Annotated in this window: 52 protein-coding genes (2 of these 52 only partly in view); 41 read left to right on the forward strand and 11 right to left on the reverse strand. The window is 49.0% G+C overall.

Annotation, left to right across the window (positions count from 1 at the left end):
- From LRP54_RS01965 to miaA, 4 genes are all read left to right on the forward strand, one after another.
- Positions 1–293: the 3' end of a regulatory protein RecX gene (locus LRP54_RS01965; protein ID WP_231234774.1), read on the forward strand. The gene continues 328 nt to the left of window position 1, outside the view; the window shows 293 of its 621 coding nt (coding positions 329–621); its start codon lies beyond the left edge, outside the window; its stop codon occupies positions 291–293.
- Entirely contained in the window at positions 283–843 is a 561-nt protein-coding gene (locus tag LRP54_RS01970; RefSeq protein WP_231234775.1) for a CinA family protein, read from the forward strand. The genes LRP54_RS01965 and LRP54_RS01970 overlap by 11 nt, the downstream gene beginning before the upstream one ends.
- 219 nt (positions 844–1,062) lie before the next feature.
- Positions 1,063–2,595, forward strand: coding sequence for a tRNA (N6-isopentenyl adenosine(37)-C2)-methylthiotransferase MiaB (miaB, locus tag LRP54_RS01975; protein ID WP_231234776.1), 1,533 nt, complete (start codon positions 1,063–1,065; stop codon positions 2,593–2,595).
- A 23-nt stretch (positions 2,596–2,618) separates the two neighbouring features.
- Positions 2,619–3,710, forward strand: a complete 1,092-nt coding sequence (gene miaA, locus LRP54_RS01980; protein ID WP_442984581.1) for a tRNA (adenosine(37)-N6)-dimethylallyltransferase MiaA — start codon at positions 2,619–2,621, stop codon at positions 3,708–3,710.
- Between the two features lie 120 nt (positions 3,711–3,830).
- Here the strand turns inward: miaA and LRP54_RS01985 are convergent, their stop codons facing one another.
- Genes LRP54_RS01985 through LRP54_RS02000 form a run of 4 tightly spaced genes read right to left on the reverse strand, consistent with a single transcriptional unit; the run spans position 3,831 to position 6,894 of the window.
- Positions 3,831–4,589 (reverse strand): ABC transporter permease, encoded by a 759-nt coding sequence (locus tag LRP54_RS01985; RefSeq protein WP_231234777.1) that lies wholly within the window; start codon positions 4,587–4,589, stop codon positions 3,831–3,833.
- Positions 4,589–5,365, reverse strand: a complete 777-nt coding sequence (locus LRP54_RS01990; protein WP_231234778.1) for a hypothetical protein — start codon at positions 5,363–5,365, stop codon at positions 4,589–4,591. The genes LRP54_RS01985 and LRP54_RS01990 overlap by 1 nt, the downstream gene beginning before the upstream one ends.
- Before the next feature lie 6 nt (positions 5,366–5,371).
- Positions 5,372–6,349 (reverse strand): ABC transporter ATP-binding protein, encoded by a 978-nt coding sequence (locus LRP54_RS01995; protein WP_231234779.1) that lies wholly within the window; start codon positions 6,347–6,349, stop codon positions 5,372–5,374.
- The gene (locus tag LRP54_RS02000) at positions 6,340–6,894 is read right to left on the reverse strand and encodes a hypothetical protein (RefSeq protein WP_231234780.1); all 555 of its coding nucleotides are present in this window, start codon (positions 6,892–6,894) and stop codon (positions 6,340–6,342) included. Before LRP54_RS02000 ends, LRP54_RS01995 begins: the two co-directional genes overlap by 10 nt.
- 307 nt (positions 6,895–7,201) lie before the next feature.
- Between LRP54_RS02000 and LRP54_RS02005 the strand changes: the two genes are divergently transcribed.
- Entirely contained in the window at positions 7,202–8,173 is a 972-nt protein-coding gene (locus tag LRP54_RS02005; RefSeq protein WP_231234781.1) for a diaminopimelate epimerase, read from the forward strand.
- 13 nt (positions 8,174–8,186) lie between these two features.
- On the opposite strand, the gene LRP54_RS02010 is transcribed toward LRP54_RS02005, so the two are convergent.
- Complete coding sequence (locus LRP54_RS02010) at positions 8,187–8,810, reverse strand: class I SAM-dependent methyltransferase (protein ID WP_231234782.1); 624 nt, start codon at positions 8,808–8,810, stop codon at positions 8,187–8,189.
- A 117-nt stretch (positions 8,811–8,927) separates the two neighbouring features.
- Between LRP54_RS02010 and hflX the strand changes: the two genes are divergently transcribed.
- The 3 genes from hflX (at position 8,928) to LRP54_RS02025 (ending at position 13,741) form a co-directional block, all read left to right on the forward strand.
- Positions 8,928–10,433, forward strand: a complete 1,506-nt coding sequence (gene hflX, locus LRP54_RS02015; protein WP_231234783.1) for a GTPase HflX — start codon at positions 8,928–8,930, stop codon at positions 10,431–10,433.
- Positions 10,430–12,679 carry an ATP-dependent DNA helicase gene (locus tag LRP54_RS02020; RefSeq protein ID WP_231234784.1) on the forward strand — a complete coding sequence of 750 codons (2,250 nt, stop codon included), beginning with the start codon at positions 10,430–10,432 and terminating at the stop codon, positions 12,677–12,679. Before hflX ends, LRP54_RS02020 begins: the two co-directional genes overlap by 4 nt.
- Before the next feature lie 75 nt (positions 12,680–12,754).
- On the forward strand, positions 12,755–13,741 hold the full coding sequence (locus LRP54_RS02025; RefSeq protein ID WP_231204661.1) for an L-lactate dehydrogenase: 987 nt from the start codon (positions 12,755–12,757) through the stop codon (positions 13,739–13,741).
- Positions 13,742–13,917: 176 nt separating this feature from the next.
- On the opposite strand, the gene lexA is transcribed toward LRP54_RS02025, so the two are convergent.
- Entirely contained in the window at positions 13,918–14,613 is a 696-nt protein-coding gene (gene lexA / locus LRP54_RS02030; RefSeq protein WP_231234785.1) for a transcriptional repressor LexA, read from the reverse strand.
- 177 nt (positions 14,614–14,790) lie between these two features.
- On the opposite strand from lexA, the gene LRP54_RS02035 reads away from it, so the two are divergent.
- Together LRP54_RS02035 and nrdR are read left to right on the forward strand one after the other, a co-directional pair.
- Positions 14,791–15,261 carry a LysM peptidoglycan-binding domain-containing protein gene (locus tag LRP54_RS02035; RefSeq protein ID WP_231234786.1) on the forward strand — a complete coding sequence of 157 codons (471 nt, stop codon included), beginning with the start codon at positions 14,791–14,793 and terminating at the stop codon, positions 15,259–15,261.
- Positions 15,262–15,586: 325 nt separating this feature from the next.
- Complete coding sequence (gene nrdR, locus LRP54_RS02040) at positions 15,587–16,117, forward strand: transcriptional regulator NrdR (RefSeq protein WP_231234787.1); 531 nt, start codon at positions 15,587–15,589, stop codon at positions 16,115–16,117.
- Between the two features lie 59 nt (positions 16,118–16,176).
- Here the strand turns inward: nrdR and serA are convergent, their stop codons facing one another.
- Positions 16,177–17,388, reverse strand: a complete 1,212-nt coding sequence (gene serA / locus LRP54_RS02045) for a phosphoglycerate dehydrogenase (RefSeq protein ID WP_231204670.1) — start codon at positions 17,386–17,388, stop codon at positions 16,177–16,179.
- Between the two features lie 61 nt (positions 17,389–17,449).
- Positions 17,450–19,732, reverse strand: coding sequence for a HelD family protein (locus tag LRP54_RS02050; protein WP_231234788.1), 2,283 nt, complete (start codon positions 19,730–19,732; stop codon positions 17,450–17,452).
- Between the two features lie 214 nt (positions 19,733–19,946).
- Between LRP54_RS02050 and LRP54_RS02055 the strand changes: the two genes are divergently transcribed.
- Both LRP54_RS02055 and LRP54_RS02060 read left to right on the forward strand, forming a co-directional pair.
- Positions 19,947–21,059, forward strand: coding sequence for a PAC2 family protein (locus LRP54_RS02055; RefSeq protein ID WP_231234789.1), 1,113 nt, complete (start codon positions 19,947–19,949; stop codon positions 21,057–21,059).
- Positions 21,060–21,195: 136 nt separating this feature from the next.
- The gene (locus tag LRP54_RS02060) at positions 21,196–22,458 is read left to right on the forward strand and encodes an MFS transporter (protein ID WP_231234790.1); all 1,263 of its coding nucleotides are present in this window, start codon (positions 21,196–21,198) and stop codon (positions 22,456–22,458) included.
- Between the two features lie 57 nt (positions 22,459–22,515).
- Here LRP54_RS02060 and LRP54_RS02065 read toward each other — a convergent pair whose 3' ends face one another.
- Positions 22,516–23,505: a spermidine synthase gene (locus tag LRP54_RS02065; protein WP_231234791.1), complete on the reverse strand. Its 990-nt coding sequence runs from the start codon at positions 23,503–23,505 to the stop codon at positions 22,516–22,518.
- Positions 23,506–23,564: 59 nt separating this feature from the next.
- Between LRP54_RS02065 and dinB the strand changes: the two genes are divergently transcribed.
- From dinB to dnaE, 22 genes are all read left to right on the forward strand, one after another.
- The gene (dinB, locus tag LRP54_RS02070; RefSeq protein WP_231234792.1) at positions 23,565–24,815 is read left to right on the forward strand and encodes a DNA polymerase IV; all 1,251 of its coding nucleotides are present in this window, start codon (positions 23,565–23,567) and stop codon (positions 24,813–24,815) included.
- 37 nt (positions 24,816–24,852) lie between these two features.
- The gene (locus tag LRP54_RS02075; RefSeq protein ID WP_231234793.1) at positions 24,853–25,251 is read left to right on the forward strand and encodes a DUF3040 domain-containing protein; all 399 of its coding nucleotides are present in this window, start codon (positions 24,853–24,855) and stop codon (positions 25,249–25,251) included.
- 474 nt (positions 25,252–25,725) lie between these two features.
- Entirely contained in the window at positions 25,726–26,157 is a 432-nt protein-coding gene (gene mraZ, locus LRP54_RS02080) for a division/cell wall cluster transcriptional repressor MraZ (RefSeq protein ID WP_231204684.1), read from the forward strand.
- A 118-nt stretch (positions 26,158–26,275) separates the two neighbouring features.
- A complete protein-coding gene (gene rsmH, locus LRP54_RS02085) occupies positions 26,276–27,256 on the forward strand; it encodes a 16S rRNA (cytosine(1402)-N(4))-methyltransferase RsmH (RefSeq protein ID WP_231234794.1) in 981 nt (326 codons plus the stop codon).
- Positions 27,257–27,258: 2 nt separating this feature from the next.
- Positions 27,259–27,657 (forward strand): hypothetical protein, encoded by a 399-nt coding sequence (locus LRP54_RS02090; RefSeq protein ID WP_231204689.1) that lies wholly within the window; start codon positions 27,259–27,261, stop codon positions 27,655–27,657.
- Positions 27,654–29,405 carry a peptidoglycan D,D-transpeptidase FtsI family protein gene (locus LRP54_RS02095; RefSeq protein ID WP_231204691.1) on the forward strand — a complete coding sequence of 584 codons (1,752 nt, stop codon included), beginning with the start codon at positions 27,654–27,656 and terminating at the stop codon, positions 29,403–29,405. Before LRP54_RS02090 ends, LRP54_RS02095 begins: the two co-directional genes overlap by 4 nt.
- 41 nt (positions 29,406–29,446) lie before the next feature.
- A complete protein-coding gene (locus LRP54_RS02100; protein WP_231234795.1) occupies positions 29,447–30,934 on the forward strand; it encodes a UDP-N-acetylmuramoyl-tripeptide--D-alanyl-D-alanine ligase in 1,488 nt (495 codons plus the stop codon).
- Positions 30,931–32,013, forward strand: coding sequence for a phospho-N-acetylmuramoyl-pentapeptide-transferase (gene mraY / locus LRP54_RS02105; protein WP_231204695.1), 1,083 nt, complete (start codon positions 30,931–30,933; stop codon positions 32,011–32,013). Before LRP54_RS02100 ends, mraY begins: the two co-directional genes overlap by 4 nt.
- Positions 32,010–33,443 (forward strand): UDP-N-acetylmuramoyl-L-alanine--D-glutamate ligase, encoded by a 1,434-nt coding sequence (murD, locus tag LRP54_RS02110; RefSeq protein ID WP_231234796.1) that lies wholly within the window; start codon positions 32,010–32,012, stop codon positions 33,441–33,443. The genes mraY and murD overlap by 4 nt, the downstream gene beginning before the upstream one ends.
- Before the next feature lie 21 nt (positions 33,444–33,464).
- Entirely contained in the window at positions 33,465–34,730 is a 1,266-nt protein-coding gene (locus LRP54_RS02115) for an FtsW/RodA/SpoVE family cell cycle protein (protein WP_231234797.1), read from the forward strand.
- Positions 34,727–35,842: an undecaprenyldiphospho-muramoylpentapeptide beta-N-acetylglucosaminyltransferase gene (gene murG / locus LRP54_RS02120; protein ID WP_231234798.1), complete on the forward strand. Its 1,116-nt coding sequence runs from the start codon at positions 34,727–34,729 to the stop codon at positions 35,840–35,842. Before LRP54_RS02115 ends, murG begins: the two co-directional genes overlap by 4 nt.
- Positions 35,843–35,876: 34 nt before the next feature.
- On the forward strand, positions 35,877–37,205 hold the full coding sequence (gene murC, locus LRP54_RS02125; RefSeq protein ID WP_231234878.1) for a UDP-N-acetylmuramate--L-alanine ligase: 1,329 nt from the start codon (positions 35,877–35,879) through the stop codon (positions 37,203–37,205).
- Entirely contained in the window at positions 37,202–38,353 is a 1,152-nt protein-coding gene (locus LRP54_RS02130) for a cell division protein FtsQ/DivIB (RefSeq protein WP_231234799.1), read from the forward strand. The genes murC and LRP54_RS02130 overlap by 4 nt, the downstream gene beginning before the upstream one ends.
- A gap of 143 nt (positions 38,354–38,496) precedes the next feature.
- On the forward strand, positions 38,497–39,774 hold the full coding sequence (ftsZ, locus tag LRP54_RS02135; protein ID WP_231234800.1) for a cell division protein FtsZ: 1,278 nt from the start codon (positions 38,497–38,499) through the stop codon (positions 39,772–39,774).
- A complete protein-coding gene (locus tag LRP54_RS02140) occupies positions 39,771–40,607 on the forward strand; it encodes a polyphenol oxidase family protein (protein WP_231234801.1) in 837 nt (278 codons plus the stop codon). The genes ftsZ and LRP54_RS02140 overlap by 4 nt, the downstream gene beginning before the upstream one ends.
- A gap of 14 nt (positions 40,608–40,621) precedes the next feature.
- Positions 40,622–41,092 carry a cell division protein SepF gene (locus tag LRP54_RS02145; protein ID WP_231204709.1) on the forward strand — a complete coding sequence of 157 codons (471 nt, stop codon included), beginning with the start codon at positions 40,622–40,624 and terminating at the stop codon, positions 41,090–41,092.
- 3 nt (positions 41,093–41,095) lie between these two features.
- Positions 41,096–41,404 (forward strand): YggT family protein, encoded by a 309-nt coding sequence (locus tag LRP54_RS02150; protein WP_331274734.1) that lies wholly within the window; start codon positions 41,096–41,098, stop codon positions 41,402–41,404.
- A gap of 159 nt (positions 41,405–41,563) precedes the next feature.
- Complete coding sequence (locus LRP54_RS02155) at positions 41,564–42,208, forward strand: DivIVA domain-containing protein (protein ID WP_231234802.1); 645 nt, start codon at positions 41,564–41,566, stop codon at positions 42,206–42,208.
- A gap of 82 nt (positions 42,209–42,290) precedes the next feature.
- Positions 42,291–42,827: a signal peptidase II gene (gene lspA / locus LRP54_RS02160; RefSeq protein WP_231234803.1), complete on the forward strand. Its 537-nt coding sequence runs from the start codon at positions 42,291–42,293 to the stop codon at positions 42,825–42,827.
- Positions 42,828–42,832: 5 nt separating this feature from the next.
- Complete coding sequence (locus tag LRP54_RS02165; protein WP_231234804.1) at positions 42,833–43,747, forward strand: RluA family pseudouridine synthase; 915 nt, start codon at positions 42,833–42,835, stop codon at positions 43,745–43,747.
- 92 nt (positions 43,748–43,839) lie between these two features.
- Positions 43,840–44,343 carry a GNAT family N-acetyltransferase gene (locus LRP54_RS02170; protein ID WP_231234805.1) on the forward strand — a complete coding sequence of 168 codons (504 nt, stop codon included), beginning with the start codon at positions 43,840–43,842 and terminating at the stop codon, positions 44,341–44,343.
- Positions 44,344–44,352: 9 nt separating this feature from the next.
- Positions 44,353–47,898, forward strand: a complete 3,546-nt coding sequence (gene dnaE, locus LRP54_RS02175; protein WP_231234806.1) for a DNA polymerase III subunit alpha — start codon at positions 44,353–44,355, stop codon at positions 47,896–47,898.
- Positions 47,899–48,097: 199 nt separating this feature from the next.
- Here the strand turns inward: dnaE and LRP54_RS02180 are convergent, their stop codons facing one another.
- Positions 48,098–48,856: a FadR/GntR family transcriptional regulator gene (locus tag LRP54_RS02180; protein WP_231204723.1), complete on the reverse strand. Its 759-nt coding sequence runs from the start codon at positions 48,854–48,856 to the stop codon at positions 48,098–48,100.
- Positions 48,857–49,052: 196 nt separating this feature from the next.
- Here LRP54_RS02180 and LRP54_RS02185 point away from each other — a divergent pair, with 196 nt between their 5' ends.
- The 7 genes from LRP54_RS02185 (at position 49,053) to LRP54_RS02215 (ending at position 57,038) form a co-directional block, all read left to right on the forward strand.
- Positions 49,053–50,639 carry an ABC transporter substrate-binding protein gene (locus LRP54_RS02185; RefSeq protein ID WP_231204725.1) on the forward strand — a complete coding sequence of 529 codons (1,587 nt, stop codon included), beginning with the start codon at positions 49,053–49,055 and terminating at the stop codon, positions 50,637–50,639.
- 98 nt (positions 50,640–50,737) lie between these two features.
- Positions 50,738–51,685 (forward strand): ABC transporter permease, encoded by a 948-nt coding sequence (locus tag LRP54_RS02190; protein WP_231204727.1) that lies wholly within the window; start codon positions 50,738–50,740, stop codon positions 51,683–51,685.
- Positions 51,686–51,688: 3 nt separating this feature from the next.
- A complete protein-coding gene (locus LRP54_RS02195) occupies positions 51,689–53,731 on the forward strand; it encodes a dipeptide/oligopeptide/nickel ABC transporter permease/ATP-binding protein (RefSeq protein WP_231234807.1) in 2,043 nt (680 codons plus the stop codon).
- Positions 53,728–54,534 (forward strand): ABC transporter ATP-binding protein, encoded by an 807-nt coding sequence (locus LRP54_RS02200; protein WP_231204731.1) that lies wholly within the window; start codon positions 53,728–53,730, stop codon positions 54,532–54,534. Before LRP54_RS02195 ends, LRP54_RS02200 begins: the two co-directional genes overlap by 4 nt.
- A 10-nt stretch (positions 54,535–54,544) precedes the next feature.
- Positions 54,545–55,468, forward strand: coding sequence for a dihydrodipicolinate synthase family protein (locus LRP54_RS02205; protein WP_231204733.1), 924 nt, complete (start codon positions 54,545–54,547; stop codon positions 55,466–55,468).
- Positions 55,469–55,470: 2 nt separating this feature from the next.
- Positions 55,471–56,355, forward strand: coding sequence for an ROK family protein (locus LRP54_RS02210; protein WP_231204735.1), 885 nt, complete (start codon positions 55,471–55,473; stop codon positions 56,353–56,355).
- A complete protein-coding gene (locus LRP54_RS02215) occupies positions 56,346–57,038 on the forward strand; it encodes an N-acetylmannosamine-6-phosphate 2-epimerase (RefSeq protein WP_231204737.1) in 693 nt (230 codons plus the stop codon). Before LRP54_RS02210 ends, LRP54_RS02215 begins: the two co-directional genes overlap by 10 nt.
- 211 nt (positions 57,039–57,249) lie before the next feature.
- On the opposite strand, the gene LRP54_RS02220 is transcribed toward LRP54_RS02215, so the two are convergent.
- Positions 57,250–57,671 carry the final stretch of an alpha/beta hydrolase fold domain-containing protein gene (locus tag LRP54_RS02220; RefSeq protein ID WP_231204739.1) on the reverse strand. 490 nt of this gene lie beyond the right edge of the window, so 422 of the gene's 912 nt are visible here — the last part of the coding sequence; its start codon lies beyond the right edge, outside the window; it ends in the stop codon at positions 57,250–57,252.

Consider the following 57,671-nt stretch of genomic DNA (forward strand, 5'->3'; position numbering starts at 1 on the left):
GGAAAGTTGGCAGAGCCTTGGTGGAGGATTTACGGCGCAAAGGAGTAGACGAAAACAATATTGCCAGCGCCATTGCCGATATAAGTAGTGAAGATCAATACGAAAAAGCCTGCGAACTAGCACATAAGAAAAAACGAACAATGCTCGCATTGGACACGCATGTTGCTCAACGTCGTCTCATGGGAATGCTAGCCAGAAAAGGCTATCCACAGCACATTATTCACAGGGTCGTGCAGGAAAGCTTATCCTCGTGGACCGATCGTGAATCAGAGGAATATGCATATGACGACTAACTCTGAATACCACAGAAAGCCATCTTTGCCCCAAGAACACAACGTAGAGACAACCACTGATCGCACAGATACGGCAGCCCTCATTCATCGACTAGCAGAGTATCAACTAACAATTGCCTGCGCTGAATCTTTAACAGGCGGCGCTTTATGCGCACGCTTTGTGGACAGCGCGGGAGCTTCTCACGTGTTACGTGGCGGCGTATGCGCATATGCAACTGACCTGAAAACTGGTCTGCTGGACGTTTCACCTGAGCTTCTCGAACAGCATGGTCCAGTACACCGTGATGTTGCTATCGAAATGGCACAGAATGTGCGTGCCCTTTTACATGCTGATATTGGTTTGAGTACAACCGGTGTCGCAGGACCAGGACCAGCAGATGGGCACGAAGCTGGAACAGTGCACATAGCTCTTGCATGGGATGGCGGATATGTGCATCGTGAATATCATTTTGTCGGTGATCGTACGCATGTACGTACTCAAACCGTGGAATGCGTACTTCGTCTGCTATCGGCTCTCGTGGAAGGAAAAGAAATATCAGAAACTGTGTGAGAAATGAAAAATCCACACTCTGATCCTCAGCTTTGTACTCAGTCGTAATGCGTAAAGGAAAAGAAACATGAGTTTTCTTGAAACTTCCTCAACTCGTATGCGTCCTCAGGCAATACGAAGCTAGGGGAACAGCTTGTTGTCCTCACGGAGTGAGAGAACTACCTCATCACCCCTTTTTGAACACGGAATACAGATCAAAAAGACCTAGAATCGACGACGATGACTCTTGAAATGAACACCACGTTGCCGCGCACCTACGCAGTGCGTACTTTAGGCTGCCAAATGAATGAGCATGATTCGGAACGTATTGCCGGTCTGCTTGACGGTGCTGGCCTTGTCCCTGTCGATTTAGTTCCTGAAGCCGCAGCACGCGCGACAGATGCGGGCGATATGGGCGCTGATGTTGTTGTCATTAATACATGTTCGGTACGTGAAAATGCTGCTACACGCCTATTCGGTAATCTAGGCCAATTAGCCGCTGTTAAACGTGAACGCCCCGGAATGCAAATTGCTGTTGGAGGATGCCTCGCTCAGCAAATGCGTGACGGGATCATCGAGAAAGCCCCCTGGGTGGATGCTGTTTTTGGGACACATAACATTGATGTGCTGCCTGTCCTTCTTGCGCGTGCCGAACATAATCGTCGCGCTGCCGTTGAAATTGAAGAAGCGCTGAAAGTTTTCCCCTCCACACTGCCAACTCACCGTGAAAGTGCTTATGCCGCGTGGGTATCTATATCCGTAGGCTGTAATAACACGTGCACATTCTGTATCGTGCCGCACCTGCGCGGAAAAGAACGGGACCGTCGCCCAGGTGACATTCTTGCTGAAGTTGAAGCTGTTGTCGCTGAAGGCGCTATTGAAGTCACACTACTAGGGCAAAACGTGAACTCCTACGGTGTGGGTTTCGGTGAAAGAGGGGCTTTTGCTCAGCTTCTACGTGCTGTCGGCACTATTGATGGGCTTGAACGAGTACGTTTCACAAGTCCACACCCTGCTGCTTTCACCGATGACGTGATTGAAGCTATGGCGCAAACACCTACAGTGATGCCTAGCCTCCATATGCCTTTACAGTCCGGATCTGACGCGGTTTTAAGGCAAATGCGTCGCTCGTATCGGCGGCAAAAATTTATGGGCATCTTAGACCGTGTGCGTGCAGCTATCCCTGAAGCGGCGATCACCACAGACATTATTGTGGGATTCCCAGGGGAAACTGAGGAGGACTTCCAACAGACATTAGAAGTGATGGAGGAAGCACGATTCTCCTCTGCATACACTTTCATATATTCCAAACGCCCAGGAACGCCCGCTGCTGATCGTGACGATCAAGTACCAGAGGATGTGGTTTTAGAACGCTATAAACGCTTGCTTGCCCTCCAAGAGCGTATCTGCGCTGAAGATAATGCGGCCCTTGTGGGAACAGAAGTTGAAGTCCTGATCGCTGAAGGGAAAGGTCGTAAAGACGGCGCTACTTCGCGTATTTCAGGCCGTGCACGTGATAATCGCCTTGTTCATGTTGCAGTGCCGGAGGGCTTACCTGATATGTATAAGCCGCGTCCAGGTGATATTGTGCGTGCCACTGTCACTTACGGGGCGCCTCACCATTTGATTGCTGATTCAGCGCTTAGTGGAGGCTTATTCGATGTGCGTCGTACACGTGCAGGTGACGCATGGCAAGCACGACAAGCTGCCGAGGAAGCCGCAAAAGACACACGAGTACAGTTGGGTATTCCCACACTGAAAATCCGAGCATAAGTGCGTATAAGAACGGGTTAATCATGGGAGGCTACGAGTTACCTGAAATATCAGGTGACCTTTCTGTGCCTGCGCGCGTAGAGGGAGAGGGGGCGCAAAGCATGGGGGAGGGACCTTCTTCCACTCGTGAGCTATCATCAAGCGCTGCTCTCCCTCGGTTAGCTGAACCGTGGAAACTCATAGTTGCTGTGGTGGGCGCAACTGCCTCCGGAAAAAGTGACCTTGCACTTGATCTTGCTGAAAAACTGCCTGAATACCTTGAGGCTCCGGGGAATGCGGAACTTATTTCTGCAGATTCTATGCAGTTTTATCGCGGCATGGATATTGGGACCGCAAAGACTCCCCTTGAAGATCGTCGCGGGATTCCTCACTATCACATTGACACCTTGGATATCACACAGGAAGCCTCAGCCGCCCTGTACCAGCAGCAAGCCCGCGCAGATGTGAGGCAGATTCATTCACGCGGAAATATGGTGATTGTTGCCGGTGGGTCGGGACTTTACCAGCGTGCGCTTCTTGACGTTATTGATTTCCCGGGCACTGACCCTGCTATTCGACGACGTTTAGAAGCCGAAGCGCAGAGGCTCGCTGATACTCATGAACTTCATCGGCGACTTGCCGAAAATGATCCTGTAGCTGCGCGGCACATTGACCCGAATAATACGCGACGCATTATTCGAGCGCTTGAAGTCATTGAACTGACAGGGAAACCTTATTCTGCAACTATGCCGCAGCGTGTCTATTACCAGCCGACTGTGATGCTTGGGATACAACGTCCCCTAGAAGAACTTGATACACGTATTGCGGTGCGCACACAAAAGATGTTCGATGAGGGCCTAGTTGAAGAAGTTCGTTCTTTGATTCCGCTGGGATTACGTGAAGGTAAGACCGCCTCAAAAGCAACAGGTTACGCTCAGGCTTTGGCCTATATTGATGGGCATATCAGTCTGGACGAGGCCCGCGACTCGGTGGCATTAGCGACCCGTCAGTTGGCGAGGCGACAATTAAAGTGGCTGCGCCCAGATCATCGGGTGATATGGCTGCCACCTGCTGCACCAGAACAACTGCTGGAGCAGGCTGTACAAGCTGTGACATATCATCTTGCCTGTTGCTAATACCCTTACAGGCAGGGCTGTGTACATGTCTTGCTTCTGATTCTGACAGAAGCATGAAAGTGTGTCATTTCCACTTATCCCTCATGAATGACGTGTGTAAATTATTCACAACATACGACACTACGCCTTTTTATGTGACCCTTGACGGATTTTCTGACGCAGGGCATATAAAGCAAATAATGCAAGAACGCAATTTACAAGACTGACGACAACCTCAAAGAAAATATATGAAAAAAGATCGGACTGAGGGGCTTCGATACTACTGATGAGGTGCGAAAACGGAAAATACATAAAAAGAGCTGACAAAGGCACAGGATAGCTGTGTAATGGAACAAGCGCCCCCGTGCTGAGTGGCAGCATAGCGATGAAAGTATTCAGAAGGAGAAAAGGGTCCTGAGTCAAAGGCGCGCATGTTGCGCACAGGAAACCGAGAGCACATCCTGCAACTGCGGTGCAAGGTAATAAGAGACATGCGCGTGTCATGATAGGTGAAAATGGAGTAAAACAGAGCATTAACGCCCCAATTGACACAAGACCTGATAAAACGCCAGAGAAAGCAGATAATGTGCTGTGGGCGCACCAATATGCTGTGTCGAAACGTCTGTAAGTGAGGACCTGAGGGAGAATACCGTTTGTATTGTCAGTAACCACGCTCAAAGTGAATGTGCTGGCGCTGATGATAACTGTGCCAAGCAAAATAAATCGGCAAGCCACGGCATCCAGTAGGGGAGCGCCCAGAGCTTTTCCCAAGAAAACCGAGGCAATAATCTCAAGAAGCGGAGCCGCTATAAGAGAAACACATAGGGTACGACCTGTTGCCCAGTAATGCGATGAAGTACGGGAAAGCAAAAGGGTGGATAAAAAACGTGAAAACCACATCAGCGGGCCCCGATCTTTCCGCTCTTGTAGGCGTGATGTGCGCATAGGATACATAAGGAGCAACCAAAGAAAGTCCATCCGGTGATTGTTCCTAAGGCGTAGAGTACTTCAGAGCACGTGAATCCCTCAGCAGATGACAAAAATACTGGCAGCTTATACATAAGAGAAAATAGGCGCATAGTCGGCGAAATACTCCGTATAACTATTTCCCAGAGGGAATGACCTTGTGCGTCCCATAGAACCCCTGAAAAGAGGAGGAGCGGAGTTAAAAGAAGTGATTCATAAGCCATCGCATGTGTAGTTAATACGAAAATACAAGCAACGATCAGAGTAACGCCGAATAAACCTGCCCATGACAGTGTCATAAGGAAAATCAAATGAGGCAGTAAAGGCAAAAGAAACGACATGGAAAGGTGGCCGTGACCAGGAATAATCCATATCAGTGTGGCAAGCGGGAAAGACAGAAGCGAAAAGACTGAAACGCTTGAAATAAGGGCAATAAGGACAAAGACACGTGATGTACGTGACGTAAAAAGATAAAGTAAAGTCCCTCGCCTACGTTCAAAACTGATGATTCCTGCAGCGCTGGTAGAAGTTGCCCACATGCCAATGAGGGCGGTACGAATAAAGGCCGCATATGGGTCAGTTTCCCACGCAATGACAGCAAAACGTTGAGTGATCCCAGCAGTAAAAGTAGCGAAGAACATGAGGTGAACGAAATAAGTAACTGAAGCGTACTGATGCCAAAAAAAGAAAGCTATTCGTATGCGGTTCATGAAAATCTATCTTTCAGGAGCATTTCTGCGTGACAGATATATGAAAGCGTCCTGAAGCTGAGCATTTGTTAGGCGAATATCTTGCGGAATAGGAATTTTTTGTCGCGTGCAGTATGTGTGGATGAAAGCAACGAGATCATCAGGATTTTTGTGCCAGTAGAAAGTGGCTTTCCAATGTACACCGGCGGGTCTGAGGCTGAGTGTTCCTTGATCTCCTAAAAGGGTACGGCAGGTCTTTTCATCAAAGCGAGCGAGGTTGTGGGCTGCTATAAGCGTGTGTGCTACCTGCGTGAGGCCTGCGTAAGAGATGATGTCCTGAGAGGTTCCTTGCGCAATAAAAGATCCGTGGTCCATAAGAACAATGCGTGTGGCGAGGTCTTCGATTTCTTCCATTGAATGACTGGTGAGGATAATTCCTGTTCCTTCGCAGGCAATACGTGCTATGAGCGAACGAATATGTAAGGCACTATCAGGGTCAAGTCCCATTGTGGCTTCGTCAAGGATAAGAATACGTGTATGTCCCAGGAGTGCTCTAGCGATGTGGAGTCGTTGATATTGCCCTCGCGAAAGCGCGCCTGCTTCTGTATGACTTTGCTGCGTGAGGTCCACTAAACGCAGGAGACGCATGATGTGCTGGTCATGTTCTTTTGGAGGGATTGAAGCAAGGGAAGCGAAAAATCTGAGGTTTGCTTCTACGGTTGAACGAGGGTAGAAACCGCTGTCGCCACCTAAGGAAACACCGATAAATTTGCGGGCTGCTAAAGGGCGTTTGAGGGCATTAACTCCACATATTGTGAGGCTGCCAGAAGTCGGAGCCAGCATGGTAGCGCACAGAGAAACGAGCGTTGTTTTTCCTGCCCCATTGAGGCCGACGAGTCCTAAAATTTCACCAGAATCCAGTGTGAAAGATACATGGTTAACAGCGCGTACACTAGAGTGTGGGGCACGGAAATCACGGACAAGATCAGAAGCTGTTAAAAGCATACTTCCTCTATTTTTCTCATTTTGATGGCCCTAGACATGTGTATTCCAAGAGGATCTAATATGCGTATCTTGTTTATTTCTGAAGACAGCTGGGTCTGTCCATTTTTATATAAACTCGATACGAGTATTTTTCCTGCGGTGTCTAGTGAAGTTAAAGCGTCAATTAATGTGAGTTCTTTTACTGCCATTAATGCATAATAATTTGAAATCGCGGTAAGTATTACTCCGCATTTTATTAATGTGTCATATGAGCCATATTTCAATAAATCTTCTTTTTGTCTTAAAATTATTGATGAGGCAATCGTGTAGTTTCCAAAAAATAAAATGTATCCATCTATATCGTTGGAAAAGGTAAGAATATCTCGTTTTTGGAAATGGTCAAAAACTAATTCTTTTTCTATAGGAGGTAGCTGCGCTAAGCGCAGGTGTTCTTCATAAAAAGTCTTGGGATCTGTTATGTGTCGGACACCTAAATCAGTAGCGTAAGTAGGGGCGCATAGAGGTGGATAATGGGGACATGAGATACCTTCCTTGGATTTGCTCACTTGATCAGTGTGCTTTGTCTTAAGGAAAGAAATATTATTTTTCTCAACATGTGGACTTAGGTCCGTGATAGGGAAGGAGTACGTGTGTTTTTGACTCTCATGGAGGGGCAAAGGTGTAATGCATACAAAGCGTGAGCTGCTTATCATCTGCCAGAGAAGTGATGTGTCGAAAACGTACCTCCCGCTATCAACATTTTGTGGACGCGCCGCAAAGCAAGAAGGATAAATACGACAAAATAAAGGGAAAGAAACCGCTGCACCACACGAATCAATCGCGGTATATGAGGGCAGGTAAAGGACAGAACATATGTCAATACTTCAAAGATCAATGATATTGGCAAAAGGACATGGCACAGGAAACACTTTTGTCCTCTGTGATGATCCTGATAATACGTATGACATATCTGCCCAACAGGTTGCACTGTGGTGTTCACCTACACGCGGTATAGGTGCTGATGGTTTTATACGTTGTGTGCGCCACGGTGACATGTGGTTCATGGATTACCGTAACGCTGATGGTTCACTGGCGGAAATGTGCGGAAATGGTGTGCGTGTTTTCGTACACCACCTGCGTAGGCGTGGCTACATTAGCCTCGATGAAGGCCAGTCAATTGACGTGCGCACACGAGGAGGAATCCGTCGTGTCACCCTCATTCCCACGCCACAGCATATAGATGTAAGAAAAAATAACACCTCACAAATCCCTGAGATATCAAACGAAACAGGGAGGTCTGACTGCACAGAGCAGGCAGAAAACTGGTATTGCGTGGATATGGGCCAGGCGCGCACCAACGGTAGGGAAGAAACAAGGATACGTGTACCGGGCCTGCCCGATACTTACCGTTCAATTCACGTGGATATGCCAAATCCTCATGAAGTCATTGATGTTCGAGATGAAAAAACCCTTGAAAATGCTGTATTACCGACAGTAGATGCGGCACATGCCCCCGAATTTTTACGTCCTGTGTACGATCCTGTTCCACCTCACGGCACGAATCTTGAACTCACAGTTGATATAACGACTCCGAGCGATATCAACGCGGGACGTGGTCGTTTACTTATGCGTGTATTAGAACGTGGCGTGGGTGAAACTGCTTCATGCGGTACCGGCTGCTGTGCTGCGGCTGTTGCTGCGGCACGTAGACGAGGGGAGGATGCTCCACGTACATGGCATGTGCATATTCCCGGTGGCATGGTTGAGATCGACTTAGGAGACTCTGATTTTGCGCCAGTTTTACTGAAAGGCCCTGCTGCCCATATCGCAGATATTACATGGTGACATTTACACCTGACTATACGTGAGGGAGCACCTCGATAATCCGATAGCCTTTCTTTGACGCAATTTTTTGCGCAGGAAAACCTACACTGCTCAGCCACGTAATCAAAGAATCTGCGCCTAAATTCTTTTGAACCACTAAATAGGCCCGTCCCGTAGGGGCAAGTAAAGACAGCCAGCTTGTCAGCATGGTGTGCATCGCTTCTTTACCGATACGGACCGGTGGATTCGACCAGATCACATCAAAACGTAGATTTTCAGCGTGAGCACGCTCCAAAGCGCGAGTGGCATCTAAGACCTCAACACAATCTTCCACCTCATTATGGACGGCATTGCGGGCTGTCAGATCAAGTGCCCGCTCATTCACATCAACCGCCCATACATGAGCTTGTGTGGACTCCAAAGCCATTGTGATAGCTAGAGGACCCCAACCGCACCCTAAATCAAGGAAAAAACCCTGATCGGGTAATGCCGGCGCTTCAGCCAGGAGCTGTCGGGTTCCTAAATCAATACGCCCGCTAGAAAAAACCTTGTCAGACACCCACATTTCAAGATCATGACCGCGCGCTGTTACACGCAGTACGCGTAGTTCGTTATCGGTAGCAGGAGCTGAGGAAGTGAAATACTGTTGTTGGTCCACATGCGTAGCCTACGCGAGGTTGAAGCTCACCTCCATGAAGCACGCAAAAAATGTCTCAACATGAAACACTAGAGGGAGTATTTCGCATCACGACACGAGCTTTTCGAGAGGAAACCTATGCCGCATACAGGCCAACAGCTAGAGCCACACGATGAATCTGTTCGCAGAGCAGAAGAAATCGTGGCACGTGTTCTTGCTCGCCAAGGGACAGCTTTAGCATCAACCGATGGTCAAGATACGCGCAATGATGCAGGATGGTTGGAACGAGAAGCCCGTGCAGGTACACGTCGTATACGTGGTTTATCTACGGAACTTGAAGATGTGTCCGAGGTTGAATATCGGCAGGTTCGACTTGAAAAAGTTGTTCTTGTGGGGCTACGTACACAAGGCACTGAGGAGGAAGCAGAAAATTCTTTACGAGAGTTGGCTGCTCTTGCTCAAACAGCGGGCTCAGAAGTGTTAGATGGCGTGATCCAACGTCGAATTACCCCTGACCCAGCTACATACCTCGGGAAAGGAAAAGCGAAAGAAGTCGCTGAACTTGTGGCCGCAAATGGGGCGGACACGATTATCGTGGATGGTGAACTTGCGCCCAGCCAGCGACGTGGCCTTGAAGATGTTGTCAAAATCAAGGTGGTGGACCGTACAGCACTGATTCTTGATATTTTTGCTCAGCACGCAAAATCTCGTGAGGGTAAAGCTCAGGTTGAACTGGCGCAACTGGAATATTTGCTGCCCAGGTTACGAGGCTGGGGTGAATCAATGAGCCGACAGGCCGGTGGCCGTGTGGCAAGTGGTGAAGGCATTGGTTCACGTGGCCCAGGTGAAACCAAAATCGAATTAGACCGTCGCCGTATCCGCACTCGAATGGCTCGCCTACGCGCGCATATTAAAGCAATGGAGCCTTCACGTCATACTCAACGGGCATCACGTCGTCGTGGAGGTGTACCTTCGGTAGCAATCGCGGGATATACGAATGCAGGTAAGTCAACGCTACTGAATCGCTTAACTGGTGCGGAAGTTCTTGTAGAAAACGCTTTATTTGCCACCCTTGACCCTACTGTTCGCCGAGCAGAAGCACCGGATGGTCGTCTCTACACGCTCACTGACACCGTTGGTTTTGTCCGCCAATTACCTACCCAATTAGTTGAGGCTTTCCGTTCCACTCTTGAAGAAGTCGCTGAAGCAGATCTTATTGTGCATGTGGTTGATGCTGCTCACCCTGATCCTGCAGGGCAAGTAAGTGCGGTACATGAAGTTTTCGATACGATTCCGGGTGCGCGTGAGATTCCTGAATTAATTGTGCTCAATAAAGCAGATTTAGCGACACCGGAACAGCTTGTTTTATTACGTACAGCTTTCCCGAACTCTGTTGCTGTTTCAGCATGGACGGGACACGGTATGGAAGATCTGCGTCTTGTGATACAGGATATGCTTCCACATCCACGGGTGCAGGTAGATATGACAATTCCGTATTCACGAGGGGACCTGGTTCACCTCGTACATGAAGAAGGCGAAATCGAAAGCGAAGAATACGGTCCAGAAGGCACGCATATTGTGGCACGTGTAGAGGCTCGCCTCGCACAGCTTTTACGTGAGGCGGGGGCGCAGGACAACACATGAATGAAGCGCAATCTGCTTCGCACTCCTCCTTGCCTAGCAGCGACAAGACATTACCCTCGCAAAAAACTGCTGAAAGAACCCAAGGAAAGAACGCTGATATTAAGAGCGAATCCCCTGATCTGACTCCTGCAGAAAATGAGGAGCAGGAAAGTAATAGTCACGCTGTGTCGGGCGGGCAGGCTGATCTTTCGTGCGCTGCGGATGTGCTTTCTCAAAGAGAGATTAAAAGAGGGACTACGCCGGGTATCGAGCTCAAGAGTGCGCCTGATGGGGAGGCAGAAAGTACACCGGACCTGACAGAATTATGTGACACAGTACTGAGTCGCGTCCTTTCTGATATTTCTGGAACAGTGCGCCCCGGGCAAACACAGATGATGCATGCGATTGCCACGGCGATTCGTGATCGCGCTCGCGTCCTCGTGCAAGCGGGAACCGGCACAGGAAAATCGCTGGGTTATTTGATTCCGTCGTGTGTTCATGCGGTGACAGGCAATGCGCGGGTTCTGATTTCTACGGCAACTTTGGCACTTCAACGTCAAATACTCACACATGATGCTCCTATTGTCAGTAAGGTCCTTCAGGGGCTTGTCGGCTATACGCCTCGTGTGGCTCTGCTCAAAGGGTGGAGTAATTACATATGTATGCATAAGCTTGCAGGCGGATATCCTGATGAGGATACGCTTTTTGATTCTTCGCTTTTGCCGGGTGAATCTGAAAAAACCGAAGGCCCTACTTCACCTATAGCTGCTGAGATCATGAGTTTACGTGAATGGGCACGTACAACGCCCACAGGTGATCGTGACGATATGGTGCCTGGGCCAACAGATCGCGCATGGCGTCATGTCAGCGTGTCTCGGCGTGAATGTATTGGCCGTTCATGCCCCATGTTGGAGGAGTGTTTTGCTCATAATGCCCGTGAGAAAGCTGCTCATGCCGATATTGTGGTCACGAATCATAGCTTGTTGGGGATTCATGCGACAGGGGAGAATGATCTTTTCTCTGACATTGATATGGTGGTTGTTGATGAGGCGCATGAACTGGCTGAACGGGTGCGTTCGCAAGCTGCTGTGTCGCTGTCTGCTTCTCAATTAGCGCGTGTTACTCGTTCTGCTCGTACGCATGGGCGTATTGATACACATTTTCTTGAAGAAATCACACAGGAACTTTCGCAGATTCTTGAGGATTTACCGCTTGGCCTCCTTTACGAGCGGCCGCAAATTTTACATGACGCTCTGCGTCGTCTTGATGAGGCATGTCGGGATGCGTACACGCAAGTCAGTGACTCAGACGCGGAAGCAGCCAGTAAAACATTGGCGCGGGCTGCTCTTGATGAAATTACTGCTGTATGTGCCGCATGGTCGCGTCCTGCCGAGGAAACAGTGACCTGGGTGGAATACCCTGAAATATCATCTACCCCACATCCACAGCTGGTTCTTGCCCCATTGGATGTGGCGCGGGCAATTGGAACGGTGGCTTTAGGTCAAGGACCTGCGGTTTTAACTTCTGCTACGCTGAATGTGGGTAGTTCTTTTGATCCGATTGCTTACGAATGTGGCTTGTTTGTGTCGGATGTGCCGTGGAGCGGTATAGATGTGGGGACCCCATTTGATGAGGCTCATCAGGGTATTTTCTATGTGGCCCGTCATCTGCCTCCTCCTGATCCTGCAGGTATTTCTTTGGAGGCTCTGGAGGAGATTGTCGATCTTGTGCAGGCTAGCGGTGGAGGAGCCTTAGTGCTTTGTTCGTCTCGTCGGGCAGTTCATAGCGTTACAGAGATTTTACGTTCACGGGTACGCACTCAGGTTTTTGCTCAGGGGGATGCGAGTGTGTCCTCGCTGGTTGAACAGTTCAGAGATGATGTGAATTCTTCTTTGGTGGGAACTTTAGGTTTATGGCAGGGCGTGGATGTGCCAGGGTTGTCGTGTCGTCTGGTCATTATTGACAAAATCCCTTTTCCTCATCCTCATGATCCTGTCATACAGGCGTTATCGGATGTGGCTCAACGTAATCGTCGGAGTGGTTTTTGGACGGTTTCTCTTCCGCGTGCTGCTTTATTGATGGCGCAGGGCGCGGGACGTCTTTTGCGTACCAGCGAAGATCGTGGTGTGCTTGCTGTTCTTGATAAAAGGCTGGTGACAAAGTCCTATGGTGCGATGATTCGTCGTTCAATGCCTGCATTGTGGCCTACAAGTGATCCGAAAATTGTGCGTGAGGCTTTGTCGCGCTTATCTTCATCTGTGACGTAGGTTACACATAGTAGATCAGAAAATATGTGATGATAGAAATAGTTATAAAAAATAACATGTGTGTAGGGGGTAAAGATGAGTAGCGAGGTACAGAGCTTGTATCCGATGTCTACGGGGCGTCCATCAAAAATTGCTGTGGTAGGTGCAGGTGCTGTTGGCACGGCTGTTGCTTATGCGTGTGCCATTAAAGGGGATGCACGTTCGGTGGTGTTGCATGATATTAATAAAGCGAAAGTAGAGGCTGAAGCTTTAGATATTGCGCATGGTATTCAATTCACGCCAACGAGTAGCGTGGAAGGATCTGATGATATTGAAATTGTTCGCGGCGCTGATTTAGTAATTGTGACTGCTGGGGCGAAACAAAAACCAGGACAGTCGCGTTTGGAGCTTGCAGGTTCGACTGTGGAACTGATGCGGACGATTGTGCCGAATTTACAAAAGGTTGCTCCTGAAGCCATTTTTATGTTTATTACAAATCCAGTGGATGTGGTGACATATGCGGCTTTGAAGATTACCGGTTTGCCTCGTAATCAAGTTTTTGGTTCAGGAACGGTCCTTGATACTTCGCGTCTGCGTTATCTGGTGTCCTTAGAAACAGGTGTTGCTACGCAGAATATTCACGCGTACATTGCGGGTGAGCATGGTGATTCTGAGGTGGCGTTGTGGTCAAGTGCAGAAATCGGTAATGTGCCGTTGCGTCATTGGGGGCCAACATTGTCAGGTTCTCTTTTTGACGCTGATTTGCGTCGTCGTATTGCTGAAGATGTTGTCCAGTCGGCTTATCGGATTATTGAGGGTAAAGGCGCAACGAATTACGCGATTGGTTTGGCGGCTTCACGTATTGCAGGAGCTGTTTTGCGTGATGAGAACCGTGTACTTACTATTTCCACTCTTTTAGAGGATTGGGAAGGGATCTCAGATGTCTGTATGGCTGCGCCGACGATTGTGGGGCGTGCAGGTGCGGGGCGCGTGTTGAATCCACCATTGACTTTAAGTGAACGTGATGGTTTAACTGCTTCTGCGCAGCGTTTGCGTCAGGTGGCCCGCGATCTGGGCTTTTAAGAGCTGTATCTGCTGATTTTTGTCAGGAATCCTGTCCTTGTGGCTTTTGGCTGTAAGGGCAGGATTTTTATTATGTCTTATGCGTGTGAGTCTGGGTAGTTGCGGTCGTTTCTTTTTATGAGCAGATCATGATGCTTGCGGCGGAAATATGTCCGGTACTGACATTGTGTACGTTTTTAGAGGGATCGCAGTACTGTGACAACGCGACCAAGGATAGTTGCAGTGTCACCGTCAATAGGTGAGTAATTTTCGTTACAGGGTAAAAGCCAGATATGTCCACCTGTGCGTGAAAATACTTTGACGGTGGCTTCGCCTTCAATCATGGCGGCAACAATTTCACCTTCATGTGCTGTGTGCTGTGCGCGGATCACAACGAAATCTCCATCGAGGATACCTGCCTCGATCATTGAATCTCCGTGTACTTCCAGCATGAATAGTTGTCCATGTCCGGTTAGGCGGGTGGGTAGCTGAAAGATATCTTCCACGTATTGTTCGGCGGTGATAGGTGTTCCTGCAGCAATTCTTCCAACAAGGGGGATATTGGAGGCTTCCTCATCGGCATGTCCAACTGGAACAGTGATATCAATGAATGAAGCTTCGGTGGAATTGTCATGGGGTGTTTGCGTGTTGCCGTGGCCTAATAGGGTGCGACCGGTTTTAGAAATTTCAAGTGCTCGTGGTAAACCTTGAACTCGTTGGAGATATCCGTCACGTTCAAGAATGTCGAGATGATGTTTCACTGTTGAGGGGGAAGCGAGTCCAACTGCTGAGGCAATTTCGCGTACTGACGGGGGAAAGCCGTGGCTGTGTGCATGTGCGGATATGTGATGCAGTATTTGCAGTTGCCGTTCAGTGAGCGGTGTTTTTTCCATGAGTTCCTCCCGGGCGGTACGCAGATGTGGGTGCCTGCTGTTCCACTAGTAATACACAGGTTATGCGAATAAATCGTCGAAGTGAAACACATGTTCGAGCGGTTCTCGACATTACCAAAAAATAATGATATCGTACATGTGTTCGACGAACATATGTTCTAGTTTGTGGAGGTAGAAATGGCGCTTAAAGCATATGAAATCGCTACGGAACATGACATGCGTGTATTGAGTGCAGAGGATATGCCTCTTGCAACGGTTTCTGATATTCGCATGGCGCCTTCACGTCGTCGTGTACGTCGTGCTTTACGGTCAGAAAACCCTGCGGCTGCTCGTCGTCCTCATCCTCCTCGTACACGAGCGATACGCCAGTATCATTTTTCTGCGCTGAAAGTGGGGGCTGCGATATTCGCTACTGTTATTGCTAGCGTATGTGCTGCACATATAGGTTTTGCCTTGCAGCCTGATATCTCTCACATTCCGACAAGCGTTCATTTAGTACGTGCAGGGGATTCTGTGTGGAGTTTAGCTGCGACGGTGCCAACAAGCCGTCCTCTTGAGGAAGTAGTCACGGATATCGAACGTTTGAATCCTATTGACGGAACTTTGCTTGTGGGGCAGACGATTGCGCTTCCTCGGTATGACAAGTAGATGTTTTGCTATATAAGAGGTCAGATGCCCTTATTTTCTTCAGTCTGTGTGGCATCGTGCGGGATGAATACGTCGCAGATGCCTTAACATAAAAGAAAATAACTGAAGTTTTTGTGTCGATATATATGTGCTCACGCTATGCGTATCAAAATCCCAGAGTATAGGGAAGCTCACGCACATATGACGAATAAAGGGTGGCGAAAAAAGACACAGAAACTGCAAAATCCGCGAAAGAATAGTGTTTATCGCCGTGATATGCGTGGAAAAAGTGTCTACTATTCGTGTGCCTCTTGCATTGGACTCAATGTAAACGTAATTTTATGGGGTGCATTGTCCTTTCTGTCAGAGTTCCGATTCGCGTGTAGTAGACACCCGAATCGCTGATGATGGTGCCTCCATACGTCGCAGAAGGGAATGTGCTACCTGTAAGAAACGCTTTACAACTTTGGAAACATCATCATTCCAAGTGGTGAAACGTTCAGGCGTCGTGGAACCATTCTCGCGCGACAAAATTGTTTCTGGACTCAAACAAGCATGCCGTGGCCGCCCTGATGTCACCGGCGATCAGCTTGCCTATCTTGCACAACAAGTTGAAGAACAAATACGGTCCTCAGGAGTATCAAATGTGTCCTCCGAAGAAGTAGGAAAAGCCATCCTGCCTTTCTTACGCGACCTCGACGAAATAGCGTATTTACGTTTCGCCTCGGTTTACCGTGCCTTCAATAGCGTAGAAGATTTTGCTCAAGCAATCGAAGAACTCCAAGGGCGTAAAAAAAGCACACAAGCACGCTCCACAGCTCACACCCGTCGCCAAAAAACTCCACCTCAAGATTCAGTGCCTACACTTTTAGACTAAAAATCTTGGCAACAAAACCAATACGCAGATAAACCTTCAAAGATGAGTCTGTACACGCCTCAGCGATGAATAGCCGTCACAACAAGACGGATAGTGTCATTCATTTGCTCAATCGCCGCTAAAGCCTCCACAGGTAACTCTGATGAAATATCAGTAAGCACATATCCTGTAGACCCTGACGTAGACAGAATCTGACTTTCAATATTGGCCCCAGACTCAGCGAAAACTTGGTTAACCAAAGCCAAAACACCAGGTGTGTTTCGGTGAACCAAAGAAATACGGAAACGAGCTGAAGGCGAAGAATGCAACTGCAAATTCGGCAAATTGACACTCATATCCGTTGAACCGGTTTTCTCAAAATCAACAATCTTACCGGATACGAAACGTCCAATATCCCACTGAGCCTCTTCAGTTGAACCACCAATATGCGGAGTGAGAATTACATTATCAAGACCTGAAAGTACCGATGTGAAAGGATCCCCATTCGCCTTAGGCTCCGAAGGGAAAACATCTAAAGCAGCACCAGCAAGATGACCGCTGAGCAGATGATCGCGTAAAGACTCCACATCCACAACAAAACCACGCGACAAATTGATAAATAAAGCGCCGCGTTTCATTAAAGAGAACTCACGCTCACCGAATAAACCCGCATTATCAGGTAAACCATTGACATGAATGGACACAATATCAGCTTCACGTAGTACTGATTCTAAAGTCGGCATTTGTGTGGCATTACCTAAAGAAAGCTTTTCTGCCACGTCATAGTAAATAACATTCAGCCCCATAGCTTCAGCTAAAACAGACAGCTGCTTACCAATATTGCCGTAACCGATAATGCCTAATGTGTGTCCACGTACCTCATGCGCACCATCAGCACTCTTATCCCATATGCCGCGATGTAAACAAGAATTTTTAACTGTGACACGTCGTGACAAATTAATGATGTGACCGATCGCTAACTCCACAACGGAACGAGTATTAGAATACGGGGCATTAAAAACAGCAATACCTAAAGAAGTAGCGCACCCAAGGTCAATTTGATTTGTCCCAATACAAAAAGCGCCGATAGCACGTAAATGAGGACGAGCACGCAGCACTCGTTCAGTCACCATCGTTTTAGAACGCACACCAACATAGTCAACGCCATCAAGAGCCTGTATGAGTTCATCCTCATCAAGTGCTCCCGTATGACGAATAACCTCAATACCTGCCTGCTGGAAAACATCATCAGATACGCGGTGAGGATTTTCTAAAAGAAGTACACGAGTCATAGCTTTAATCGTGCCATGCTCAGCTAGAAAGAAACAGGAATATCCGTGAGACGGACTTTCCCTACTCCCATTCATCCATACCGGCAGGTAAAGACTGGCAATGCACAACAGTGAGGTCGTAGGTTGCGCGTGTCAAAGCCACAAATAAATCCCCAGGGCCATCATGAAGAATCTCTGAAGGCTCCACAACAATGACGGAATCAAATTCCAAACCCTTAGAGGCGCTCGCCGACAATACGCTTACGCGCTCAGTCAGCGTCGACATGCCTACAGTGTCACCACCCCAAGCTCGGGCACGATCAGCACTCAGGAGGACCGCTACGCGACCATAATCACGTCCTTGACGCTGGTCAAGTACCTCACATACGTGGCGCAGCACTGCCGCAACACTCATCCGTAAAGCTTCGTCATCATCATGCATTGGAAACTCGTCGCGCGCATCAACTATATGCAAACAATCATCCACATCGCGTACAGCCTGCATAGGGTGAATAACAGGCATACCTGCGCGCGCAAGAACACGTTCAGCTACATCAGTAAGCGTGCGAGGGGTCCGATATGACACAGATAAAACAAATTCATCGGTCAAAGCTCGCACAGCAGGTCCCAAAGCCTCAGACCACGAGGCAATGCGATGATTACCGCGTCTTTGATCTAAATCGCCGACGACCGTGAAACTACGAGCAGGACAACGCCTCAGCAAAGACCGCCACGCCATCGCAGAAAGATCCTGAGCCTCATCAACCACAATATGCCCATAAGTCCAGGTACGATCACGGGCAGCGCGTTCAGCTAGTGGAGTAAATTCTGCGGCACCTGCAACGGACTCAGCCAGCATTTCTGCTGAAACAATACCGCCACCAAGCCCTAAAGCCTCCATTGCTTCACGTGCGCGTTCTACCTGCGTTGCCTCATCATCATGCGCAGAAGAACGCGAAGCAGCGCAGGAAGGTAAAGGACCAAGTAATTCTTCTAATTCATCCAGTAAAGGGATATCAGCCACTGTTATAGGAGAAGTACGTGGGCGAGCTAACTGAGTGAGCTGCTCAGGTGATAAAGGAGAGCCTACTTCATCATTGAGTCGTGCAAGTAAAGCTGGTTTAGCCCATAAACGTTCCAAAAGGGTAAGGGAAGAAGTAGGCATCCACGCACGATTAATTGCTCGACGTGCGCTGACAGAATCCCGGATTTCTTGGAGCCACAAAGTAAATTCTTCAGAATCTATATCAGAACTTTCAGGTATGCCCGCAGCTTCAGTGATTAAACGCCGAGCCAAGACTTTCATCAGTTCTAAAGCAAAAACATCACGCGCAACATTATGAGGGCGACCACCTCGACGTGCATATTTTGCTGCGCGTACCACATCGTCTTGCCGGAGAGTAACACGACGATTCCACACATCAAGGACTTCGTCATGGGGCGGAATTTGCACAAGAGTTCGAACCGCGCGATGCAGAATCTGTGTCCACGCTGAAAGACCTTTAATGTAGGCAACATCAGGTAATTCAACGCCACGAGCTTTGATACCTGGGACAAGGTCACCTACGGTTAAAGACACAACGCCTGTTTCACCTAAAGAAGGAAGGACCTTTTCGATATAACGTAAAAAGACACGTGAAGGACCAACTAAAAGCACACCTGAGCGCTCTAAACGTTCACGTTCAGCATGAAGAAGATAAGCAATTCGATGTAAAGCAACAGCAGTTTTACCAGTTCCGGGACCGCCTTGAACAACGATCAGACCGTTACTTTGCGCACGGATAATATGATCTTGTTCAGCCTGAATGGTAGCAACGATATCGCCCATAAAACCATCACGCGCTTTACCTAAAGCCGCCATCAAAGCGCCTTCACCTTGAAGTTCTAAACCAGACTCACTGGCTGCCTGGGCATCAAGGACATCATCTTCAATCCCTAAAACTGTGCGCGCACGTGTCAAAATATGACGGCGGCGAACAATGCCTTGCCGGTCAATAGGTGTGGCACGATAGAAAGGAGCGGCAGCGGGGGCTCTCCAGTCAATAAGAAGCGAAGTGCCATCTTCTTCAGATAATGAGGTGCGCCCAATGTAGCGTTGCTTGCCTTCCATATCGTCAAGTCGGCCAAAGACCAGTCGGTCTTCTACGCCATCTAAGCGCGCGGCCATATTCCCGTAATGAGCTGAAATAGCATCACGTTCTGTCCAGCCTTGCGCATTTCCTACCCCGTGGTTGGCGTGGACACGAGCTTGACGCTGACGATATGTGTCCCGCAGGTCATCAAGATGACGGTAAGCATTGTCAACAAAAACCTGTTCGCGGGTGATTTCACGCGAGATATCACTCGAATGCGGCGAATCCGACACAGTGCCTCCACAGTGAATCTGAAAAAGAAGGGACCTACCATTGTGTCAATTTCTTACTCAAAATGCTGGAAGAAAGACTGATGTTCCTGCCACATTTTCTTTTCGACGGGAATTCTTTTGAGTAAGCGGGTAGCGTGGTACTCACAATAGAAAACATCAATGTCATCAATACGGCACAGTATCACTACACATACGTACGCAGGGGAGGAGCGCTATGCCGTTGTACGATCAAGGGCCTGCATGGGGAGTAAAGTCACCGATCCTGGTTTTACATTTCGATGGCGCTATTGATGCGGGGGTTGCCGGTCATATCGCAGTAGAACAGATGCGTCACGCCTTACGTACAGACCGGATTGCAACATTCCACACGGACGAATTTATTGACTACCGCGCCCACCGGCCAGTGCTGACAGTAGAGGACTGGGTATCCACCGATCTGAATATGCCCGAGATTATTGTGGAACGTGTCGATGATGATTTAGGACAGCCATTTTTGCTGATTCACGGTCCTGAACCGGATATGCGGTGGGAAAAATTTGCCTCCCACATACGTCAGATCGCTGAAGAAGCAGGAGTGGAAATCACGGTGTCTTTGCATGGTGTGCCAGCGGGAACTCCACACACGCGGCCTGCGCAAGTTCACATTCAAGCAACGGATTCTTCTTTGATTCCGCCTCAACCACAGATGATGCAGCCAATGTATTTTCCCTCTCCTGTGAGTTCATTTGTTCAAGCACGCTTAGCTGAATCAGGTATTGACGGAGTGGCTTTACTCGGATCGGTTCCTTTCTACATGGCTGATCGTCCTTATCCTGCAGTATCCTCAGCGATCCTGCGTAAACTCTCTGAACTAACGGGACTGGCTTTACCAGTAGGGGATTTAGAGCGTGGAGCTGCCGAAGATATCGCAGCTCTTGAAAGTTTCACGGAAGAAAATCCGCAGATCCATGAAACTGTTCAAGCCCTAGAAACACACTACGATGCCTTAACAGGGGCCAATGGTATTGCTCCCTTAACTTCCTTTTCTGACGATGTAACCTCTGTGCCGCATACAGAAACCCAAAATATCGGGGATGTGATTGAAGCCTATTTGGCAAATGTCACGAAAAATTCAGCGGATGTGACGGAGAATGCCCCTTCTCATTCCGCATCACAAACCGATGAGGAAAGCGAACCTGAAACGGAAACCGTAGAGGACGTTCTGCGCCGCCTAGCGCATCGAGAAGCACAGAAAAACTCTGCCACGTTGAATATCCGCCATATTCCTCGCCACCGCGCAGACACTCACGAACCACCGCCGCTTCCTCCATCTGAACAACAGATGTAAAACGGATTGACCTGTGAATAACCGGCAGATACGCGCAGGCGAGTGTACAGGTTTCCACTACTGTCTTACGCTCAAAACCTAACTGTGTGATGTATCCACCTGCCCATCTGACCCGCTCTATCTTCTGACGTACACCATGACACCATCACATAATCACACACCGCCACAATTTGCTACAGGTATTCGCGTATGGGCATGCGCAATGCTGATCTACATAGTGGCTGTTACTGCTCGTACGTCATTAGGAGTATCCGGCGTAGAAGCAATAGAACGCTTCGGTCTGACAGCATCGGGACTTGCTCTTTTTGCTGCCCTTCAAGTAGGGGTTTACGGCTGCGCGCAGATTCCGATGGGGATTCTGCTCGATCGATGGGGCCCGCGCCGACTGATGACACTGGGTGCTGTCCTTGTTGCTATTGCACAAACCGAAATGGCTTTTTCTTCATCTTTTATGTGGGCGATCATTGCCAGAATCCTTTTAGGCATTGGAGACGCCACAGCATTTATTTCAGTTTTACGCTTACTGTCCTCGTGGTTTTCCATACGGCACATCCCAATATTTACTCAACTTACGTCAATCTTCGGGCTTTTTGGACAAATCCTTTCTGCAGGACCGTTTTTGATGTCACTTCATCAATGGGGGTGGAGCCCTGCTTTTTGTATGACAGCCGCCGCTGCACTGATCGTGGCCTTCATCGCTGCTCTTGGGATACGTGATTCAACACAAAACACCCCTTCTGATTCTCAGGTTTTCCCCAGTGTGTCCCCTCATGTATTTCGTAATCCAGGAACATGGGCTGGTTTCTTTGCTCATTGGATTGGCTCAGGGCCGCCGATGACATTCACTTTGCTGTGGGGAGTTCCTTTTATGACCTTAGGTATGGGGATGAAACCAGAACAAGTCAGCAGGATGCTCATTATTTTCTCTGTGACAAATATTCTTTTCGGCCCTGTGATGGGTATTGTGAGTGCGCGGATGCCGAAACGACGTCCGCATATGATTGCCCTATCTTTCACGGTGATTGCCGCAGTATGGGCTTGGTTGCTTTCTTCGTATTCACCGCCTTCTGTCTTTGCTGCCACCTGCCTTGTTGTGGCTTTGGCATTGGGGGCGGTATCTTCATCGCTTGCATTTGATATTGTCCGGATGACTTCACCCATCCACACATTAGGAACAGCTTTATCTGTGGCAAATATGGGTGGTTTTATGGCGACTTTGACGACGATGCTTACTATCGGGATTACTCTTGATGCCCTCTCAGGGGATGAGGTTTTAGGGTGGAGCCATTTCCGTGTAGCTATGAGTGCGCAGGCCTTCCTGTGGCTTATCGGCATCATAGGTTTTGTTCTCACACTGATAAAAGCGCGACATGTGTTCTTTGGTCGAACAACTGACTGATTAAAAGTTGCAGTTTTCCTGGTACTTTACGAGTAAACAGGGGAGCCTACGGTGATCTTATGCGCCTTCGTCATGTAGAGGGTGAATACCGGCGTACCATTTACGCATATCATGCCCTTGTATTACTCGCGCAGGCAGTGGCAAACGCCTGAGTAAACGTTCAAGTTCCTCAAAATCACACAGAGAAAAATCAGTGTTATGATAAACAATAGGCTGAAAAGATGAAGCGGATTCGGATTCAGATTCAGATTTAGTGAAGGGTGAATCCGTAGGTGTCCTTACCACAGGTACAGGTGCGCTCGCCGTTTCATAGGATAAGTCGTTGTGCGGAAAAGAAGTCTTTTGTGCAGAGACATGTGTTTTAGGTGAGGTGTTTTGGGCAATAAGGACGACGTTTCCTCTGCGTCCTCCGCGTCCTACTTTTGGATCTGCAATAGCAATAACTCGATCGAAAACTTCAGATACGGCAGCAATATCGTAGCGTGCGTCACTTGTGCCACCATGTGCGCAATTGACCATATAGAGTCCGCCGGGTCGTAATGCGCGCGCAACAGAATGAACGTATTCAATGGTGCGTAGGTGGGAGGGTATTTCTCCGTGAGCAAAAGTATCACGCACGATAACATCCCAACGCTGAGGGCGAGTCTTTTCTGTTTCATGGCGTGCTTCACCGACACGAATTTTCAATTGAGGTGCCCGTGGTAGGTCAAAGTGTTCACGCACGAGTTGCGCTAAAGCTGCATCATATTCAACAGCCGTGTGCCGTGAATGGGGGAAAAGTGTGACCCAAGCTCGCGGCAGTGCGCATGCGGCTCCTCCCAGATGTAGGACCTGAATACGTGCCTGCGTCTCGTAGGTGGCCTGGAGAGCACATGTCATATGTTGCATGTATTCAAAATCCATATGCGTGGGGTCGTTTATATCAATACATGACGATTCCACATCATTGAGGAATAAGGTAAGGAGGGGGCCGTCTTGAGTAAGGCGGGCGTATCCGTAGTCAATGGGGAATTCTTCAGTGCCGCGCAGCCGGGGACCTTTTTTCATGAAAGACACTGTAGTGAAAAATGAGGGAAAATAGGGGCTATGAGCAAAAGGGGGTGTATATGTCTCACGCTCCACGTGATAGCAGGGGAGTAAAGGATTGGGGTGATGATGATTCACGCACCCCGATTCTTCATGTTGATATGGATTCTTTTTTCGCTGAGGTTGAATTACAAGAGAATCCGCAGCTGCGTGGACGTCCCTTGATTGTGGGCGGTAAAGGTAACCGCGGTGTTGTGACCTCTGCGACATATGAGGCCCGTGCTTTAGGGGTGCGTGCAGGAATGCCAATGGGTCGCGCGCGGAGTTTATGTCCTCATGCGTATGTGGTGGCCTCTCGTTATTCGCTTTATTCACAGTATTCGCATCGTGTGATGGAGGTATTATCGAGTATTACCCCTGTTTATGAGCAGGTCAGTATTGATGAGGCATTTTTGGATGTGTCGGGTGCTCGACGGCGTTTAGGCTCTCCGCGTGTGATTGGAGAGCTGATTCGCCAGCGGGTGCGCACTGAAGTAGGTTTACCTGCTTCTGTTGGTATTGCAGTCAATAAGTCTGTGGCAAAAATTGCTTCAGCTAATGCGAAGCCAGATGGTTTATTGTTGATTTCTCATGAGGCGACCTTGCCTTTTTTACATGGTTTACCTGTGGGTGCTTTATGGGGTGTAGGCGCGCGTACTGTGGAGATACTGGAGCGTGAGGGTGTGACCACCATAGGTGATCTTGCTGCTTTACCTATTGATCGTGTGGTGAAACTTTTAGGTGTGGCTCATGCTCATCACGTACATAATTTGGCGTGGGGGATTGATCCTCGTCCGGTTGCTGCTGTTCATCCGGAAAAATCTGTGGGCGTGGAACGCACTTTTGAACACAATATTTATTCGCGAGAAGAATTAGAGCGTTTTGTTTTGGCTGCTTCTCATAAATGTGCTGCGCGTCTGCGTAGGGCAGGTCTTGTTGCTTCTGGTGTTGCTCTGAAAATACGTGATGGGAATTTTGTGACGGTGACTCGTTCGGCAACTTTACCTGATGTTACTGACGTGGGGCGTAGCCTCGCGTTGGCTGCGCAGCGTTTGCTGAAAGCTCAGCCCATTCCCCTTGCTGGGGTGCGTTTATTGGGTGTGCGTGCGGAAGGGCTTCGACGTGCAGATGAGGGTTTTGCTGTGCCTTTGGAGGAAGATCCTCGTCCGCGGGCAACTGAGCGCGCAATGGATCAGGTGGTTGAACGTTTTGGTGCGTATGCATTACGTCCGGCTCGTTTGTTAGAGTCCACAAAGAATGGAGATTCGTCTCCTCGGGCCACAGAGCATTAGACTAAGGGCAACTGAGAGGACGACAAGGAAGTGTGCGATGGCGTTATCTGAGTACGAAAAGAAAGTTCTTGAACAGATGGAAGCAGATTTCCGTCGTTCGGATCCCCAATTTGTGGCAGGTATGTCTGATTCTGCTGTTGAGCCTCGCCCTGTGTCACGTGAGCGTCTGCGTTTGTCGCCTCGTCGTTTTATTTTGGGGCTGTGTGTCGTCATTGTTGGTTCGCTGCTGTTATTAACAGCTGTGTCTTTGGGTTACAGTTATACGTCTATTGCGTTGGCGGTATGCGGGTTTGTTGTGATGGTGTCGGGTTTGCTGTGGATGTTCCGAACAGATTCATCACAGAGTGCTTCTGCTGGGGCTGTTTCACGTAAAGGCATGTGGTCCCGTTTCATGTACAGGCAGCAACAGTATTGGGATGAGCGTCAGCAGCGTTAAAGCGCTATGTGATTTTTGTTGTGCGTACGCTGTTGTGCGCACGGAATATTTGTGCTGCTCTTGTGTCATTTTGTGTGATTGTGTCTCAACTTTTTGTGTTGAATGCTTTGATGAAATAGTTGGTTGTGACACATAGTTTTTCTGCTTCCACTTTGCTCCCCAGCATAGATATGTGTTTGTGATTCTTATGCGCCTTTGTTGGGGATATATCGCTTTTTCTGAGTCTTTTTCGCTGCTATGAGCAGTATCTCCTAAAAATTTTGCGGTCTTTAGTGTGTGTGTGGAAACTTTTATCCTGCGTATCTGTTGAGATAAAAGTGTGTATTTTCCCCCATTTTCCTCCACCAATTATTTTTGGCTTATTTTCAGCATATTTATGCAATAACTCAAGAGTTTTTGCGTGTAAATATCTTGATTTTAGAAAAAAGTGGAGTAAAGTGGTGGAAGATGTCACGCAGGGGAAGGCGGTGAAACATGTTTCTTGGAACTTACGAGCCAAAGCTCGATGACAAAGGACGTGTAATTTTGCCTGCCCGATTCCGTGCAGACATGGAGGGAGGGATTGTTCTCACTCGCGGGCAAGAACGCTGCATTTACGCTTTTCCAGCCCACGAATTTGAGAATATGACCGCTGATCTGCGACGCGCACCATTGTCATCAAAACAAGCTCGTGACTGGATCCGCGTCATGCTTTCTGGCGCATACAAAGAAATGCCTGATAAGCAAGGTCGAATCGTTGTTCCATCTGACCTGCGAAATTACGCCAATCTTGGTCGAGAACTCATCGTTATTGGCGCAGGAAGCAGAGCAGAAATATGGAATGCCGAGGCCTGGCATGAATACCTTGCCCTCCAAGAGGAAGCATTCGCACATACAGAAGAAGAAATCATTCCTGGAATGTTCTAAAGCGCATATTGAGGTCTCCGCCCCAAGGTCTGACATCACTTCCCCGATGGCAGAACTCGGTGGGGGACCCCGATAGGCGAAGGAATGTTCAAGGAAACAGAGGAAAGGAGGATATAGCATGGCCGGGCCTGAACATGCTGACCCTGCAACTTTGCATATCCCTGTCCTCCTTGACGAATGCTTAGCTATGCTAGCTCCCGCTTTCACAGTGGAAAAACCTATTTTGATTGACTGCACCCTTGGAATGGGTGGGCACACGCACGCTGTTCTTGAACGATTCCCTAATGTCACCGTCATTGGTATAGACCGTGACCCTGAAGCAATCAGTATTGCTTCACGCCGGCTGAACACATTCGGCTCTCGTTTTCACGCAGTTCATACAACCTACGACCACGTTGACGAAGTGGCTCAGGAATATGGTCATGACGGGAAAGTTGAAGCCGTCCTCATGGACTTAGGTGTTTCCTCGCTGCAACTTGATGAAGAAAAACGTGGTTTCTCCTACGCTGTTGATGCTCCTCTTGACATGCGGATGAACCCTACAGATGGGCCTACAGCAGCAGACCTGATTGCACATATGAGCGCAGCGGAACTGACACGTATTCTAAGAATCTACGGTGAAGAACGCTTTGCCTCAAGAATTGCGCGAAATATCGTGACAGAACGCGAGAAAACACCGATACTACGTACAGGACAGCTTGCTGATATTGTTCGTCGTTCCATCCCTGCACCTGCGCGGCGTACAGGTGGGAATCCATCAAAACGCACATTCCAAGCACTACGTATTGCCGTCAACGACGAACTACGCATTCTTGAACACGCGCTTCCTCGCGCACTGAGCAGCATCAGGATCGGTGGCCGACTGGTAGTGGAATCCTACCAGTCCCTTGAAGACCGCATTGTGAAAGATATTTTCAAACGTGGCGCAACAGATCAAGCACCCCCCGAAATGCCGGTAATACCTCCGCATCTTCAAGCACGTCTCACATTGCTGACACGCGGTGCCCAACGAGCACATACCCAAGAACAAGAACACAATCCCCGCTCTGCATCTGTACGCCTACGCGGAGCCCAAATTATTGCACCGTGGAAGGAATGAATATGAGCGCTGTACCCAACAGGAACCGTCCGGCAACGCGGACAGATCAGCTGCGTATGCCAGCCACTCCACGGCTACATATCGTTGAGGGAGGAGCGCAGCCACGTCGTTCGGTCCTCCCGCTGACACTCGTGGTACTGTTCGCACTCGTTGCAGCTATCGTGACACCTATGCTGCTCAATACGCGGATGGCCCAAACATCATTTGCTATTCGTGAGCAGCAAATTCTACTCAACGAACTCAACTCTCAAGCTGCCCAGATGCAAGTACAGATCCATGAACGCTCATCTGCGATCTCATTGGAAAAGGCCGCCAAAGCGCAAGATATGGTTCCTTCCGGACGCCCAGGAATCATTCGCTTAGCAGATGGCACAGTTGACGCAGGTGTGGCTGCCCAATGACACTTTCGGCTCGTCGGGCACGATGGATCGTCATCATCACCCTCTTATTACTGTGTATATGCGCTGTACGCCTCTTTGATATTCAAATTATCCAAGCAAAAACACTGGCAACAGAAGGACAAATTGTCCGCACCCAAGTGTCAGAAGTTCCTGCTCAGCGCGGCACAATTATTGATGCGACCGGGACCGTACTTGCTGATTCTGTTCAGACCTATCACATTGCAGCAAATCAACAAAATATTGCGCGCTGGATACATTACGAAACAGTAGACGGCAAAAGAACTCAAAAAATACAAGGTCGAGGTCCTGCAGAAGCCGCCCGACTTCTTGCGCCACTTCTCGACATAGATGAGGCTACACTTGGCGGACAACTCGTTGGTGACAGCACATACGTGTACCTGAAGAAAAATGTGAGCGCACAAACCTACAAGGATATTCGCGCACTCGACATACACGGTATCGAATGGGAAGCCGTCACAGACCGTGTCTACCCCAATGGAAATACAGCAGCACCAGTTATCGGTACCATCAATGCTGAAGGCAAAGGCGCCTCAGGCCTCGAAGCAACGATGGATTCTCTATTAGAAGGCGTTGCTGGTAAAGAAGCGTACGAAATTGCGCCGAATGGTGCTGTAATGCCCGGCGGTAAAAAAGTCATCGAAGAACCCATGAACGGAGCGACAATCCGTACGACACTTCATGCTGATCTGCAACACTTAGTGCAAGAAAAACTTGATGACCGTGTGCGTAAACATCAAGCAGAGTGGGGAGCAGTAGTAGTCACCGAAGTAAGTAGCGGACGAGTCCTTGTCCTTGCAGACTCATTTTCTGAAGCGCCAAATAAATCAAAAGTACAACCCATTTCAGCTGTCCAATACGCTTTTGAACCAGGTTCTGTTGGCAAAGTCGTCACCATGGCGCAAGCAATAGAAAAAGGAACAAGCACACCCACCTCAGTATATGAAGTAGCTTCGACAGTGCAGCTTCCCGGTGGCGATGGCATCATAAAAGATGCTATCCCACACCCTGTTCTTAACCTAACAAGTACCGGTATTTTGGCTCGATCTTCCAATGTGGGAACAATGCAAATCGGTGAAACCCTCACCGACGAAGAACGCTACGAATTTATGCGTCTCCTAGGTTTTGGTGAAGTCACAGGAATTGAACTGCCCGGCGAAACTACCGGAAGTTTACGTCCCCCAGATCAATGGCAAGGACGTGACCGTTTCGTTACCATGTTCGGTCAAGCCTACTCAATGAATGCCCTCCAAGAAGTCACACTCATGTCAACCATCGGAAATGGGGGAGTACGAATTAACCCACGAATCATTGACTCGTGGACTTTAGCGGACGGCACAGTACACACCCCTCAAGCTCCTGAACCCGTTCAAGTAATATCGGCCGATACCGCAGCTCAGATAGCCAAAATGATGGAATCCGTTGTTTCGGGTGAAGGCGGCACAGGTGGCTTAGCGAAAGTTGAAGGATACCGTGTCGGTATTAAAACTGGTACCGCAGAAATCTTTGAGGGAGGAACCAAACGTATTCTCTCAACTGCGGCAGGAATCATTCCCGCCGATAAACCACGACTCGCTATTGCCGTTGTCATTTACAATCCTGCTAATGGCTTATACGGTGATAGTTCTTCCGCTCCTCTCCTAGGTGACGTGGGAGCAGATGCCGTTCGTATTCTCGGCGTACCTGCCTCTGCCGAAGAAGCCCAGCTATATCCGTCCAGTTCTCAATAAGGATTCACAGCACACCAGGAAAAACACCTGGAAGGAGAAAGATGCACCGCAGCAGCGACTGGATCGCACAGGCACTCTCAGGGCAAATAACCGGCCCTTCCTGTGAAATCACAGGAATTGTCACCACTGATTCACGTGAAGTGACACCGGGTTCACTCTACGTTGCGCGACGCGGTGAAAATGCGGATGGGCATGACTACCTCGCATCTGCCAAGCACAATGGGGCTGTTGCTGCGATTGTTGAAGAATACCGTGCAGATGGGCCAAATACGCAGATACGTGTTCCAGATGCGACACGTGCTTTGGGACGCCTTGCGCAGGCTCATCTTGCAGACCTTCGAGTCAAAAATCCGAACCTACGTGTGCTCGCTGTGACAGGGTCTGCAGGAAAAACGACAACAAAAGACCTGCTCCATCAGATCTTGTCCGTTCACGGTCCCACAGTGGCACCTAAACTCTCTTTCAATAATGAAGTCGGTATGCCGCTGACTGTCCTGACAGCTACAGAAAACACACGTTACCTTGTTCTTGAAATGGGTGCCTCTGGTCGTGGACATATTGCTTACCTTGCGCATATTGCACCTCCCGATGTCGCAGTTGAACTGATGGTTGGGCACGCGCACATGGGAGGCTTTGGCAACGTAGAAGGAATCGCGCAAGCAAAAGCTGAACTTGTGGAAGCCTTGACATCTCAAGGCATCGCTGTCCTCAACGCAGACGACCCGAATGTGATGGCCATGTCACATCGCACACAAGGCCACGTGATGACTTTTTCTGCCGCAGGGAAAACGGATGCATGTGTGATCGCCGCAGATGTTGAGATAGACGAAAAAGGCTGTCCATCTTTTTCACTTATGCTACCTACCCAAGCACATAGTCCAGTGGCATCCGTAAAAGAAAGAGAAACCTCAGCTCATCTTTCGACCCCATCCGATGAAATTACTGAATACCACACATATCCTGTGACTTTACAATTAGTTGGTATTCACCATGTTGCTAATGCTTTAGCAGCCGCTACAGCAGCATATGCTTTGGGACTGGAAGCAGCAGATATAGCCAAGCGCCTATCGAATGCCCGTGCACAATCACCGCATCGGATGGACGTGCGCTCCTTAAACTACGGTTCGTGCCGATACACGCTGATTGACGATTCTTATAATGCGAATGTTGATTCGATAAGTGCTGCAATTACTGCTTTAGGAACATTGGCTGGTACTCGCCCTCGCATAGCACTTCTGGGTGAAATGCTTGAACTTGGTGATGAAGCTGAAGCTATGCATCGTCAAGTCGGACAGATGGCACGTCATTGTGGCATTAATACCGTGATTACTTTGGGAGACGGGGCGCGATATATCACACAGGAACTTTCTGAGGCGACCCGCACACGTCATGCGCGTACACCACAGGAAGCATTCGGTATCCTCTCAGAGGAGATAGTTGAGGACTGTGTGCTCCTTGTGAAAGGATCGCATGGCTCTGGCGCTCATCTTGTCGCCGACATGCTCATTGAGAGGGGAACCGTCCGATGATAGGGCTTATCTTGGCTTTCGTTTTAGCCCTTGTCCTTTCGTTAGGTCTGACGCCTCTGTTTATCCGCTATCTGGTTGCCCACCAGTACGGTCAGTTCATCCGTCAGGATGGGCCTACACAACACCTCACAAAACGCGGTACTCCAACAATGGGGGGCGTAGTTTTCATATTCGCCACCGTCATCGGATGGCTTGTCGGTTCCCTTCTAAACGGGGGGCCTACATGGTCAGGTATTTTGCTGATCTTCCTTCTTGTAGGTTTAGGCGTGATCGGTTTACTTGATGATTCCATCAAAATCATGCGTCAGCGTTCGTTGGGGCTTCATGCCGGTGCAAAAATCATTGGACAACTTGCGGTAGCTTCCCTTTTCGCCGTGGGCGCACTCATATTGCCCGATGAAAGGGGGTACACCCCGGGGGCCCTCCAGATTACGTTTACGCACACTTTGACCGTGTCACTGGTTTTTGGCGGCATCATCCTCGGCGTTATTCTTTTTATTCTGTGGGCAAATTTCCTAGTAACAGCATGGTCGAATGCTGTGAATCTGACGGATGGGCTTGATGGTTTAGCTGCTGGCGCATCTATTTTTGTTTTCGGTGCCTACACATTCATGTCGTACTTTTCTACAATGCAGGTATGTGGCGGCCGGACATTGAATGTTCATGCGTGCTATGCGTTACGTGATCCTCTGGATATCGCTATCATCTGTGCTGCACTTGTAGGAGCTTTAGCGGGTTTCTTGTGGTGGAACTGTTCTCCTGCACAAATTTTCATGGGCGACACAGGATCACTCGCACTTGGAGGTGTCCTCGCCGGTGTTTCTTTACTGACGCATACGGAATTTTTTGCAGTGATTGCAGGCGGTTTATTCCTTGCCACCACTATTTCAGTGGTTATTCAAGTGGCTTTCTTCAAAGCAACAGGCCGCCGCGTTTTCCTCATGGCTCCTTTGCATCACCATTTTGAACAAAAAGGATGGAAAGAAATCACAATTGTGATTCGTTTCTGGTTAGTTGCCGCACTTCTTGCCATGATTGGGGCGGCTCTTTTCTATGCAGAGTGGGTGTCTCGCCTGTGATTCCTCAGTCACCAGTAGCAATCGTCGGATGGGGTGTGTCAGGCAAGGCCGCTGCCCGTGCTTTAGTGCGTCGCGGTATTGACGTGATGGTTTTTGACGGGAAAGAAGGGGCAGCTCCCTTACCGGATCTTCCACAGGTGAACGTCCGCTCGATTACAGATCCAGAATCTTTGGCACAGGCGGTCCTAGCAGCACAACCAACACTCGTTATTGTTTCACCGGGAGTCGCTCCGCATACCCCGCTCATGCAGGCATGTGAGCGCTCCTCAATTCCCGTATGGGGTGAAGTTGAACTTGCGTGGCAATTGCAAGAATCAGGGCCGCATGCTGGTAGGCCTTGGCTTTGCGTAACTGGGACAAACGGTAAAACAACAACCGTTGGTATGCTGGGTTCGATTTTACGGGCTGCAGATAAACACGCGGTGGAAGTAGGAAATATCGGTTCTCCCATTTGCGAAGCTATTGACACAGATGCGCACATCTTTGCCGTTGAACTTTCCAGTTTCCAATTGCATACGACTCATACGCTATCCCCGTGGGCTTGCGTATGTATTAACGTGGATGCGGACCATGTGGATTGGCATGGAAGTCCTGAAGCGTATGCGAATGATAAATCACGTATTTATACTCATACCCAGATGGCTTGCGTGTACCCAGCGCATGATCGTCCTATTGAAAAAATGGTCGAAGATGCCGATGTGATTGAGGGCGCGCGTGCTATCGGCGTCACATTGGGGATTCCATCTGTATCGCAGGTGGGGCTTGTTGAAAATCATTTGATAGATCGGGCATTTGTAGCTGATCGACACAAAAACGCCCTGCACCTTGCTGATGTTGAAGATGTTGCTGCTGCCTATGGTGGTTCTGTAACAGCAGCAGTAATGATGGACGCGCTGATTGCGGCTGCGCTTGCGCGTTCTGTTGATGTTCCACCTGAAAGTGTGGCTGAGGGCTTGCGTACCTTCCGTCCGGCCGCTCATCGTCGCGCAGTGATCGCTGAGGCTGCAGATCTGATCTGGATTGATGATTCAAAGGCAACGAATGCGCATGCTGCTGAAGCATCTTTACGTGGATTAGAGCCGCATAGCGCTATTTGGATTTGCGGTGGTGACACGAAAGGGCAGGTCTTTGATGACATGATTGTGCGCGTTAAAGATCAGCTTCGAGGTGTCGTTCTTATCGGCGCAGACCGCACTGACTTCGCTCGTGCTTTTGCTCAGAATGCTCCGGAAATACCGGTTGTTGAAGTAGCTGAACATGAGGATTGGATGTTTTCAGTGGTGAATGAAGCTGTCGCCCTGTCGCGTCCAGGTGATACGGTTCTTTTAGCGCCGGCGTGTGCTTCGTGGGATCAATTTGAGAATTATGGTCAGCGTGGTGACGTATTTGCTGAGGCTGTGCAGCGACTTGCCCGCCAATGGGGGAAGTAAAAAGGGCAGGGGAGGTCTGATATGCGTTTTCGCCTACCGAAAATTGAGTTTGGAGATCGAAACAAAGAAAGGCCTCCTGCTCATCCTGTGGTGACCTATTACCTCATCATTATTCCCGCTACCTTATTGACATTATTTGGCTTGGTCATGGGTTTTTCTGCCTCAGCGGTTCTTCATATCTCGCAAGGTGAAAGCCCGTATTCTGCTTTTCTTCGCCAGCTTGGAATTATTGTCATTTCTACTCTGCTTGCGGCTTGTGTGCACATGATTAACCCCCGGTGGTGGTATAAATGTGCTCCGTTTATTTTTGTGGCTGCGTTACTGGCGCAGCTTTTGGTTTTCACGCCGCTTGGCAGGGAAGTTGGCGGCAACAGGAACTGGATTTACCTGCCGATTTTGGGGCAGGCACAGCCTTCCGAATTTATGAAACTTGCGATCATCATTTTTTTGGCACGTCTGGTTACCCGTACAGGTGCTCGTCTTCATGACTGGAAACAAATGGCTGCGACGGTGGGCCTTGCTTTTGTTACAGCTGTTGGCTCCATCATGCTGGGCCGTGATCTTGGAACTGCTTTAGTTGTCATGGTTTCCTGCGTCGGTGCATTATGGGTTGCTCGGCTACCAGCAAAATGGTTCGGGTGGGCCGTGATTGTCAGCATTCCGGTCATGGTTCTTTTAGTTGCGATGAATCCTTCACGTATTCGACGGGTTCTTGATATTCTTCCGTGGCGTCAAAGTGTCCGTAACCTTTCTGCACCAGAACAGATTGACCACGCGCTGTGGGCTTTGGGTTCTGGTGGTTTAACAGGTTTAGGTCCGGGTGCTTCACGTGAAAAATGGAATTATCTTCAGGAAGGTCATACGGATTTCATCCTAGCTATTTTAGGTGAAGAATTTGGGCTTTTAGGTACTCTGTCTGTTCTTGCATGTATAGCTGTTCTTGTGTGGGCGCTTGTGCGGTTGTGTATGACAACCACTTCACCTTTCGTTGCGGTGAGTTCTGCGGGAATTGCCTCGTGGATTGGAATTCAAGCCATTATTAATATTTTTTCAGTAACAAAAATCGGTCCGGTTATTGGTGTTCCCTTGCCGTTGGTATCCTATGGTGGTTCCTCATTCTTTTTCACTGCTCTTGCTTTAGGCGTTGTTGCTGGATTCGCGCGAGATGAAGCAGGCATGGGAAGGTGGGGACGGCCCGATGAATCTTCTGCTGGTCGTGATCCTCGGGTACTTCCTAAACGCCGGCCAGCGGATAAAGTAACGAAACGAAGCAGGCAGGTACGATGAGATTCCTTTTAGCCGGTGGCGGTACGGCAGGTCACGTGAATCCTTTGCTCGCAACAGGTCATGTGTTGCGTGAAGGCGGAAATGAAGTGATCGTTCTTGGAACTCAGGAGGGTTTAGAATCTGATCTTGTCCCGGCGCACGGTTTTCCATTGGAAACGATTGAGAAAGTACCCCTTCCTCGGAAACCAACGCCAGCTTTAATGACTTTGCCGTTACGTTTGCGTCGAGCAGTGAAGCGCTGTGAAGAACTCCTTGAAGGCGTGGATGTGCTTGTAGGTTTTGGTGGCTACGTGTCAACGCCTGCGTACTTTGCGGCGCGTTCACGTGGCGTTCCAGTGGTTATTCATGAACAAAATGTGCGTCCAGGTTTGGCTAATCGTTTAGGGGCGCAGTGGGCGCGTGTCGTGGCTTTAACATTTGAATCTACTCCTTTGCAGGCTCGTCGAGGAATGACGACGGTGACAGGTTTGCCTTTGCGTAGTGCGATTAGTGAATTAGCGCAGGCTCGTCGTCACCCCGATCAGTTGCAGGATCGGCGCTTCCAAGCTGCTGCCCGTTTAGGTATTTCGTCGGATATGAAAACACTGCTTGTAACAGGCGGTTCTTTGGGTGCTGTTCATTTGAATGAGGTTGTGACTCAGGCTGCGCGTTTTTTACCTGAGGATGTTCAAGTTATTCATCTGACTGGTCGTGGTAAAGACGAAGCAGTGCGTACCGCTGTTCAAGAGGCCGGGGTTTCTTCGCGTTGGTTGGTGCATGACTACCTTTCGACAATGGAGGATGCTCTCGCTGTTGCTGATCTTGTGCTGTGTCGCAGTGGTGCGGGTACGGTGGCTGAAATGACGGCTTTAGGTTTGCCGTGTGTTTATGTGCCTCTGCCGATCGGTAATGGTGAGCAACGCCTGAATGCTGCCGATCATGTGGCTTGCGGTGGCGCGCTCCTTGTGGAGGATGCGTGTGTGGACGCGGATTTTGTTCGTGAAGAAGTTTTCTCTTTAATGCTTTCTGACCATTTAGATCAGATGAAACGTGCCTCTGTGAATATCGGAAAGACTGATGCGGCGACTCGTTTGGCAGATCTCGTGATGGGGGAGGCGATGGCTCGTGGCTGATCGTTACCATTTTATTGGTATTGGCGGGGCTGGCATGTCGGTTATTGCTGAGCTTCTTGCAGCCGGAGGAGCTGTGGTTTCTGGCAGTGATCGAAGCGATTCGCCTGTTTTAGAGCGTCTGCGTTCACTTGGTATTGATGCGCGGTGTGGGCATGATGCGCACGCGGTTTCAGCGGATGCAACGGTGGTCGTATCAACAGCAATACGTGAATCAAATCCTGAGTATAGGGTGGCTCGTGAGCGTGGGCAGCGCATTATTCACCGTTCTGAGGCGTTGAAGTTAGCATCGCAGGGTATGCGTTTTGTTGCGGTTGCGGGTACGCATGGGAAAACAACCACATCAGGTATGTTGACTGTTGCGCTTGCTGAGGCCGGTTATGATCCTTCCGCAGCAGTGGGGTCTGTGATTGGTCGTTACGGTTCTGGAGCTCATGTGGGTGCAAGCGATATTTTCATTGCTGAAGCCGATGAGTCTGACGGGTCATTTTTGAATTATGCTCCTGTGATTGAGCTTGTGACGAATGTGGAACCGGATCATATGGATCGCTATGGCAGTCCTGAAGAATTCGAGGCTGTGTTCCTTGAGTTTGCTGATCGTTTAGTTGAGGGGGGCCTGCTTGTCTGCTGTGCAGAGGATGCCGGTGCTGCTCGTTTAGCTGAAGCTGCTTCTCAACGTCACCGTGTACTTACCTATGGTCGTCCTGAGCGTTGTTTGATTCCTGTAGATGTGCAGATACATGATGTGCATGTAGGAGCGGATGGGATGAAAGCGCGGGTGTCTTATGTGGATATTTCTGTGCGTATTTCATTACCGCTATTTGGTGAACATAATGTGTTAAATGCGGTGGGAGCTTGGACTGTGGGCTGTGAACTCGGTGTTTTACCTGAGGTCATGGCTCAATCGCTTAGTGCGTTCACGGGAACTGCGCGTCGTTTTGAGTTACGCGGACAGGTAGGTTCGCGGCGTTTGTTTGATGATTATGCGCATCATCCAACGGAGGTTGCGGCTGCTCTTGCTCAGGCGCGGATGGTGGCGCAGGGTGGTCCTGTCACGGTTGTTTTTCAGCCTCATTTGTTTTCTCGTACTCTTTCTTTTGCTGATCGTTTCGCCCGGGCTTTATCAACTGCGGATCACGTGGTGCTCACCGATATTTATGCTGCTCGTGAAGATCCTGTGGAGGGCGTGGATTCTTCGATTATTTCCCGTCATATTCAAGGGGCGCAATGGGTACGCGATATGCATGAAGCAACGCGTGTTGCTGCTCACTTAACCGGCGAAAATGGTGTTTTGTTACTGATGGGTGCGGGTGATATTACTTCATGCGCATGTGATGCGCTGCGTCAGTGGGAGTCGTTGCAGTGAAAACTCCGCCTCGTCCTCGTCGTTCTTCTGATTCACGTTCTCAGGACACTCAAGGGCGCGAGTTTGTGCCTGGTCAGGAAAAAACAGGGGGCCTGTCACAGGATTCAGCTGTTTTTACTGAGGCGGTTTCTTCTGATCTTGAGCAATCTGCGTATGTGAGTATCCGTGTTCCTGAGGATACTTCTGTTTCTCGTTCTGTACCTGTAGGTGCGTCTGTCCGTCAAAGGGGTAAGAAGTCTTTGCAGCACCGTCGCATAGTACAAGAGGAAGCGCGGCAGAGTATTTCTGAGGATTCTGTTTCAGGTACTGTGAAATTATCGGGGCGTCGTCATCGTTTACGTGAGGTTCTTCGTCGACCTATTGGTTCACGTGCCGCCGTGGAACTTATGGGTGTTGCTCAGGGAGCGCCTGTTGCCTCTGCAACTGCGCGGCTTGAAGAAAAAAGACGTGCTCGTCGTCGTTTACGTGCGGGACGTTATATCGTTGCATGTTTCTCTGTTCTTGCTGTGGCGCTGTGCGTGTGGGGTGTATTTTTTTCGCGTTTATTTGCTTTAGAGCAACAGCAGATACAGGTGACGGGAAGTGATGATGAGATTGTGTCGCCTGTGGCTGTCGTTGAATCAGTGGAGCAATGGTATGGCGTTCCTTTGACTCGTTTGTCTCTTTCGTCGATTGCTGAGCATATTCGTCATTCTTTTCCGCAGGTAAAAGATGTGGAAGTGAAGCGACGTTATCCTGTGGGTTTGGATATTGTTTTGACGCTTCGTGAAGTTGTTTTATCGGAAAGGCTTGATTCTTCGTGGAATCATGTTGATGAGTCGGGTGTTATTTTGCGGCGGGGTCAGGGTGTTCCTGCTGAGGGTACTGCGCGCGTTGTTTTACCTCAAGAGGAGGGGAGGGAACGTACTCAGGCTGCTGCTGCTTTGTATCATGCGTGGACTGCTTTGGGTACGGATCTGCAGAGTCAATGTGATCTTATGTCCTCTGATGGTATGTTTGTGACTTTTACATTGACATCAGGTGCATCGGTGGTGTGGGGGACAGATGAGGCTGTGGAGCTGAAAAGTCGTGTGTTAGCTATTTTGGTGGCGGAGCGTTCGGCTGCTACCTATGATGTTTCAGCGCCTACACGTCCTGTGATTCGCTAGTTTTGTCCGAGTGTTTCGACACGCCCGAGCACATACTTGCTCATTGCTGTTTTGACCTCTATTTTCTTTCAGCCAGAATACAGGAAAAACAACAACCTTCTACTTGAGGTTGAAGGTTTGGGATTGGGTGAGGAGAACGACACATGGCGGCACTCCAGAATCAACTAGCTGTGATAAAGGTCGTCGGTGTCGGTGGCGGCGGTGTCAATGCCGTTAACCGCATGATCGAAGTAGGCTTAAAAGGTGTCGACTTCATCGCTGTCAACACGGATGCACAAGCGCTTCTGATGTCCGATGCAGATACGAAACTTGATATTGGACGCGAGCTAACACACGGTCTGGGTGCAGGTGCCGATCCTACCGTGGGTCGTCAAGCTGCGCAGGATCACGTTGATGAAATTGCGGAATCACTTGAAGGCGCTGACATGGTTTTTGTGACCGCCGGTGAAGGCGGTGGAACAGGAACCGGCGCAGCCCCCGTGGTGGCACGTATCGCGCGGGCAAGTGGAGCGCTGACAGTTGGTGTTGTGACACGTCCGTTCTCCTTTGAAGGGCAGCGTCGCTCAGCGCAAGCTGACGCGGGTGTGAATGCACTACGCGAAGAAGTAGATACCCTCATCGTTATTCCCAATGATCGCTTGTTGAAAATTTCAGATACGGGAATCTCTGTATTAGAAGCTTTCCGTGCAGCCGATCAGGTCCTTCTTTCTGGTGTTCAAGGTATCACTGAGCTGATTACCACCCCGGGCCTTATCAATGTGGACTTCAACGATGTGAAATCAGTGATGAAGGATGCAGGTTCTGCTCTGATGGGTATTGGTGCAGCAACCGGTGAAGATCGCGCTTTACGAGCTGTTGAAACAGCTATATCATCGCCTCTGCTTGAAGCCTCTATTGACGGCGCACACGGTGTCCTTATGTTCTTCCAAGGCGGATCTGATCTTGGATTGCATGAAATCGTTCAGGCCTCACAGCTTGTACGTGAAGCTGTTCATCCGGAAGCCAATATTATTTTCGGTAACGTGGTCGATGATGCATTAGGCGACGAAATCCGCGTCACAATCATTGCCGCAGGTTTTGATGAAGCCGACACTCAGGACGAAAACTTTACAGCGCCTTCAGCAACTCCTGCACCAACCCCCGCTGCTCGTCAAGTAATGACTTCTGCACCTCCTGTTCCTGAAGTACAGCAGCGATCATTAGGTGAAGTTCCAATTGCTCGACCTGCTCACCGTGCGACTGTGGAAGTTCCTACTCGCCGCGCCTCTGTACAGTCACCCCTTCCTCCGATTCCGACAGCATCACATGTCGGTCACGTTCCGACGGAGGGGCCTCAAGAAGAAGCCTCACTGGAAGTACCTCGTGTCTTTGATGAGGAAGAACGTCCAGAAGACCTTGACATCCCAGACTTCTTACGATGACCCCTGTGGATACACGTGGTGCCGTGTACTGCTTCACTGGAGCGGGATACGGCACCGATCCTTTGCGGGCGAATTACGGCCTTCATGTTTCTGATAATGAGGAAAAAGTGCATGAGCGTCGTCATCATTTAGCTGATGATCTTGGACGCGCGATTATATGGATGAATCAAGTGCACGGGAATCAGGTGGCCGTTTTTACCTGTGATGATGACCTAGCAAAATTGAGAGCACCTGATTCCCCGTATCCAATGGAATACGGCCCAATTGTGGCCGACGCGATGATTATTGACGCGCGTGAGTGGAAAAATGCGCCTGCTGCAGCAGTTATGGTCGCAGACTGTATGCCGATCCTCATGTCAGCATGTGGCGGTTCTGTCGTTGCCTGTGTTCATGCGGGACGAGGAGGACTTTTATCAGGAATTTTGACTCGCACGCTTTCTCTGATGCGTGACCTATCATGCCAGATGGAAGATGTGCGTGTCGTCATTGGCCCATCAGCTTGTGGTTCTTGTTACGAGGTGCCGGCATCAATGCGTGACCAGGCAGTAATGACCCATCCGGCAGCTTACTCAACAACAAGCTGGGGAACTCCTGCCATCAATTTACAGGCGGCAGCGTGTGAAGAAATGCGGATGTGCGGAATACAAGAAATCTTTGTTGAAGGTATCTGCACAATCGAGGAGGACACATGTCATTCTCACCGTCGAAATCCTGAGTCGGGACGTCAAATAGGGGTTATTCGTCCTTATTATTTTGGTGATATTGATGACTCTCCGCGTGTCTTAACAGTTTTACGCTCATACCCCACTACGATGGCAGCAGCACACTTATAGGTAAGGAGAAAAGAATGACAGAGCCTTTTGGGGCGCGTGCTCGTCGTTTCCTCGGATGGTATACCCCAGAGAACATGGAAGACGACCAAGAATTTTATGCTGCGGCTGAAGATTTTGCCGAAGTGACCCCTTTGCCTTCTGTGCGACATGAAACCCCTACTCATGAGGTTTCTGAAAAATACTCGGAGGCTTCTCCTGCTCCCCAGCTTTCTCGGATAGTCACAGTGCATCCTGATTCCTATGCGGATGCTTTGTCTATCGCAGAGTCTTTCCGTCAGGGGCTGCCAGTTATTTTGAATCTGACAAAAATGTCCGATGAGGAAGCTCGTCGCATGATTGACTTTGCTGCAGGTTTAACCTTTGGGTTACATGGTGTCATTGAGCGAGTGACTCCGGGAGTTTTCTTGCTTTCTCCGCGCACAGTGGAGGTCAGTGGCGACTTTGGTGGTACACCTCGTCGGAGTATGCTCTTTAATCAGGGCTGACACGTGACTTTATTTTTTCATTGGGTCGGGTGGCTTCTCTCACTTGTTTCATCTGTGTATATGATGATTCTGGTTGCGCGTATGGTCATCCAGTGGGTGAATGTTTTTCAACCACGTTGGCGACCACCCCTTACCTTGTTACCGTTATTTAACTTGTGTTTTTGGATAACGGACCCGCCCATACGATTTTTTCAGCGTCACATTCCGCCATTGCGATTAGGACAGGGCTTCGCTGTGGATATGGGATTCATCATTGTTGTGCTGATAGTCCTTATTGCGCAGCGTTTTGCTGTTTATCTGCAGTACATCTGACATCAAAATTATGTGAGATGTGACCAATGATGATAATGTGACATCGTTTCGGATATTATATTCATGAAGTGCATGACGGGTTATCTGCCGATACACCCGTAGCGCATACGCAAGAGCAAATTCGTATGCGCGACATCCAAGAGACAGAGAGGCAAAGGAATGGCCCTGCTCACTACTGAAGATGTGCTCGCGAAGAAGTTCCAGTACGTGAAGTTTCGTGAAGGCTACGATCAGGTTGAGGTTGATGAATTCCTCGACGAGGTTGTATCGACGATCTACACCCTTCAGACTGAAAATCAAGATCTGAAAGAAAAACTTGAAGCTGCTGAGCGTCGTATCGCAGAACTGTCAGGTAACGCTCCTGAAACAGTTTCTGTGGCTTCGGTTCCGGGTGCTTCAGATGAGGCTCTTGAAGCTGCTGAGCGTCGTATCGCAGAACTGACGGCAGCCCTTGAAGAAGCTCGTGCAACACAGCATTCTGTTGCAGAACCAGTCCAAGCTCCGGTTGATACAGAATCTGCTACTTCAATGCTTGCTCTGGCTCAGCGTGTACATGATGAATACGTGCGTGATGGTCGTGAAGAATCCGAACGGATCATTTCCGAAGCACGTACAAAGGGCGACGAAATCGTTGCTGATGCTCAAAATCAGCATCAAACAATTTTGGCTCAACTCGATCATGAACGTGGCTTACTTGAAGAAAAGATCAACGAGCTGCGTGGATTCGAGTCTGAATATCGCACGAACTTGCGTTCACACCTCGAAGGTTTACTTGCTGAGGTAAGTAACAGCACCGTAGCCTGAGTACTTTACATACGTGTAGCTGACCAGAGGCGGTGGCGCAGTTTCGCGCCGCCGCCTCTGGCACATCAAGTGGAGGAAGATAATGACTACACGCCCTCAGCGGCATATTTTTTTGGCTTTCTTTGTTGCTTTCTGCGCTGTTGTAACAGATCAGATGACAAAGCTGTGGGCACTTCATGCTTTAAGTGACAATAGAACGCTCACACTTATTCCAAGGTTTTTGTCATTACACCTCACATATAACTCCGGCGCTGCTTTCTCTCTAGGACAAAATCGCACGTGGATTTTCACACTCGTGAGCATGATTGTTGTTATTGCTTTGAGCGTGTACATCACGCGGACAAGTTCACGTGTATATGCCCTACTTGCTGCTCTCTTGGTTGGTGGCGCTTTCGGTAACCTGCTTGATCGTTTACTTCGTCCACCTGCACTGGGAATAGGGCATGTCGTTGATTTTATTGACTACGGTGGTTTTTTTGTCGGCAACGTCGCAGATATCTGGATTGTCCTCGCCGCTTGTTTCCTGGTTCTTTTCAGTATTTTTAGCCGCGAACTCCCTCAAAAAATAGGCAAAACAGATGCAGACACGACAATAAGCGTGGACTCATCTGCTTCATGATGACTATGAGTAATACTCGATATTTTCCTGTACCTGATGCCCTCATGGGGGAACGTGTTGATGCTGCTTTAGTGCGGCTTTTAGGTATGTCTCGTAGCAAATGCGCTGAACTCGTTGACAATGGTGATGTCTTGATTGATGGTATGCGTATATCGAAATCGCATCGCCTCAACTCAACAGACATTATTGAGGTGACCCTGCCCGCACCGGATAGCACGCCGCCACCGGTGGTCGGCATGAATATCCTTTACGATGACGAGGATATCGTAGTAGTCGATAAACCTGTGGGGACAGCCGCTCATACAGGCCCAGGATGGTCAGGACCCACAGTGCTAGGAAATCTTGAAGCTGCAGGATATCGGATCACCACTTATGGTCCACCTGAACGTCAAGGGATTGTTCATCGCTTAGATGTTGGTACTTCAGGTGCCATGATGGTAGCAAAATCGGATGTCGCCTATTCAGTGATGAAACGTGCCTTCAAAGAGCGTAGTGTCACCAAGATTTATCATGCGCTCGTTGCAGGTCATCTTGACCCATCAGTGGGAACAATTGATGCACCTATTGGTCGTCATCCTTCACGAGAATGGCGTATGGCTGTGATTGATGGGGGTAAACCAGCAATTACACACTATGACACGTTGGAATGGTTACCTGGAGCCTCACTCCTAGAAATTCACTTAGAAACGGGACGCACCCACCAGATACGTGTTCATATGGCAGCCATTGGACACCCGTGTGTTGGTGACGTTTTCTATGGGGCAGATCCCACACAGGCGCAGCGGCTGATGCTGGAACGTCAGTGGCTACACGCGGTGGAACTAACTTTTCAGCACCCACGTACAGGTTTACCAGTGACAGTTCGTTCACCATATCCTGCTGATCTGAAAGCGGCACTTGACATAATGCGTCACTCCTAACGATCCTGTGACATAAGAGGAAAAGCTGCTCAGTCGAGTATGCTGCTTGTGTGACATGTTGGTTTGACTGACCTTCGACAACAATATGATGAATGGATGAGGACAGAAAATCCATGTTCATAACAACAGAAGCAACGAGTCGTGTATTGCGTGATGGTGCGGCTGAGTTGCGATGGGAAGTATTTGTCCGTGAGCAAAATGTTCCCATGATCCTTGAGATAGACGCATATGATCTGCGTTCAGATGTGATTCACTTAGTGGGGTATGAAGTATGTGAAGACACTCCATGCGCTGTGATAGCAACGATTCGTATTGTTCCACTATCAAATAACCGGTATCGTTTAGGACGTTTCGCTGTGAAGTATGCTTGGCGCAAAAAAGGCAAAGGGTCACAGCTTTTACGCGCAGCTCATGAACACATCTCGCGGCTTACTCCTATCGGTCAGGAAGCTCACATTCTTTTAGATGCGCAGGTGCAGGCTGAAAAATTCTACGAGAAACACGGGTATCGTCCCACAACTCATGAGGTTTTTGAGGAAGCAGGGATTGCTCATAAAGAAATGATCGCCGTGGTCGCATCACTTCAAGAACGCTAAAATCAGGTTATGGCTTCGCGGGAATCTTTTGTTCACTTACATAATCATTCTGAGTATTCGATGCTTGACGGAGCCGCGAAGATCAAACCAATGGTGGCTGAGGCGGCTCGTTTAGGTCAGCCCGCTATCGGCCTAACAGATCACGGTTATCTTTTTGGTGCATATGAGTTTTATGCTGCCGCAAAAGCTGCAGGTATTCAGCCGATTATCGGCCTTGAAGCTTATGTGACTCCAGGTACTTCACGTTTTGATCGACAAAAAATCCTGTGGGGGGAACCTTGGCAGCGCGCTGATGATGTATCTGCTGGTGGCGCATACAATCACTTGACTTTGATTGCCTATTCAACTCAGGGAGTACATAACCTTTTTCGTTTAGGTTCTCATGCTTCTTTAGATGGGCAATTTGGTAAATGGCCGCGTGCCGATAAAGAACTGCTGGAACGCTACCATGAGGGTTTAATTGTTTTTTCAGGGTGCCCTTCGGGTGCAGTTCAAACACGTATGCGTTTGGGACAATGGGATGAAGCGGTGCGTGAAGCCGCAGAATTACGCGATATTTTTGGTCCAGAGAATTTTTATGTAGAAATCATGGATCACGGGATAGAGTTTGAACGCCGTACACAAAAACAATTACTTGAATTAGCGAAACTGATGGATGCGCCTTTGGTGGCTACAAATGACGCGCATTATGTGAAAAAAGAAGATCGTCGTGTCCAAGATGCTTTGCTGTGTATTAACTCGGGTTCACGTATTTCTGATCCGGATCGTTTCAAATTTGATGGGGATGGCTATTACATACGTTCCTCAGAAGAAATGCGTGATATCTGGAAAGAGCTGCCGCAAGCATGTGATGCGACCTTAGAAATTGCTGAACGCTGTGAAGTTGAATTTCGTACGACACGTGAGGGTGCTTCGTACATGCCTGATCCACCGGTTCCTGCAGGTGAGGACAAAACTTCATGGTTTATTAAAGAGGTCGAACGCGGTTTGCGTTTACGTTTCCCTCAAGGTGTGCCAGAGGAGGTGCGTCGGCAAGCTGAATATGAGGAAGATGTCATTATTTCTATGGGCTTTCCGGGGTATTTTCTTACGGTTGCTGATTACATTAACTGGGCGAAAGAACAAGGAATTCGTGTAGGTCCAGGACGAGGTTCTGGTGCAGGGTCAATGGTTGCTTACGCTATGCGTATTACTGAGCTGAATCCTTTAGAACACGGCCTGATTTTTGAACGATTCTTGAATCCGGAACGCGTGTCGATGCCTGACTTTGATATTGACTTCGACGAACGTCGTCGTGATGAAGTCATTGAATATGTGAAGCGGAAGTACGGTGAAGATCGAATTAGTCAGGTTGTCACTTATGGCACTATTAAAACGAAACAGGCTCTGAAAGATTCAGCACGTATTTTGGGGCGAGATTTCAAAGTCGGGGAGCAGCTCACTAAAGCGCTGCCGCCTTCGGTGATGGGTAAAGACATCACTGTTGCCGGTATTTTTGATCCTGAACATAAACGGTATCCTGAGGCGAGCGAATTTCGTAAATTCTACGAAGAAAACCCTGATATTCATGAAGTGGTTGAATATGCGCGCGGTTTAGAGGGAATTACTCGTCAATGGGGTGTTCATGCCTGCGCTGTGATTATGAGTTCTCATCCGCTGATGGATATTATTCCCATTATGAAGCGCCCTCAAGATGGTGCTGTCATCACTCAATTCGACTATCCCACGTGTGAAACTCTGGGTCTGTTGAAAATGGACTTTTTGGGTTTACGTAACCTGACGGTGATTTCTGATGCGTTAGAAAATATTTCACTGAATGGGAAAGAAGTTCCTGATCTTGATCGTCTGGGTTTGGATGATCGCCCAACATATGAGTTACTCGGGCGTGGTGAAACTCTTGGTGTTTTCCAGCTTGATGGCGGGGGGATGCGTGATCTCCTCAAGTTGATGAAGCCAGATAACTTTGAAGATATTTCAGCTGTAGGTGCTTTGTATCGTCCTGGTCCGATGGGTGCAAATTCTCATACGAATTATGCATTGCGTAAGAATGGCCGTCAGGAAATCACACCTATTCATGCTGAATTAGCTGAGCCTCTGGCCGATATTTTGGGGACGACATTTGGTTTGATTGTCTACCAAGAGCAGGTTATGCAGATTGCTCAGAAACTTGCTGGTTATTCTTTGGGGCAAGCGGATATGCTGCGCCGAGCAATGGGAAAGAAAAAGAAAGAAATTCTTGACAAGGAATTTGAACCTTTTAGTCAAGGGATGCTTTCTCAAGGGTATTCAATGGAGTGTATTCAGACTTTGTGGGATATTCTTGTGCCTTTCTCTGATTATGCTTTCAATAAGGCGCATTCGGCTGCTTATGGTTTGGTGTCGTATTGGACGGCTTATCTTAAAGCTAATTATGTGACTGAATATATGGCGGCGTTGCTGACCTCAACGAAAGATAATAAAGATAGGCGAGCATTGTATCTTGCTGAATGTCGTCATCAGGGGATTACGGTTTTGCAGCCGGATGTTAATGCTTCGATGGCTACTTTTGCTCCAGATGGTGCGGATATTCGTTTTGGCTTGTCGGCAATTCAGAACGTGGGAGCAAATGTCGTAGAAGCAATTGTTCAGACACGTGCTGAAAAAGGTAATTTTTCTTCATTCCAGGATTTCTTAGATAAAGTGCCTCAAGTGGTGTGTAATAAACGCACTATTCAATCTCTTATCCGTGCGGGGGCATTCGATTCTTTAGGTTATACGCGACGCGCTTTACTTTCACGCTGCGATGAAGCAATTGATGCAGTGATTGATCTGAAACGTAATGAAGCAATAGGTCAATTTGATCTTTTTGGAGCGGCTCAGATAGATGAGGGGCAAGGTGCGGGACTTGCTATTGAAATTCCTGATGTGCCTGAATTTGATCGGCGGCAAAAGCTTGCTGAAGAGCGTGAAATGCTTGGCCTGTATGTTTCGGACCATCCTTTACGTGGTGTTGAAGCTGCTTTGGCTCAACATCAAGATCAAGAAATTGCGACTATCGTTGGCTCTGATGAGGCAATAGGGGAGCGTACAGTACGCTTGGCAGGTTTGGTTTCCTCTGTTCAAACAAAGGTGACAAAACAGGGTAATCCGTGGGCTGTTGCTGTTGTGGAGGATTTGTCTGGTTCTGTTGAAGTGCTCTTTTTCCCGCGTGCATATGAGACAATTCAGTCCTATTTGGTGCCTGACATTATTGTGCAGGTTGAAGGGCGTACATCGGTTCGTGACGATCAGGTGAGTGTGTATGGCCAGTCGATGACGATTCTTGATTTACGTGAGGATACTGATACGCCGTTGAAACTCACGTTGCCAGCTACTCGATGCACGGCTGAGGTTTTGACACGTTTGCGTGAAGTTTTGGAGGATTTTCCTGGAGCTTCCCCTGTGCAACTGTATGTGACGGAGCCAGGGCGGACTACGATTGTTGAATTGGATTCAAAGCTGCGGGTTTCCCAATCTTCGGCCTTTTTCTCGCAAGTGAAAGCAATTGTTGGGGTTGATGGGGTTGTGCAGGATTAGTCTGCTTTTATTTGTAGTCTTTACTTACCTATAGTGATCTGTTGTTCTTTAGGTGTGGCTGCTCATTATGCGGCTCTGCTTGCCTTGATTGAAGATGCCCACCTATGTGTCGATATGACATCGTGTGTCAGATGTGCAGAAACTGCGTTGCGGTAGTGTGCGGCTGTGCACCCGCGTGCGCTATCACCTAGAGGTGATATTAGTTGTGGTGATCTGTTGCCTCTGCTTCTTCGAGGGCTTCAAGAATTGGCTGATAGTGAGCGTGGACGGCTTCAATATAGGTGGCGGTATCGCCTTGTTCAGCTGCTTCCAATAGACGTCGGTGTGAGAAAGCGGCATGTGTGAGGTCGCCTCGTGGTTCACTCATTGATTGAAGTGCGCTCATATGAATCATCCACATGGCGTTTGTTAATTGATGTGCCAGAGGATTTTCGATTTGTGAAACAAGTGCTGTGTGAAAAGCAATATCCTCATCCATGAACATATGTTTTTTCTGCGCTTTTTCTTCCATCGTATTAACGATGTCGTGCAACTGCGTATCGTGTGTTCCATGGAAAGTTTGGCAAATATCATCTGCCATACCAATGTCGAGAATGACACGTATTTTCACTACTTGTCGTAGTGCTTCTAATGAATCAGGGGCTAAAGAAGATCGAAGGAGAATTGATTTGACTAAGGGGCGCATTGTCATTTGGCCAACGAATACACCGCGTCCTTGTTGTACTTCGACAATTTCAAGTGCTTGGAGCTGTCGTAGTGCTTCGCGTACAGAGGAACGTGAGACTCCCAGAGTCTGACAGAGAGTGCTTTCTGTGGGTAGTGGATCACCTGGTTGGAGACGGTGCTCAAGAATGTAGTGCTCAATTGCTTCCATTGTGACTTCTGAACGGGACAGAAGTGTGGGAGTAGGAAGCTCGCGGGGGAGTAATGTGTAGGGCTGAGCCGAACGAATGGCCATGTTTCTCCTCGATGATACGTGTTCTTAGCTCAGTGTAGAGGAAAGATCGTAAGGTAACGATTCGGTTACGGTATGGAAGTTTTCGTCGAACGTATTGTGCGCTCTGGAAAATAAGGTTACTATAAAAAAGTCATCCCGACTGATATCAGTTGTCTGACATCTGTTGTCTGAATAATTTCTCAAAGAGGAGAATACGATGTCTCGTACTCGTTTCGCCGCCGCCGCAGCCTGTGTAGCAGCAGTCGCTTTGACTCTGTCTGCATGTGGCTCAGGAGCTTCAAGCACATCCGGAAGCCAAAGTGCAGCACCTGCACAAAGTGCTGCCAGTGGCCCAGTGGGCACTTTGACTGCCGGTGTTGCTTATGAAACAACCAACTATCACCCCTCCAACACAAGCTCAGCCCTTGCTATGGGAACAAACTGGCATGTAGTTGAAGGTCTGTGGGAACGTGATTTGGCAACAGGCAAGGTCTACAAAGCCCTTGCTGCCGATGACGATTTGAAGAAGATCTCCGACACCGAATACGAAGTAATGCTTCGTGAAGGCGCCAAGTTCTCTGATGGTACCCCAGTGACCGCAGAAGACTTCGTGAGCTCTTTCAAGCGAACCACTGCTGACGGCAATATTTACGCTGGCATGGTGAACTTCATTGACTCAGTGAGCGCTAAAGATGAAAAGACAGTGTCCATCAAGCTCAAGTCGCCCTTCTCGCTGGCAAAAGAACGCCTCGTTGTTGTGAAGGTTGTTCCGACCTCAGCAAGCGATGAAGATTTGACCAAGAAGCCTGTGGGTTCAGGTCCATACAAGTACGATTCCATTACCGACACTGAAATCACTGCTGTTCCAAATGAGCACTACAACGGTTCGCGTCCTGCCACTGTTGCCAAACTCGTGTGGAAGCCGCTGAAAGACGACACCGCTCGTACAACAGCTGCTCAAGATGGCACCATTGACGTAATGGAAAGCGTTCCTGCCGACAATGCGAGCCTGCTGAAGAACTCAGGCTTGACCGTTGATCGTGCCAAGGGCTTCGGCTTAGCATTCATGATCTTCAATACAAGCAAGGCGCCTTTCAACGATGCTCGTGTACGTCAAGCATTCCACTATGCACTTGACTTAGACAAGATCGTAAAGAACAACATGTCAGGTGAAGCTGTGGCAGCAAGCTCCTTCCTGCCTGAAGATCACCCGAATTACCACAAGGCCGCCGTTGTCTACAACCACGATGTTGAAAAAGCAAAGTCACTGCTTGCAGAAGCCGGTGTGAAAGATCTGTCGATCTCCTTGCTGACCACCGATCACCCATGGGTTTCTAACCTTGCTCCGCAAATCAAGTCGGACCTTGAAGCCATTGGTGTCAAGGTGAACCTCCAAGCTCTGGCTTCGGCTTCCCTGTACTCTGACAACTTGGATGTTGACAACCCGACCTACGATGTTGCGGTTGCCCCTGGCGATCCTTCCGTCTTTGGCAATGACCCTGCTTTGCTCATGAACTGGTGGCTCGGTGACAACGTATGGACCCAGAAGCGTTCATTCTGGAAGGTTTCAGACCCCACCAAGTTTGAAGCATTCAAAGCCATCATGGACGAAGCTGTCACCCTCGAAGGTGCAGCACAGCAAAAGAAGTGGGATGAAGCTCTTGACTTCGTTTCACGTGAAGTACCGGTTTACCCGCTTTTCCACCGCAGCCTCTTGACTGCTTACAACGGACAGAAGGTTCAGAACTTCAAAGCAATCGGTATGACCGGCCTGAGCTTACTTGGTGCCACAGTCACCGAGTAATCGTCTGAACATATCGGACCTTGACAAAAAGGAGGGACGGGACAACCTCCCGTCCCTCCTTCTTTGTCAGGACTCACCAGTACAAAGGAGAACTGCACGTGAATAACCTCATCAGGCTTATCGGGCGAAGGCTTATCGCCCTACCACTGATGATTTTGGGAGTCACCCTCCTGGTTTTTGTCATCATGTCTTTATCACCCATTGATCCGGCTTACTCAGCTCTGGGTGAAAGTGCTTCAGACGCACAACTACAGGAATACCGCGAACTATATGGTCTGAACGATCCCGTATATGTCCAATTTGGACGTTATATCGTCGGAATGCTCCACGGTGATCTTGGTGTATACGGTAAATCAGCATTGTCTGTTTCCGACAAAGTTTTAACAGCGCTGCCCCTCACAATGCAACTCACATTCCTTGGCCTCCTCATCGCTGTCGCAGTTGCATTCCCCTTGGGCATCATCGCAGCTATCTACCGCGATCGTTGGCCCGACCAAGTAATACGCATCCTGTCAGTTGCTTGTATCGCTACCCCCTCATTCTGGCTTGCTATTCTCCTTATCGTTATATTCCTTGGGAAACTTCCAGTTTCAGGTGCTTTACCGCCACTGACAGATAATCCCGGAGGATGGTTCCTCCGTATGCTTTTACCTGCGCTTGCACTGGCAGTTCCCGTTATCGGTCAGCTCACACGTGTTGTGCGTACATCAATGGTTGAAGAACTTGACCGTGACTACGTTCGTACAGCTCTGGGCGCAGGAATCCCTCGTCGTATCGTCATCAGCCGTAACGTTCTACGCAATGCCCTCATCACTCCGGTCACCGTACTCGGCTTACGAGTCGGATACCTTATGGGTGGTGCCGTCATCATTGAAATTATCTTCAGCTTGCAAGGAATGGGACGAGTCCTCATCGACGGTATTACAAATAACTGGGTCACAGTAGTTCAAGGTGCGACCCTCGTCGTTGCTATGGCATTCATTGTCGTCAACATCGTTGTCGATCTTCTCTACGTCCTTATTAACCCTCGCATCAGGGCGGTGTGACACATGCGTAAAAAACTTTTCAACTCTCTTGCCCGACCGGGTGTACGTTTGAATCGCTGGAAAGCAATGAGCATCCGCTCACGGATTGCATTGCTTTTCCTCATCCTCATTGTTTTCAGCGCAATTTTTGCACCATTGCTGGCAACACATAACCCTGAATTTATCGACATCAAAGCCCAAGCACCCAGTGCTGAATACATTTTCGGTACAGATAATCTTGGCCGTGACGTTTATTCACGTATACTTTACGGCGGCCGCTACTCAATGGCCGTAGGCCTGTGTGCAACAGCTTTGGCTTTATTCTTTGGTGCCGTCATCGGCTCAATTGCAGCGGTTGTACGTAAGTCTTTCTCTGAAGCGATTATGCGCGTGATGGACATTATTATGGCTGTCCCCGGGATTGCATTGGCTGCTGTGGCTGTTCTTGTCTTCCGTAATCCTGAAGCACCGGAATCACTGATCTTTGTGATTATTTGTTCCATTGCTTTTGTCTATGTTCCACAGCTGACACGTATCGTTCGCGCCAATGTTATAAGCGCCTATGGTGAAGACTACGTGAACGCAGTTATCGTTTCCGGTGCTCGCGCCCCTTGGATTCTTGTCAAACACGTGATCCGTAATACGGCGGCGCCAGTCCTCGTTTTTGCTACTGTCCTTGTAGCTGATGCCATTATCTTAGAAGCCTCATTGACATTCATTGGTGCAGGCTTACAAGAACCCACTCCCACGTGGGGTAATATCCTTTCCGCCGCACAACAAGGAGTGCTACGCGGTGAATGGTGGCAAGCACTATTCCCAGGTATTGCCATTATGCTTACCGTCCTTTGCCTCAATATTTTGTCCGAAGGTATTACTGACGCAATGGTGGCAGCCCCCAGCGGGCAACTGAAAGATGCTCCACGCTCTGACTCTGAACGTGAAGCAGACCGACTTCTCATCGATCCTGTTGCAGCACACGAAGCACAAAGGGAATTGCTGTCGGCACGCCTCCAACAATTACGTTCAGTAGAAGGCACACGAACCGATCGCACACATCAAACTTTCGATGGCGAACCGTTACTTGAAGTGAAAGACCTGTGCATTAAATTCCCACGTCACGGCGATGTCAATGTCGTTGACCACGTGAGTTTTGCTGTGCGCCCCGGTCAAACAATGGGATTGGTCGGTGAATCAGGATGCGGTAAATCCATCACCTCGCTTGCGATTATGGGTTTGCTTGATCCAAAGGCTGAAATCAGCGGTCAAATTCTGTACCGTGGTCAGGACCTGCTCACAATGAAACCCAAAGAACGGCAAGCATTGTTGGGGCACGAACTTGCAATGATCTATCAGGATGCTTTGTCGTCGCTCAACCCATCCATGCTTATTCGTTCCCAAATGAAACAGCTGACTTCACGCGGTGGGACACGTACCGCCGAAGAACTGCTTGAGCTGGTAGGCCTTGACCCGAAGCGTACCCTTGAGTCATATCCTCATGAGCTTTCCGGTGGTCAGCGTCAGCGTGTACTTATCGCTATGGCATTAACACGTGACCCCAGCCTCGTTATTGCAGATGAGCCGACAACTGCTCTTGACGTTACCGTACAAAAGCAGGTGATTGACCTCCTCAATACACTGCGGCATAAACTTGGATTTGCCATGGTTTTTGTCTCCCATGACTTAGCTCTTGAAGCTGAAGTGGCCGATGCAATTACCGTAATGTACGCAGGGCAAGTCGTTGAACAAGCCAGTACAGCTGAACTCCTCATCCATCCCGTACATGAATACACGCGCGGTTTGCTTGGCTCTGTTTTGTCAATTGAAGCAGCCAGTGGACGTCTGCACCAAGTTCCTGGAACGGTGCCTTCACCAAAGGACTTCCCCACAGGGGACCGTTTCGTTCCACGTTCATCGCACCCCACTGTGGGCTTGCATCAAACGCCTGTACGTTTGCATATTCCACAAACAGACCACTACTACGCCAGTGCAGTGGATGATGACGGTAATGTGCTGATGCCAGTAGCGGAAGTTCTGAGCAACCGTGAAGGTCAGGAGAAAGACCAATGAGCGACGTAACCCCAATTATTGAACTCGATGATGTGAGGGTGACCTACACCTCTCGTACAGGAAAACTTTTCCAACCAAATAAAGTACATGCAGTTGATGGTGTATCCATGCGGCTTTTGCCGGGACAAACCATTGGTATCGTCGGTGAATCCGGGTGCGGAAAATCAACAACTGCCAATGTGATGTGCGGTCTGCGTACGCCTTCATCAGGCAGAGTATTTTTCAAAGGCGTGGAAGTCACTAAACGTACAGCTGCTGATCGTCGCCGTATTGGTCGCGTTGTCTCTGTCGTATTTCAAGATCCTGCCACCGCACTCAACGCGCGTATGATGGTTCGTGAACAGCTCCTTGATCCTCTTTTAGTCCATAAAGTAGGAACAAAAGAATCACGTGAAGCACGTGTACGTGACCTCATTGCGATGGTTGGTTTACCTGATTCTGCATTAGAAGCTTTGCCGGGACAGCTCTCTGGTGGACAACGTCAACGTGTTGCCATCGCGCGAGCTTTATCCATTGGCCCTGACGCAATTATCGCTGACGAACCTACATCTGCTTTAGACGTGTCTGTGCGCGCGCAGATCCTTAATTTGTTGACAGATCTGAAAGATGAACTTGGACTAGCAATGGTCTTTATTTCTCACGACATTCAAACAGTGCGATATGTTTCTGACCGTATTGCTGTGATGAATGCTGGGAAAGTAATTGAAGAAGGCCCAGCTCAGGATATCTTGAACTCACCAACGAATGACTACACCCGTACATTATTAGGAGCAGCTCCTTCGCTCCTGCATCCCGCTATCTGAAAGGTTTCCTATGTCCACCGTTTTTCGAGGGATTATTCCTCCAGTTGTCACACCTTTAACTGAGGATCGTCGTTTCGACGTAGCCTCCCACGAACGTAATATCGAACGAATGATTGAGGCGGGTGTCCACGGTCTATTCATCTTGGGTTCATCCGGTGAAGTTGTTTTTAATACCGATGAGCTTCGCCGCGAAATCATGGAAACAACAGTGCGTATTGTCGATGGTCGCCTACCGATTCTTGCAGGTGTCATCGATACGCAAACTCCCCGTGTACTCGAACACGTCAAAGTAGCTGAAAGCTGTGGTGTAGATGGCATTGTATCGACAGCTCCCTTCTATGCTTTAGCTGGTATGCCACAAGTTGAACGTCATTTCCGTGTACTGCGTGAAAAAACAGAACTGCCAATTTACGCGTATGATCTTCCGGTATGCGTCCATGTGAAGCTACCTGTTGACATGCTGATCCGTTTAGGTCAAGACGGTGTAATTCAAGGTGTGAAGGACTCATCAGGTGATGATGTCTCTTTCCGTTTCCTTGCAATGCGTAACAAAGAAGCGGGACACCCATTGCAACTATTTACAGGCCATGAGGTCGTTGTTGATGGTGCATATATGTCAGGTGCTGATGGTTGTGTTCCTGGTTTAGGTAACGTTGATCCGCACGGCTATGTTCGTCAATGGAATGCTTACCAAGCAGGTGATTGGGAAGCAGTACGTAAAGAACAGGATCGTCTGGCTGATCTGATGACATTGGTTTTTGCAGCTACCGGTATCACTGGCTACGGTGCCGGTGTGGGTGGCTTCAAGACTGCGCTGGAACTGCTTGGTGTGCATGAGACAAATCAGATGCCAGAGCCAGTTCAGCGACTTGGTGAAGCAGATCGTGAAACTGTGCGCCAGATTTTGGTACGCGCGGGTTTACTTGAGGCATAAAAATGGCGCTCTTGTCTATCGACATCGGTGGAACAAAAATTCGTGCCGGCCTTGTAGAAGGTGACCAAGTACAAGAAACGGTTACCTTTCCTACTGAAGCTCACAAAGGCGCTCAGCATGTTCTGAGCGTCGTTGTGAGGGCCAGTGAGGTTCTGAGTGGTTATGACGGCATCGGTGTCGCATGCGCGGGTGTTGTCTCTGAAGGAAAAGTTATCTCAGCGACGTCACTTTTACCCGGCTGGGCTGGAACAGATGTAGCTGGTGCTTTACGTGAAGCATCAGGTGTAAAAGTAACAGTCCTTGGTGATGTGCATGCTCACGGTATGGGTGAGGCCTTATGTGGCGCAGGTCGTGGGTATTCCTCATGTCTGACTGTCGCTGTAGGAACCGGGATTGGTGGAGCCTTCATTGACAATGGTTGCATCCAACGTGGCGCACACGCTTTAGCAGGACACATTGGGCATATATCCACCTCGTATGCTGAAGGGCTTGAATGTTCGTGTGGTCGTAGCGGCCATGTAGAGCCTTTAGCCTCTGGTTCTGGGGTAATGGATCGCTATGAGGCGCTTACTGGTGAACGGTGTGATGGTCGTGAAATTGATCGACGCGCCCAAGCTGGTGAGCAAAACGCGGTGGATGTTCTTTATGGTTCTGCGCGCGGTCTTGGCGAGGTACTGGGATCTGTAGCGAATGTGATGGACCCAGCGGTATTTGTTCTATCTGGCTCTATGACCCGTTCAGGGAAAGGCTGGTGGGATTCCCTCGCCCAAGGTTATGCTTCCTCAGCGATGAATTTGGTTCGTGAAACACCGATTGTTCTGGGAACTTTAGGTGATGATGCTCCGCTGATCGGAGCTGCCATGCAATGGAGAAAAGAATGGCAATAATTGAATCTTTGAAAGGGAAACTGATTGTTTCCGTCCAAGCCTACCCGGGCGAGCCTATGCGACACCCGGAAACGATGGCTCAGATTGCGCGTGCCGCCGAGATCGGTGGTGCTGCTGCTATCCGCTGTCAGGGATTAGCAGATATTTCTGCCATCAAAGGTCAGGTAAAAGTACCTGTCATTGGTTTGTGGAAAGAAGGCGACTCAGGCGTATACATCACACCTACATTGCGTCACGCTCGGGCGTGTTCTTTAGCGGGTGCTGACATTGTTGCTATTGATGCAACGCGACGTCCTCGTCCTGATGGTCGTTCTTTTGCACAGGTTGTTGAAGCACTACATGCCGAAGATGTCCTCGTGATGGCTGATTGTGGGTCTTTTGATGATGCGCAGATGGCTTACGAGGCTGGAGCAGATATTTTGTCGACAACTTTGGCAGGCTACTCGGGCGAGCGACCAAAAACAGATGGCCCTGATTTAGAGCTTCTGCGCGAATTTGTTGCCGCTTTTGATCGTCCGGTGATCTGTGAGGGGCGTATTCATACTCCACAAGATGCGCAGGCAGCGATTGCAGCAGGTGCCTGGTCAGTGGTGGTTGGTACAGCTATTACACATCCGACAACTATTACCTCTTGGTTTGTGGGTGCAGCCACCGGCGTTGTTCCACAAATTCCAGGACACTGATCCCGGGAAGGGAAGAACATAAGCATCTTCCTGTGCCTGTGATCGCTTAAATGGTATTACGTGCTCATGCGATCAAAACGTGGTACCTCATGAATATCTGAGGCTGTGGCCGCAAGGATTAAATCCCTGCGGCCACACTCTTTTATTCTGACAAGAGAATGAAGCTCTGTGTCATGTTCATCTGGGTTCCATGTGAACTCACAAAAATTCTTTATTCAAAGCGTTCTCGTGAACCGACAAGGAAATCCGCGATAATCTGTTGAACCCTGCGCCACACAGTTGTGCCAGAGATCGATAAGGTCCCATGATACGTCCCTGGCATCAGGTGGAGTTCTGCGCAAACTCCTGCTTCAACCAAAGCGCGAGTCCATTCAAAACCCTCATCACGTAAAGGATCTACCGGATTAATAAAAGTAACGACTCGAGGAAAATCAGGGGAATCAGCAAAAGGCAATAAGCGAGGCAAAATATCCGGTGAACGACCATCTAAATAGCAAGCCCACGAAGCTTCTGTTTTTTCGCGATTCCACATAGGCGCATGAGCTTGGGTACTCATCGAAAGAGAAGACATTGTCGGATCAATATCCGGTTCCAACATGATAATGCCTTCGATACGGCGCCCGTGCTTTTCCA

The sequence above is a fragment of the Schaalia sp. lx-100 genome, from assembly GCF_021083625.1.
Taxonomy (GTDB): Bacteria; Actinomycetota; Actinomycetes; order Actinomycetales; family Actinomycetaceae; genus Pauljensenia.

Excerpts from the sequence above, each read along its gene's own strand:
- LRP54_RS01970 (WP_231234775.1), top strand. The coding sequence starts at position 283 with ATGACGACTAACTCTGAATACCACAGAAAGCCATCTTTGCCCCAAGAA.
- miaB (WP_231234776.1), top strand. The coding sequence starts at position 1,063 with ATGACTCTTGAAATGAACACCACGTTGCCGCGCACCTACGCAGTGCGT.
- miaA (WP_442984581.1), top strand. The coding sequence starts at position 2,619 with ATGGGAGGCTACGAGTTACCTGAAATATCAGGTGACCTTTCTGTGCCT.
- LRP54_RS01985 (WP_231234777.1), bottom strand. The coding sequence starts at position 4,589 with ATGTGGTTTTCACGTTTTTTATCCACCCTTTTGCTTTCCCGTACTTCA.
- LRP54_RS01990 (WP_231234778.1), bottom strand. The coding sequence starts at position 5,365 with ATGAACCGCATACGAATAGCTTTCTTTTTTTGGCATCAGTACGCTTCA.
- LRP54_RS01995 (WP_231234779.1), bottom strand. The coding sequence starts at position 6,349 with ATGCTTTTAACAGCTTCTGATCTTGTCCGTGATTTCCGTGCCCCACAC.
- LRP54_RS02005 (WP_231234781.1), top strand. The coding sequence starts at position 7,202 with ATGTCAATACTTCAAAGATCAATGATATTGGCAAAAGGACATGGCACA.
- hflX (WP_231234783.1), top strand. The coding sequence starts at position 8,928 with ATGCCGCATACAGGCCAACAGCTAGAGCCACACGATGAATCTGTTCGC.
- LRP54_RS02020 (WP_231234784.1), top strand. The coding sequence starts at position 10,430 with ATGAATGAAGCGCAATCTGCTTCGCACTCCTCCTTGCCTAGCAGCGAC.
- LRP54_RS02025 (WP_231204661.1), top strand. The coding sequence starts at position 12,755 with ATGAGTAGCGAGGTACAGAGCTTGTATCCGATGTCTACGGGGCGTCCA.
- lexA (WP_231234785.1), bottom strand. The coding sequence starts at position 14,613 with ATGGAAAAAACACCGCTCACTGAACGGCAACTGCAAATACTGCATCAC.
- LRP54_RS02035 (WP_231234786.1), top strand. The coding sequence starts at position 14,791 with ATGGCGCTTAAAGCATATGAAATCGCTACGGAACATGACATGCGTGTA.
- serA (WP_231204670.1), bottom strand. The coding sequence starts at position 17,388 with ATGACTCGTGTACTTCTTTTAGAAAATCCTCACCGCGTATCTGATGAT.
- LRP54_RS02055 (WP_231234789.1), top strand. The coding sequence starts at position 19,947 with ATGCCGTTGTACGATCAAGGGCCTGCATGGGGAGTAAAGTCACCGATC.
- LRP54_RS02060 (WP_231234790.1), top strand. The coding sequence starts at position 21,196 with ATGACACCATCACATAATCACACACCGCCACAATTTGCTACAGGTATT.
- LRP54_RS02065 (WP_231234791.1), bottom strand. The coding sequence starts at position 23,505 with ATGAAAAAAGGTCCCCGGCTGCGCGGCACTGAAGAATTCCCCATTGAC.
- dinB (WP_231234792.1), top strand. The coding sequence starts at position 23,565 with ATGTCTCACGCTCCACGTGATAGCAGGGGAGTAAAGGATTGGGGTGAT.
- LRP54_RS02075 (WP_231234793.1), top strand. The coding sequence starts at position 24,853 with ATGGCGTTATCTGAGTACGAAAAGAAAGTTCTTGAACAGATGGAAGCA.
- mraZ (WP_231204684.1), top strand. The coding sequence starts at position 25,726 with ATGTTTCTTGGAACTTACGAGCCAAAGCTCGATGACAAAGGACGTGTA.
- rsmH (WP_231234794.1), top strand. The coding sequence starts at position 26,276 with ATGGCCGGGCCTGAACATGCTGACCCTGCAACTTTGCATATCCCTGTC.
- LRP54_RS02090 (WP_231204689.1), top strand. The coding sequence starts at position 27,259 with ATGAGCGCTGTACCCAACAGGAACCGTCCGGCAACGCGGACAGATCAG.
- LRP54_RS02095 (WP_231204691.1), top strand. The coding sequence starts at position 27,654 with ATGACACTTTCGGCTCGTCGGGCACGATGGATCGTCATCATCACCCTC.
- LRP54_RS02100 (WP_231234795.1), top strand. The coding sequence starts at position 29,447 with ATGCACCGCAGCAGCGACTGGATCGCACAGGCACTCTCAGGGCAAATA.
- mraY (WP_231204695.1), top strand. The coding sequence starts at position 30,931 with ATGATAGGGCTTATCTTGGCTTTCGTTTTAGCCCTTGTCCTTTCGTTA.
- LRP54_RS02115 (WP_231234797.1), top strand. The coding sequence starts at position 33,465 with ATGCGTTTTCGCCTACCGAAAATTGAGTTTGGAGATCGAAACAAAGAA.
- murG (WP_231234798.1), top strand. The coding sequence starts at position 34,727 with ATGAGATTCCTTTTAGCCGGTGGCGGTACGGCAGGTCACGTGAATCCT.
- murC (WP_231234878.1), top strand. The coding sequence starts at position 35,877 with ATGTCGGTTATTGCTGAGCTTCTTGCAGCCGGAGGAGCTGTGGTTTCT.
- ftsZ (WP_231234800.1), top strand. The coding sequence starts at position 38,497 with ATGGCGGCACTCCAGAATCAACTAGCTGTGATAAAGGTCGTCGGTGTC.
- LRP54_RS02140 (WP_231234801.1), top strand. The coding sequence starts at position 39,771 with ATGACCCCTGTGGATACACGTGGTGCCGTGTACTGCTTCACTGGAGCG.
- LRP54_RS02145 (WP_231204709.1), top strand. The coding sequence starts at position 40,622 with ATGACAGAGCCTTTTGGGGCGCGTGCTCGTCGTTTCCTCGGATGGTAT.
- LRP54_RS02155 (WP_231234802.1), top strand. The coding sequence starts at position 41,564 with ATGGCCCTGCTCACTACTGAAGATGTGCTCGCGAAGAAGTTCCAGTAC.
- lspA (WP_231234803.1), top strand. The coding sequence starts at position 42,291 with ATGACTACACGCCCTCAGCGGCATATTTTTTTGGCTTTCTTTGTTGCT.
- LRP54_RS02165 (WP_231234804.1), top strand. The coding sequence starts at position 42,833 with ATGAGTAATACTCGATATTTTCCTGTACCTGATGCCCTCATGGGGGAA.
- LRP54_RS02170 (WP_231234805.1), top strand. The coding sequence starts at position 43,840 with ATGGATGAGGACAGAAAATCCATGTTCATAACAACAGAAGCAACGAGT.
- dnaE (WP_231234806.1), top strand. The coding sequence starts at position 44,353 with ATGGCTTCGCGGGAATCTTTTGTTCACTTACATAATCATTCTGAGTAT.
- LRP54_RS02180 (WP_231204723.1), bottom strand. The coding sequence starts at position 48,856 with ATGGCCATTCGTTCGGCTCAGCCCTACACATTACTCCCCCGCGAGCTT.
- LRP54_RS02185 (WP_231204725.1), top strand. The coding sequence starts at position 49,053 with ATGTCTCGTACTCGTTTCGCCGCCGCCGCAGCCTGTGTAGCAGCAGTC.
- LRP54_RS02195 (WP_231234807.1), top strand. The coding sequence starts at position 51,689 with ATGCGTAAAAAACTTTTCAACTCTCTTGCCCGACCGGGTGTACGTTTG.
- LRP54_RS02200 (WP_231204731.1), top strand. The coding sequence starts at position 53,728 with ATGAGCGACGTAACCCCAATTATTGAACTCGATGATGTGAGGGTGACC.
- LRP54_RS02205 (WP_231204733.1), top strand. The coding sequence starts at position 54,545 with ATGTCCACCGTTTTTCGAGGGATTATTCCTCCAGTTGTCACACCTTTA.
- LRP54_RS02210 (WP_231204735.1), top strand. The coding sequence starts at position 55,471 with ATGGCGCTCTTGTCTATCGACATCGGTGGAACAAAAATTCGTGCCGGC.
- LRP54_RS02215 (WP_231204737.1), top strand. The coding sequence starts at position 56,346 with ATGGCAATAATTGAATCTTTGAAAGGGAAACTGATTGTTTCCGTCCAA.